This is a genomic window from Streptomyces sp. ST2-7A (genome assembly GCF_021390475.1).
GTDB lineage: Bacteria > Actinomycetota > Actinomycetes > Streptomycetales > Streptomycetaceae > Streptomyces.
The window spans coordinates 115,343-173,013 of sequence record NZ_JAJUWS010000003.1 but is presented as its reverse complement, the minus strand read 5'-3'; the positions used below and the strand labels follow the sequence as shown (position 1 = coordinate 173,013).

General features: G+C 70.1%; 39 protein-coding genes and 2 tRNA genes (2 of these 41 running past the window's edge). 37 read left to right on the top strand and 4 right to left on the bottom strand.

All coding sequences use genetic code 11. The features are described 5' to 3' along the window. The 16 genes from ndk to LZF96_RS03200 all read left to right on the top strand — a co-directional run. Positions 1 to 152, top strand: the 3' portion of a protein-coding gene (ndk, locus tag LZF96_RS03275) for a nucleoside-diphosphate kinase (RefSeq protein ID WP_233865410.1). 262 nt of this gene lie to the left of the window's left edge; only the last 152 of its 414 coding nucleotides appear in the window; its start codon lies off the left edge, out of view; it ends in the stop codon at positions 150 to 152. A 321-nt stretch (positions 153 to 473) separates the two neighbouring features. Continuing rightward, positions 474 to 1,493, top strand: coding sequence for a rod shape-determining protein (locus LZF96_RS03270; protein ID WP_233865497.1), 1,020 nt, complete (start codon positions 474 to 476; stop codon positions 1,491 to 1,493). Between the two features lie 176 nt (positions 1,494 to 1,669). Continuing rightward, positions 1,670 to 2,707, top strand: a complete 1,038-nt coding sequence (mreC, locus tag LZF96_RS03265) for a rod shape-determining protein MreC (protein ID WP_233865408.1) — start codon at positions 1,670 to 1,672, stop codon at positions 2,705 to 2,707. A gap of 1 nt (position 2,708) precedes the next feature. Next, the gene (gene mreD, locus LZF96_RS03260; protein WP_233865406.1) at positions 2,709 to 3,437 is read left to right on the top strand and encodes a rod shape-determining protein MreD; all 729 of its coding nucleotides are present in this window, start codon (positions 2,709 to 2,711) and stop codon (positions 3,435 to 3,437) included. Next, entirely contained in the window at positions 3,434 to 5,536 is a 2,103-nt protein-coding gene (gene mrdA / locus LZF96_RS03255; RefSeq protein WP_233865405.1) for a penicillin-binding protein 2, read from the top strand. The genes mreD and mrdA overlap by 4 nt, the downstream gene beginning before the upstream one ends. A 147-nt stretch (positions 5,537 to 5,683) precedes the next feature. Further along, on the top strand, positions 5,684 to 6,877 hold the full coding sequence (locus LZF96_RS03250; RefSeq protein WP_233865404.1) for an FtsW/RodA/SpoVE family cell cycle protein: 1,194 nt from the start codon (positions 5,684 to 5,686) through the stop codon (positions 6,875 to 6,877). 174 nt (positions 6,878 to 7,051) lie between these two features. Then, positions 7,052 to 8,191: a CHAD domain-containing protein gene (locus LZF96_RS03245; RefSeq protein WP_233865403.1), complete on the top strand. Its 1,140-nt coding sequence runs from the start codon at positions 7,052 to 7,054 to the stop codon at positions 8,189 to 8,191. Between the two features lie 146 nt (positions 8,192 to 8,337). Next, entirely contained in the window at positions 8,338 to 10,263 is a 1,926-nt protein-coding gene (locus LZF96_RS03240) for a TIGR03960 family B12-binding radical SAM protein (RefSeq protein WP_233865402.1), read from the top strand. Positions 10,264 to 10,451: 188 nt separating this feature from the next. Continuing rightward, positions 10,452 to 11,303 carry a TIGR03936 family radical SAM-associated protein gene (locus tag LZF96_RS03235; protein ID WP_233865496.1) on the top strand — a complete coding sequence of 284 codons (852 nt, stop codon included), beginning with the start codon at positions 10,452 to 10,454 and terminating at the stop codon, positions 11,301 to 11,303. A 201-nt stretch (positions 11,304 to 11,504) separates the two neighbouring features. Beyond that, positions 11,505 to 15,563, top strand: a complete 4,059-nt coding sequence (locus LZF96_RS03230; protein ID WP_308294138.1) for an Rne/Rng family ribonuclease — start codon at positions 11,505 to 11,507, stop codon at positions 15,561 to 15,563. A gap of 242 nt (positions 15,564 to 15,805) precedes the next feature. Further along, entirely contained in the window at positions 15,806 to 16,129 is a 324-nt protein-coding gene (gene rplU, locus LZF96_RS03225; RefSeq protein ID WP_233865401.1) for a 50S ribosomal protein L21, read from the top strand. Positions 16,130 to 16,143: 14 nt separating this feature from the next. Then, positions 16,144 to 16,401, top strand: a complete 258-nt coding sequence (rpmA, locus tag LZF96_RS03220; protein ID WP_233865400.1) for a 50S ribosomal protein L27 — start codon at positions 16,144 to 16,146, stop codon at positions 16,399 to 16,401. Between the two features lie 141 nt (positions 16,402 to 16,542). Then, positions 16,543 to 17,985: a GTPase ObgE gene (gene obgE, locus LZF96_RS03215; protein ID WP_233865398.1), complete on the top strand. Its 1,443-nt coding sequence runs from the start codon at positions 16,543 to 16,545 to the stop codon at positions 17,983 to 17,985. 301 nt (positions 17,986 to 18,286) lie between these two features. Next, positions 18,287 to 19,795 (top strand): bifunctional cytidylyltransferase/SDR family oxidoreductase, encoded by a 1,509-nt coding sequence (locus tag LZF96_RS03210; RefSeq protein WP_233865494.1) that lies wholly within the window; start codon positions 18,287 to 18,289, stop codon positions 19,793 to 19,795. Then, a complete protein-coding gene (locus LZF96_RS03205) occupies positions 19,792 to 21,876 on the top strand; it encodes a hypothetical protein (RefSeq protein WP_233865396.1) in 2,085 nt (694 codons plus the stop codon). Before LZF96_RS03210 ends, LZF96_RS03205 begins: the two co-directional genes overlap by 4 nt. Positions 21,877 to 21,950: 74 nt before the next feature. Then, on the top strand, positions 21,951 to 24,710 hold the full coding sequence (locus LZF96_RS03200; protein ID WP_233865394.1) for a CDP-glycerol glycerophosphotransferase family protein: 2,760 nt from the start codon (positions 21,951 to 21,953) through the stop codon (positions 24,708 to 24,710). Positions 24,711 to 24,790: 80 nt separating this feature from the next. On the opposite strand, the gene LZF96_RS03195 is transcribed toward LZF96_RS03200, so the two are convergent. Continuing rightward, positions 24,791 to 25,891 (bottom strand): acyltransferase family protein, encoded by a 1,101-nt coding sequence (locus tag LZF96_RS03195; RefSeq protein WP_267940384.1) that lies wholly within the window; start codon positions 25,889 to 25,891, stop codon positions 24,791 to 24,793. A 126-nt stretch (positions 25,892 to 26,017) separates the two neighbouring features. Further along, a complete protein-coding gene (locus LZF96_RS03190) occupies positions 26,018 to 27,535 on the bottom strand; it encodes a stealth family protein (RefSeq protein WP_233865390.1) in 1,518 nt (505 codons plus the stop codon). A gap of 722 nt (positions 27,536 to 28,257) precedes the next feature. Here LZF96_RS03190 and LZF96_RS03185 point away from each other — a divergent pair. From LZF96_RS03185 to LZF96_RS03160, 6 genes are all read left to right on the top strand, one after another. After that, a complete protein-coding gene (locus LZF96_RS03185) occupies positions 28,258 to 28,638 on the top strand; it encodes a LamG domain-containing protein (RefSeq protein ID WP_233865387.1) in 381 nt (126 codons plus the stop codon). Further along, entirely contained in the window at positions 28,620 to 29,066 is a 447-nt protein-coding gene (locus tag LZF96_RS03180) for a laminin G domain-containing protein (protein ID WP_233865385.1), read from the top strand. The genes LZF96_RS03185 and LZF96_RS03180 overlap by 19 nt, the downstream gene beginning before the upstream one ends. 5 nt (positions 29,067 to 29,071) lie before the next feature. Then, positions 29,072 to 29,767, top strand: a complete 696-nt coding sequence (locus LZF96_RS03175; protein ID WP_233865383.1) for a LamG domain-containing protein — start codon at positions 29,072 to 29,074, stop codon at positions 29,765 to 29,767. A gap of 427 nt (positions 29,768 to 30,194) precedes the next feature. After that, the gene (locus LZF96_RS03170; RefSeq protein ID WP_233865381.1) at positions 30,195 to 34,442 is read left to right on the top strand and encodes a LamG-like jellyroll fold domain-containing protein; all 4,248 of its coding nucleotides are present in this window, start codon (positions 30,195 to 30,197) and stop codon (positions 34,440 to 34,442) included. Between the two features lie 172 nt (positions 34,443 to 34,614). Further along, entirely contained in the window at positions 34,615 to 41,403 is a 6,789-nt protein-coding gene (locus LZF96_RS03165) for a polymorphic toxin-type HINT domain-containing protein (RefSeq protein WP_233865379.1), read from the top strand. Continuing rightward, complete coding sequence (locus LZF96_RS03160; RefSeq protein WP_233865377.1) at positions 41,403 to 41,858, top strand: hypothetical protein; 456 nt, start codon at positions 41,403 to 41,405, stop codon at positions 41,856 to 41,858. Before LZF96_RS03165 ends, LZF96_RS03160 begins: the two co-directional genes overlap by 1 nt. A gap of 82 nt (positions 41,859 to 41,940) precedes the next feature. Here the strand turns inward: LZF96_RS03160 and LZF96_RS27255 are convergent, their stop codons facing one another. Beyond that, positions 41,941 to 42,414, bottom strand: coding sequence for a tyrosine-type recombinase/integrase (locus LZF96_RS27255; protein WP_374203079.1), 474 nt, complete (start codon positions 42,412 to 42,414; stop codon positions 41,941 to 41,943). Positions 42,415 to 42,885: 471 nt separating this feature from the next. Between LZF96_RS27255 and LZF96_RS03150 the strand changes: the two genes are divergently transcribed. The 6 genes from LZF96_RS03150 to LZF96_RS03125 all read left to right on the top strand — a co-directional run bounded on the left by LZF96_RS03150 (position 42,886) and on the right by LZF96_RS03125 (position 49,756). After that, positions 42,886 to 43,206, top strand: coding sequence for a GNAT family N-acetyltransferase (locus tag LZF96_RS03150; RefSeq protein WP_374203074.1), 321 nt, complete (start codon positions 42,886 to 42,888; stop codon positions 43,204 to 43,206). Positions 43,207 to 43,643: 437 nt separating this feature from the next. Then, positions 43,644 to 44,744 (top strand): glutamate 5-kinase, encoded by a 1,101-nt coding sequence (gene proB / locus LZF96_RS03145; RefSeq protein ID WP_233865492.1) that lies wholly within the window; start codon positions 43,644 to 43,646, stop codon positions 44,742 to 44,744. Positions 44,745 to 45,031: 287 nt separating this feature from the next. Then, a complete protein-coding gene (locus tag LZF96_RS03140) occupies positions 45,032 to 45,481 on the top strand; it encodes a hypothetical protein (RefSeq protein WP_233865375.1) in 450 nt (149 codons plus the stop codon). A 573-nt stretch (positions 45,482 to 46,054) separates the two neighbouring features. Then, positions 46,055 to 47,305: a glutamate-5-semialdehyde dehydrogenase gene (locus LZF96_RS03135; RefSeq protein ID WP_374203078.1), complete on the top strand. Its 1,251-nt coding sequence runs from the start codon at positions 46,055 to 46,057 to the stop codon at positions 47,303 to 47,305. A gap of 49 nt (positions 47,306 to 47,354) precedes the next feature. Continuing rightward, complete coding sequence (locus LZF96_RS26390; RefSeq protein WP_267940383.1) at positions 47,355 to 48,107, top strand: hypothetical protein; 753 nt, start codon at positions 47,355 to 47,357, stop codon at positions 48,105 to 48,107. Positions 48,108 to 48,625: 518 nt separating this feature from the next. Beyond that, positions 48,626 to 49,756: a hypothetical protein gene (locus tag LZF96_RS03125; protein WP_233865372.1), complete on the top strand. Its 1,131-nt coding sequence runs from the start codon at positions 48,626 to 48,628 to the stop codon at positions 49,754 to 49,756. Between the two features lie 278 nt (positions 49,757 to 50,034). Here the strand turns inward: LZF96_RS03125 and LZF96_RS03120 are convergent, their stop codons facing one another. Next, on the bottom strand, positions 50,035 to 51,228 hold the full coding sequence (locus tag LZF96_RS03120; RefSeq protein WP_233865371.1) for a M48 family metallopeptidase: 1,194 nt from the start codon (positions 51,226 to 51,228) through the stop codon (positions 50,035 to 50,037). A 150-nt stretch (positions 51,229 to 51,378) separates the two neighbouring features. On the opposite strand from LZF96_RS03120, the gene LZF96_RS03115 reads away from it, so the two are divergent. The 9 genes from LZF96_RS03115 to leuS form a co-directional block, all read left to right on the top strand. Continuing rightward, complete coding sequence (locus tag LZF96_RS03115) at positions 51,379 to 51,543, top strand: hypothetical protein (protein ID WP_233865505.1); 165 nt, start codon at positions 51,379 to 51,381, stop codon at positions 51,541 to 51,543. Between the two features lie 97 nt (positions 51,544 to 51,640). After that, a complete protein-coding gene (gene nadD / locus LZF96_RS03110) occupies positions 51,641 to 52,363 on the top strand; it encodes a nicotinate-nucleotide adenylyltransferase (RefSeq protein WP_374203073.1) in 723 nt (240 codons plus the stop codon). A gap of 42 nt (positions 52,364 to 52,405) precedes the next feature. Then, on the top strand, positions 52,406 to 54,358 hold the full coding sequence (locus tag LZF96_RS26880; RefSeq protein ID WP_233865370.1) for an LCP family protein: 1,953 nt from the start codon (positions 52,406 to 52,408) through the stop codon (positions 54,356 to 54,358). Positions 54,359 to 54,466: 108 nt separating this feature from the next. After that, entirely contained in the window at positions 54,467 to 54,880 is a 414-nt protein-coding gene (gene rsfS, locus LZF96_RS03100; protein ID WP_233865369.1) for a ribosome silencing factor, read from the top strand. Further along, entirely contained in the window at positions 54,877 to 55,524 is a 648-nt protein-coding gene (locus LZF96_RS03095; RefSeq protein WP_233865365.1) for a histidine phosphatase family protein, read from the top strand. Before rsfS ends, LZF96_RS03095 begins: the two co-directional genes overlap by 4 nt. 256 nt (positions 55,525 to 55,780) lie before the next feature. Continuing rightward, the gene (locus LZF96_RS03090; protein ID WP_233865364.1) at positions 55,781 to 56,014 is read left to right on the top strand and encodes a hypothetical protein; all 234 of its coding nucleotides are present in this window, start codon (positions 55,781 to 55,783) and stop codon (positions 56,012 to 56,014) included. Between the two features lie 535 nt (positions 56,015 to 56,549). Further along, positions 56,550 to 56,622 (top strand) — tRNA-Ala (locus tag LZF96_RS03085). A 42-nt stretch (positions 56,623 to 56,664) separates the two neighbouring features. Next, positions 56,665 to 56,737: transfer RNA gene (locus LZF96_RS03080), tRNA-Ala, on the top strand. Positions 56,738 to 56,959: 222 nt separating this feature from the next. Continuing rightward, a protein-coding gene (gene leuS, locus LZF96_RS03075; RefSeq protein WP_233865363.1) for a leucine--tRNA ligase crosses the window boundary here: on the top strand, positions 56,960 to 57,671 show its start. 2,156 nt of this gene lie beyond the right edge of the window; 712 of the gene's 2,868 nt are visible here — the first part of the coding sequence; its start codon is at positions 56,960 to 56,962; the stop codon falls past the right edge of the window.

Sequence of the window (57,671 nt, the reverse complement as noted above, 5' to 3'; positions counted from 1 at the left end):
CGCTGGCCGGCCCCACCGATCCGATTGCCGCCGCCCCCGGATCGATCCGCGGCGACTACGGCACGATCGTGCGCGAGAACCTGATCCACGCGTCCGACTCACCCGACTCCGCCGAGCGCGAGCTGAAGATTTTCTTTCCCGGTCGCGACTGATTCGCCCGCCGTCCGCACCACTGATTCACCATCGGACGAAAACCCGCCCGTTCGGCCCCCGGTGCGTCAATGCGTTGCGCCATCGGAGTCGGTACGCTCGAAAGAGGGGAACCCTTCACCCGAACACGACGTCACCATGACGGTGCCCGGGGCGGGTTCCGCCGACAATGGCGGGGAGGGCGTACCCGCGCCCCGTGTTCGTCCGGCCGTGGATACGATGACGGCACCGCGATCCGCGGGCCGGTGTCACCGCATCCCCGCCGAGCTCCACGCACACATCGCTCCAGCTGGAAGGCCAGACGTATCCCCATGGCGAACAATATGTCGTTCATCGGCCGTGACATGGCAGTCGACCTCGGGACGGCCAATACGCTGGTGTACGTGCGGGGGCGGGGGATCGTGCTCAACGAGCCGTCGGTCGTCGCCATCAACACCAACACCGGCGGGATTCTCGCGGTCGGCGCCGAGGCCAAGAAGATGATCGGCCGGACCCCCGGCAACATCGTGGCCGTCCGTCCGTTGAAGGACGGGGTGATCGCCGATTTCGAGATCACCGAACGGATGCTCCGTTACTTCATCCTGAAAATCCACAAGCGTCGTTATCTGGCCCGACCGCGCGTGGTGGTGTGCGTTCCCTCCGGTATCACCGGAGTGGAGCGCCGCGCCGTCATCGAGGCATCCACCCTGGCCGGGGCCCGCCAGGTGCACATCATCGAGGAGCCGATGGCCGCCGCCATCGGCTCGGGGCTCCCCGTCCACGAGGCCACCGGCAACATGGTCGTGGACATCGGCGGCGGCACCACCGAGGTGGCGGTCATCTCGCTGGGCGGCATCGTCACCGCGCAGTCCATCCGGGTCGCCGGTGACGAGCTGGACAACGCGATCATCCAGCACATCAAGAAGGAGTACAGCCTTCTGCTGGGCGAGCGCAGTGCCGAGAACATCAAGATCACCATCGGTTCCGCCTACGACCTCGGTGAGGACGAGCACACCGAGATCCGCGGCCGGGACCTGGTCAGCGGCCTGCCCAAGACCGTCGTCATCTCCGCCGACGAGGTGCGCAAGGCGATGGAGGAGCCCGTCAACTCCATCGTGGACGCGGTCAAGACCACCCTGGACAAGTGCCCGCCGGAGCTGTCCGGCGACATCATGGACCGGGGGATCGTCCTCACCGGCGGCGGCGCGCTGCTGCGCGGCCTGGACGAGCGGCTGCGGCAGGAGACGGGGATGCCCATCCACATCGCCGAGGACCCCCTGGACTCGGTCGCGCTGGGCTCCGGCAAGTGCGTGGAGGAGTTCGAGGCACTCCAGCAGGTCCTGGACGCCCAGCCGCGCCGCTGAGCCGGGACCGTGGCACCCCGGCACCGTGACGCCCCGCCCACCGGGTCCTCGCGGGAGCCGTCGGCGTCCGCCCGGCCCCACCGCGTGCCCCCGGGGCCCCGGACCCGGGTGGGAGAGCGCCCCCGCCCGACCCGGAGCCCGCTCCGCAACGAACCAGAAAGGCACGGCCGCCCCAGGTGAGGGACACACGAGAGAGCCGGCTACTGCTCGTCCTGCTCGTCTCCATCGCGTTCGCGTTGATCACGATGGATCTCCGCAGTGGTGACGAGTCGCCGCTCGACGGCCCCCGCGAGGTCGCCGCCGGCGTCCTGGGCCCGGTCCAGGCCGGTGTGGCCGGGGCCGTCGACCCGATCGCGAACGCGGTCTCCGCCGTCCGGGACTCCGGGCGTCGGTACGACCGGATCAGCGAGCTCGAACGGGAGAACGCCGAACTGCGCCAGCAGCTCGGCGGATCCGAGCACCGCGACTCCCGCATCCAGCAACTCGACGACCTGCTGCGCACCGCCGGCGCGGGACGGTACGGGGTCGTCGGGGCCCAGGTCATCGCCATAGGGCCCGCCCAGAACTTCTCGCGGACCATCACCATCGACGCCGGGCGGGAGGACGGCCTGACCCGCGACATGACGGTCCTCAACGGCGACGGCCTGGTCGGCCGGGTCACCACCGTCGGGCCGCGCACCGCCACGGTGCTGCTGGCGAGCGACCCCAACTTCACCGTCGGCACGCGGCTGGAGGGCAGCGACGAACTCGGTTTCGCCACCGGCCGCGGTGACAACATCCTGGACGTCCAACTCCTCAACCATCGGGCCTCCGTCCAGGCCGGCGACCGCCTGGTCACCTTCGGCTCCTCCGACAACAAGCCGTTCGTGCCCGGAGTGCCGGTGGGGGAGGTCGTCGAGGTGGAGGCCGCCGCCGGTGACCTGACCCGTACCGTCCGGGTCCGGCCCTACGTCGCCTTCACCCGGCTGGACCTGGTGGGCGTCGTGATCGAACCGCCCCGGGAGAACCCGCGCGACGCCGTGCTGCCGCCCCGTCCCGAGGAGGGCACGGAGACCCGCCGCACCGCCGTCGAGCGGGAGGAGACCGACGACGACGCCGACACCGCCGACGAGGACACCGGCGTCGACGCCGACGCCGCCATCGAGCCGGACGACCCCGGAACCGCCGGGGCCGGAACCGGGGAAACCGCCGACGCGAGCGCAGGAGCTGACTGACATGCGGCTGAACCGCACCCTTCTCGCGATCGTCCTGCTCGTCCCCGCGCTGGTCCTCCAGGTCAGCATCCTCGCCCGACTCCAACTCCCCGGCGCGGTCCCGGACCTGCTGCTGCTCACCGTGCTCGGCCTGGCCCTGGTGTACGGCCACGTCGGCGGCGCGCTGGTCGGGTTCGCCGCCGGTCTGCTGGCAGACCTCTCCCCGCCCGCCGACCACGCCGTGGGCCGGTACGCCCTGGTGCTGTGCCTCATCGGCTACCTGGCCGGACTCACCAGACCCGAGACCGGCCGGCACCGTTCGGCCGCCATCCCGATGGCCGTGGTCGCCGGCGCCGCCGTCGCCTCCACCCTGCTGTACGCGGGCGTCGGCACTCTCGTCGGCGACACCGCCGCCGACACCTCCGGGCTCATCGCGCTGGTCCTCACCGCCACCCTGTACGACCTGCTGCTGGCGCCCTTCGTGGTGCCCGGCGTGATGGCACTGGCCCGCAGATTCGAGAACGACCCGCTCGCGGGCGACCAACAGGCCCCCTCCGCCACGGACTCCGCGGCCTCCTGGGGCGGTGGAGGCCGGCGCGGTCTGCGCGGGGCGCGTGCCGGCCGCGTGCTCGGCAAACCGCTGGGCGGCACCGGACGGGGCCGCTCGCCGCTGGCCGGACTGCGTCCCCGACGCGGCGCCGGCGCGGTCGGCCTCGGCGGGGTGAAGGTGAAGGGGGTCAAGCGCCTGTGACGAACATCCCCGAGACCGGCCGCACCCCCAGGGTCACCATTCGCCTGGTCGTGCTGCAGATACTGGTCTTCTCCCTGCTGCTGACCCTCGGCGGCAGGCTCTGGTACCTCCAGATCCGGCAGGGCGAGGAGTTCTCCGCCGCGGCGGCCGGCAACCACGTCCAGCAGGTCGTCCAGCCCGCCGTGCGCGGCTCCATCGTCGACGCCCGGGGCGTGCCCCTCGCGGACAACGAGACCCGCCTGGTGGTCTCCGCCGACCGCTCCGCCCTGATGCGGATGCGCGACGGCGGCGAGCAGGTCCTCACCGAACTCGCCGAGCTCCTGGAGATGGATCCGGAGGAGGTCACCAACCGGGTTCGGCTGTGCAACGCCGAGACCCCCCAGCCCTGCTGGAACGGTTCCCCCTACCAGCCCATCCCGATCACCGACGAGGCCACCACCCGGCAGGCCCTGCAGATCCGCGAGCGCGCCGAGGAATTCCCCGGCATCAGCGCCGAGCCGACCGCCGTGCGCCGCTACGCCGCGCACTTCGGCGCCCGCACCGCGCAGGTCCTCGGTTACCTCTCCCCGGTCACCGACGAGGAGGTGGCGGAGGCCCGGGACACCGAATCCCCGTTGCTGCGCTCGGACCAGGTCGGTCGCTCCGGCCTGGAGCGCACCTACGACTCCTGGCTGCGCGGCAGCGCCGGCGTGACCCGCTACGAGGTCGACAAGTACGGCCGGGTCATCGGCCAGGCCGAGGGCGACCCGGCCGCGGCCGGGGCCAACCTGGTCACCAGCATCGACGCCCGGGTCCAGGCCGTCGTGGAGAGGGAACTGGCGCAGGCCATGGAGGAGGCCCGCACCCAGCGCGACACCATCAGCGGACGTCCCTACGAAGCGGACTCCGGCGCGGTCGTCGTCATGGAGTCCCGCACCGGCCGGATCGTCGCGATGGCCTCCCAGCCGGACTACGACCCCAACGTGTGGGTCGGCGGCATCTCCGCCGACGAGTACCGGCGGTTGACCGGCGAGGACGCCAACAACCCGCTGCTCAACCGCGCCACCCAGGGACAGTCCCCGCCCGGTTCGACCTTCAAGGTCATCACCTCCACCGGAGCGGTCAACGCCGGCTACCCCTTCGACGGCCGCTACGACTGCTCCTCCTCCTACAGCATCGGCTCCACCACCTTCCGGAACTTCGAGTCCCGCGGGTACGGACCGATCAGCCTGGGCCACGCGCTGGAGGTCTCCTGCAACACCGTCTTCTACCGCATCGCGCACACCGAGTGGCAGAAGGACGGTGGCATCAACCCCGACGGCGACCCGAACGACTGGTTGTTCAAGGCGGCCCGTCAGTACGGCCTCGGCAGCCCCACCGGCATCGACCTGCCCGCCGAGGCGGGCGGTCGGGTACCGGACCGGCAGTGGAAGCGCGAGTACTGGGAGAGCCAGAAGGACACCTGGTGCGAGATGGCCAAGTCCGACGCCAACGACTTCGCCCACCGCCTCGCCCGGGAGAACTGCGAGGACGGCTGGCGAATGCGGGCCGGCGACGCGGTCAACTTCTCCATCGGCCAGGGCGACGTGCTGGTCACCCCGCTCCAGATGGCGGTCGTCTACTCCTCCATCAGCAACGGCGGCACCCTGTGGCGCCCGCAGGTCGGCAAGGCGATCATCGGCGCCGACGGCACGGTCCTCGAGGAGTTCGAACCGGAGGAACTCGGCAAGTCCCCCGCCACCGAGCAGACCATACGGCAGATGAAGGCGGCCACCGAGGACGTCATCACCCGGGGCACCGCCTCCTGGCGGTTCATCGGCTGGCCGCAGGAGCGGATCCCGATACACGCCAAGACCGGTACCGCCACCACCGAGGGCAAGCAGTCCACCTCCTGGCTGGCGACCTTCACCGACGACTACACGATCATCATGACCATCTCGCAGGCGGGTACCGGCTCCGGTGCCTCCGGCCCGGCCGTGCGCCGTATCTTCGAGGCGATGTACGGCGTGGACGAGGAGGGCGGCATCGACCGTTCGGCCGCCCTGCTGCCCGCCCCGATGGAGGAACTGCCGGAGATCGACGAGAACGGCACCATCGTCACCGACCTCTCCGAGCGGTGACCGGCGCCCGATGACCACCCCGATAGCCGCGCCCCGCGCGATCCCCGCGCCGGGGCCCCGCCCCCGGTTCCCCTCCCGCACCCCATCCCGCCCGGTGGGGACCCGCCCCACCGGGCGGGTCCCCACCGGCGGACGAGCGAGTCACCGATGAGCATTCACAGCTACCCGCTGCCCAAGCGCGGCGACAACCGCCCGGTCTGGCGTCGACTCGCGGCCCGCGACTCGATCGTCCGCCGCGTGGACTGGATCCTGCTGCTGGCCGCCGGAGCGCTTTCCCTGCTCGGCTGCCTGCTGGTGTGGTCCGCCACCCGCAACCGCACCGGCATCACCGGCGGCGACCCGCAGTTCTTCCTGATCCGCCAGGGGGCCAACCTCCTGATCGGCATCGCCCTCGCGGTCGGGGTCATGTGGCTGGGGCACCACCGGCTGCGCGGTGCGGCCCCCGTGCTGTACGCCGCCACCGTGGTGCTGTTGCTGCTGGTCTTCACCCCGCTGGGCACCGAGATCAACGGTCAGCGCGCGTGGGTCTCCCTCGGCGACTGGACCCTGCAACCCGGCGAGTTCGCCAAGATCGCCGTCATCCTCTCGATGGCCCTGATCCTGGCCGCCCGGGTGGACACCGCCGACCGCGCCCACCCCGACGGGCGCTCGGTGCTCCAGGCGCTCGGCCTGGCCGCGATACCCCTGGCCATCGTCCTCGTCGACGACATGGGCATGGCCATGGTCATCTCCGTCATCGTGCTCGGGATCCTGCTGGCCTCGGGCGCCTCCCTGCTGTGGACCACCGGCCTGGTCGTGGCGGGCGTCGCGGGCGCGGTCCTGGTGTGGGCCCTCGGCGTCCTGGACGAGTACCAGATCAACCGCTTCGCCGCCTTCGCCAACCCCGGACTCGACCCCACCGGCGTCGGCTACAACACCAACCAGGCCCGCATCGCGATCGGTTCCGGCGGACTGACCGGCTCCGGCCTGTTCCAGGGCACCCAGACCACCGGCCAGTTCGTGCCCGAGCAGCAGACCGACTTCATCTTCACGGTCGCCGGCGAGGAACTGGGCTTCGTCGGCGCCGGCGGCATCATCCTGTTGATCGGCGTGATCCTGTGGCGGGCGCTGCGCATCGCGCGCGGTGCCACCGACCTGTACGGCACGATCATCGCCGGTGGCATCGTCGCCTGGTTCGCCTTCCAGTCCTTCGAGAACATCGGCATGGCGCTGGGCATCATGCCGGTCGCCGGCATCCCGCTGCCCTTCGTCTCCTACGGGGGCACCGCGATGTTCGTCTCCTGGATGGCGATCGGTCTGCTCCAGTCGATCCGCATGAAACGCAGTCTCTCCGCCGCCTGAGGTCCATGGAACGCCCCGTCCCCGCCCCGTGTCCCGGGTCCGGTCGGGGCGCGGGGCACGCCCGACAGGTGGGCGGCCCGTTCGTGGCCCCGGCCGGGACATATCGCCCCCGGCCGGGGGAAGGGGTGCGGCGAATCCCCGGGGCGACGGGGTCGGCGAACGAAGGGCGGCACCATGTCCGGCACCACACAGTCCGAGGGCTCGACACCGCCGACCTCCCGACAGCCGCAGCCGGCTCCGGGTACCGCCGGTCACCTCGTGCTCGTCTACGCCCGCCGCCAGGTGCGGGCTCTGCGGGACCTGAGGGACCCCGCACGGGCGGGCGACCCCGACGCCGTGCACCGGATGCGGGTCGCCTCCCGACGGTTGCGCAGCTGCCTGCGCACCCACCGAACGGTGCTGGACCGGGAATACACCCGTGGGGTCGAGCAGGGCCTGCGGGTCCTCGCCGCCGAGTTGGGCGCCGAACGGGACCGGGAGGTGTTGCGGCGACGCCTGCTCGCCCATCTGGGCGAACTACCGCCCGAGTTGGTGCGCGGGCCGATCGAGCGCCGCATCCGCGAATACACCGGAACCGACACCGGGGCGGACACCGCGATCGACCCGACCGGCCACACCGACACCGACACCGTCGCGGAGCCGGGGCAACCGGGGCAATCGGTCGAGGGCGGCGGACCGGTGTCGTCGGTCGCCGTCGCCGGCTCCTTCGACCTCGTCGCCCGCGTCCCGGCCCCCGCCGACCCGGCGGGGGACCCCGCGGACGACCCCGCGTCGGCTCCCGACCGTCCGAGAGCCGTGCCCGCCCTCGACCCCCACCGCCACGGGGCGCTGCTGGACGACCTCACCGCGCTGCTGGAGAACCCGCCGCTGCTCCCCGACGCCCGGCGGCCCGCCCGTCCCGTCCTAGCCCGGGCGCTGCGCCGCGAACGCGAGCGCTGCGCCGGCCTGCTGGCCACCGCCCGGCGCGTTCCCGACGGCCCGGACCGCGACGCCGCCTGGCACCGCGCCCGCCGCGCCGCCAAACGCGCCCGCTACGCCGCCGAGGCCGCCGAGCCCGCCCTGGGCCCGGTCGCCCGGGCCGAGGCCACCGGATTCCGTCGGCTCCAGGAGCTGCTGGACGACCGCCAAGACGGCGTTCTCGCCCGCGCCGCCCTCCTCGACCTGGCCCGCCGTGCGGAGGAGGCCGGTGAATCCGCGTTCACCCACGGCGTGCTGCACGGCCGGGAGACCGCCCGCGCCCGCGAGGTGGAACGGGCCGTGGGTGTGGTGGAGGGGGCATCCGACCCCCTGCCGGCCCGGGGCCCGGTACGCTGAATGGCCAAGGGCCGTCCGGCACCCGTCGGGCCCCGCCCGTGGCACCGGCCCCGGACGACCCGCCCGGCACCGGCCGCCGGCACCCGCCGGTCGGCCGCGGCCCGCAGCCCGTGCCGCACCCCGATCCCGTCCCGAAAGTGTCCCCCATGCCAGTCGAGTCGGTCTTCCCGCGCCTGGAGGCCCTCCTCCCGCACGTCCAGAAGCCGATCCAGTACGTCGGCGGCGAGCTGAACTCCACGGTCAAGGACTGGGAATCCTGCGACGTCCGCTGGGCCCTCATGTACCCGGACGCCTACGAGGTCGGCCTGCCCAACCAGGGCGTCATGATCCTGTACGAGGTCCTCAACGAACGCGAGGGAGTCCTGGCCGAGCGCACCTACAGCGTCTGGCCGGATCTGGAGAAGCTCATGCGGGAGCACGACCTCCCGCAGTTCACGGTCGACGCGCACCGCCCGGTGGCCGCCTTCGACCTGTTCGGCGTCTCCTTCTCCACCGAGCTGGGCTACACCAACATGCTCACCGCCCTGGACCTGGCCGGCATCCCGCTGGAGGCCGTGAACCGCACGGAGGACCACCCCGTGGTGGTCGCCGGCGGGCACGCCGCGTTCAACCCCGAGCCGATCGCGGAGTTCATCGACTGCGCGGTCCTCGGCGACGGTGAGCAGATCGTGCTGGAGATGACCGACATCGTCCGCTCGTGGAAGGCCGAGGGGCGGCCGGGTGGCCGTGAGGAGCTGCTGTTCCGCCTCGCGCGCACCGGTGGTGTCTACGTGCCGCGCTTCCACGACGTGGAGTACCTCGCCGACGGCCGGATCTCCCGGGTGGTGCCCAACCGGCCGGGCGTGCCCTGGCGGGTGTCCAAGCACACCGTGATGGACCTCGACGAGTGGCCCTACCCCAAGCAGCCGCTGGTGCCGCTCGCAGAGACCGTCCACGAGCGGATGTCGGTGGAGATCTTCCGCGGCTGCACCCGTGGGTGCCGCTTCTGCCAGGCCGGCATGATCACCCGGCCCGTCCGCGAACGTTCCATCACCGGCATCGGCGACATGGTCGACAAGGGCCTGCGCAACACCGGCTTCGAGGAGGTCGGCCTGCTCTCGCTCTCCTCCGCCGACCACAGCGAGATCGCCGACGTGGCCAAGGGCCTGGCCGACCGCTACGAAGAGGACAAGATCGGTCTCTCGCTGCCCTCCACCCGGGTCGACGCCTTCAACATCGATCTGGCCGACGAGCTGACCCGCAACGGGCGCCGCTCCGGTCTGACCTTCGCCCCCGAGGGGGGCTCCGAGCGCATCCGCAAGGTCATCAACAAGATGGTCTCCGAGGAGGACCTGATCCGCACGGTCGCCACCGCCTACGGCAACGGCTGGCGTCAGGTCAAGCTCTACTTCATGTGTGGGCTGCCCACCGAGACCGACGACGACGTGCTGCAGATCGCCGACATGGCGACCCGGGTGATCGCCAAGGGTCGCGAGGTCTCCGGCTCCAACGACATCCGGTGCACCGTCTCCATCGGCGGTTTCGTCCCCAAGCCGCACACCCCCTTCCAGTGGGCGCCGCAGCTCTCCGCGGAGGAGACCGACGCCCGCCTGGAGAAGCTGCGCGAACGCATCCGGGGGGACAAGAAGTACGGTCGCTCCATCGGCTTCCGATACCACGACGGCAAGCCCGGCATCATCGAGGGCCTGCTCTCGCGCGGCGACCGCCGGATCGGCGCCGTCATCCGCGCGGTCTGGGAGGCCGGCGGCCGGTTCGACGGCTGGCGGGAGTACTTCTCCTACGACCTGTGGATGAAGTGCGCCGAGGCGACCCTGCCCCCGCAGGGCGTGGACGTGGACTGGTACACCACCCGCGAGCGCGGTTACGAGGAGGTCCTGCCCTGGGACCACCTCGACTCCGGCCTCGACAAGGACTGGCTGTGGGAGGACTGGCAGGACGCCCTCGACGAGACCGAGGTCGAGGACTGCCGCTGGACCCCCTGCTTCGACTGCGGGGTGTGCCCCCAACTGAGTACCGAGATTCAAATCGGCCCGACCGGGCGCAAACTGCTTCCGCTCACCGTGGTGAAGTAGGCGATCGGGAACCGGGGCACCCGCGCCGATCGTGTGGATCGTGTCGGGTGTCCCGGGCGGCGGCCCACGTCGCCGCCCGGGACACCCGACACGACCCGAGTGGTCCCCGTGATACCGGTGATCACCGTGTACGCCCCGGTCCCCGCCCGCCGCTTCCGCGGTCCCGATCCCCGAAGGACTGAACGACACTGGGCAAGAGACAACCCACAGGTCCCCCGCCCGCGCCCGCGACCCAACGCGTCCGGCTGCGGTACACCAAGCGCGGACGCCTGCGGTTCACCAGCCATCGCGACTTCCAACGTGCCTTCGAGCGCGCCCTGCGCCGCGCCGGGGTCCCCATGGCCTACTCCGCGGGCTTCACCCCGCACCCCAAGGTCAGCTACGCCAACGCCGCCCCCACCGGTACCGCCAGCGAGGCCGAGTACCTGGAGATCGCGCTCACCGAGACCCGCGACCCCGAGCGCCTGCGACTCCTGCTCGACGAGTCGCTGCCCACCGGCCTGGACGTGATCGACGCCGTCGAGGCCCGCACCCCGCACCTCGCCGAGCGCCTGGAGGCGTCCCGCTGGGAACTGCGGCTGGACGGGGTGCCGGTCGAGGAGGCCCGCCGCGCCGTGGAGGCGTTCCTCGCCGCCGACGCCGTCGAGGTGCGCAGACAGACGAAGAAGGGCCTGCGCGCCTTCGACGCCCGGGCCGCAGTGGTCGCCCTGGAGGCGTTCCCCGACGCCGGTACGGGCACCGGACCCGCCGCGGCCGGAGGGTCCGATGAGGGCCCGACCCGACCCTGTGCGATACTTCGCCTGGTGGTACGGCACGACACTCCTGCCGTGCGACCCGACGACGTCCTGTCCGGCCTCCGAGCCGTGGCCGACCTGGCGCCGCCGGTCCCCGCAGCGGTGACCAGGCTGGCGCAGGGGCCTCTCGATGCGGAGACCGGATCGGTGGGTGATCCGCTCGCGCCCGACCGCGACGCCGCCGCGGCCACCCCATCCGGGGCCGCCGGGCAGCAGGCCGCGGTGGTGCCGGAGACCACCGGCTAGGGGCGCTGTCGCGCGCCGCCGAATTGCCCGGGGCCGGGAGCCACTCGGGACCGGCTGTTCCCACCGGCGCACCCGCCCAACAGACTTTCGCCGTAGCCGGGCAAGGATTTCCCGGAACCGGCGAGCTACACACGACAGCTCCCGAGCGGCGCCCGCCCCCGTTGGCGCGGTGCCCGGGAGCGTGACGGGAGAACCGCCCGCATGCACGAGTACAACGAGTCCGCCGAAGCGGACACCCCCACGAGCAGCGAACCGAGGGCGACCGGGACCGGCGACGCCCCGGCGCCCCGCCGCCGGCGGCGGGCCGCCGCCCGGCCCGCCGGACCGCCGGCGGCCGGACCCCCGACCGGCGACGCCGGCGGCACGGGGGCCGTGGCCCCCACCGCCGGGAGCGATCAGGACACCCCCGCGGTGCCCGCGGCCGAGGCACCCGCCGAGCCCTCGGCCCCCTCGGCCCCGCGCCGCCGCAGGCGCGCCACCCGGGCCGCCTCCGCGCCCGTGGCGGACGCGCCCGCCGGCCCGGACCGCACCGACATCCCCGGCGACACGGGCTCCGACGCCGACGGCGAACCGTCGCCGCCGCCCGTCGACGACGTACCGGCCGGTGGGACCGCCACCGCGGCGGGCACCGGGGCCGAGGATGAGGCCGAGGAGACCCCCGCGGAGGACGGCGCGGCACCGATCGTGGTCCCCGCCTTCCAGGCCCCCACCTTCCAGGCGCCCCCCGTCGCCCCGAAGACCGCCTCCTTCCGGGCCCCCGCCTTCCGCGCCGGTGGTTTCCAGGCCCCGATGTTCCAGACCCCCGAGCGGGCCGCCGCCGAGGCCGCCTCCGATCGCGACGACGACCTCTTCGACGAGGGCCCCGGGGACGACGAGGGCTTCGACACCGCCTCCGACACCGGGGCCGCCTCCGACACCGACCGCGCCGACGACCACGGGACCGACGCGGACAACGGCGTCGACCGCCCCGGTCGTCGCCGCCGGCGCGGCGGGCGTCGCCGTCGCCGCAGCGAACTGGCCGAGCGCGCCGCCGAGACCGCCGGCCGCTCCCGGACCCGGACCCGGACCCGGGGGAACGGGGACGCCGGGACGGACGCCGAGGAACCCCCCGGGACCGCCATCGCCGGTGACACCGCGGCCGAGACCGACACCACCGCCGGCAAGACCGACACCGATGCCACAACGGCCGACACCGCCGAGGCCGACACCACCAAGGCCGACACCACCGCCGTCGGCGGGACCGACACCGACACCGCCGGCGACGACGCGGAGAACACCGCCGGTGACGACGCGGGCGAGGAGGCCGGGGACGACACCGACGACGAGGGCGGTCGCGGCGGTTCCCGTCGCCGGCGCCGCCGTCGTCGCCGCGGCGGCGAGAGCGCCGACACCGCCGAGACCCCGCCCGGCGAGGACGACCCCGAGCGCACCGTCGTCAAGGTTCGCGAGCCCCGTCGCGGCAAGCGGGAGCGCGAGGACGCCGACACCGGCTCCGACGGCGTGCAGTCCATCAGGGGATCCACCCGTCTGGAGGCCAAGAAGCAGCGCCGCCGCGAGGGCCGCGAGCAGGGCCGTCGCCGGGTGCCGATCATCACCGAGGCCGAGTTCCTCGCTCGCCGCGAGGCCGTCGAGCGCGTGATGGTGGTCCGCCAGAACGGTGAGCGGACCCAGATCGGCGTGCTGGAGGACGACGTCCTCGTCGAGCACTACGTCAACAAGGAACAGGCCACCAGCTACGTCGGTAACGTCTACCTGGGCAAGGTCCAGAACGTCCTGCCGTCGATGGAGGCCGCCTTCATCGACATCGGCAAGGGACGCAACGCCGTCCTGTACGCCGGTGAGGTCAACTTCGAGGCGCTGGGCATCAGCGGCGGGCCGCGCCGCATCGAGAGCGCGCTGAAGTCCGGCCAGTCGGTCCTGGTCCAGGTCACCAAGGACCCCATCGGCCACAAGGGCGCCCGTCTGACCAGCCAGATCTCGCTGCCCGGACGCTACCTGGTCTACGTGCCGCAGGGCTCGATGACCGGCATCAGCCGCAAACTCCCGGACACCGAGCGCTCCCGCCTCAAGCAGATCCTCAAGAAGATCGTCCCCGACGACGCGGGCGTCATCGTGCGCACCGCCGCCGAGGGCGCCACCGAGGACGAGCTGACCCGCGACGTGCAGCGCCTGCGCGCCCAGTGGGAGGACATCCAGGGCAAGGCCAAGAAGGGCACCAACGCCCCGACCCTCCTGCACGGCGAACCGGACATGACCGTCCGGGTCGTGCGCGACATCTTCAACGAGGACTTCACCAAGGTCATCGTCAGCGGCGACGAGGCGTGGGGCACCATCCAGGAGTACGTCACCGGCGTCGCCCCCGACCTCGCCCCGCGCCTGCAGCGCTGGACCTCCGAGGTGGACGTCTTCGCGAGTCACCGCATCGACGAGCAGCTGATGAAGGCGCTGGACCGCAAGGTGTGGCTGCCCAGCGGCGGCTCCCTGGTCATCGACCGGACCGAGGCCATGATCGTGGTCGACGTCAACACCGGTCGTTTCACCGGCCAGGGCGGCAACCTCGAGGAGACGGTCACCCGCAACAACATCGAGGCGGCCGAGGAGATCGTCCGCCAGCTGCGTCTGCGCGACCTCGGTGGCATCATCGTCATCGACTTCATCGACATGGTGCTGGAGTCCAACCGCGATCTGGTGATGCGCAGGCTCCTGGAGTGCCTGGGCCGTGACCGGACCAAGCACCAGGTCGCCGAGGTGACCTCCCTCGGACTCATCCAGATGACCCGCAAGCGGGTCGGGCAGGGGCTCCTGGAGTCCTTCTCCGAGAGCTGCGCGCACTGCAACGGCCGGGGCGTCATCGTCCACATGGAGCAGCCGACCGCGCAGGGCGGCGGTGGGAAGAAGGGCCGCCGCAAGCAGAAGCAGGCCGAGCGGGCCGCCGAGGCGATGGAGAACGGGGCCGAGACGGTCGACGAGACCGACCTCGACACCGGGACCGACGCCGACAGCGACACCGGGAACGGGGGCGCCACGGCCGTGGAGCCGGTCGTGGAGCCCGCCGCGGAGACGGTGGTCGCCGCCGACGGCCCCCTGGAGCTGCGCGCCGACGAGGAGCTGTACAACAGCATCGCCGAGGCCGAGGACGCGGCGCGTCGCGGTGGACGTCGTCGGCGCGGCGGTCGCCGCGCCTCCGCCCCCGCCACGACGCCCGCCGTCGGGACCGCGCCGGCGGACGCCGAGGAGTCGGCACCGGCCGGGACCGCCGCCGCCGACGAGCGGACCGCCGCCGCCGAGTCGAGCGGATCCGCCGCAGCCGTGGCGGAGCCGGCCCCGGTGGCCGAGGAGGCCGCCCCGGCCGAGGCGCCGCGCCGTCGTCGCCGGGCCTCCCGCCGGGCCAGTGCCCCGGCCGGTTCGCCCACCGGTCCGGACGCGGAGACCGCGGCCGTGGTCGTCACCCCCGAACCGGCAGCCGAGCCCGCAGCCGAACCGGTCGCGGTGGAGGAGCCGGAGCCGGCCCCCGCGGCCCCGCCGCGCCGTCGCCGGGTGGCCCGCCGCGCCGCGGCCCCCGCCGGCTCGCCGACCGGCGAGGCGGAGGCCGCCGTCGTGGTGATCGCCGCCGACGCCGGGACCGACACGGACGCCGGCAGCGGCGTCGAGGAGGTCACCGGCGGGGACACGCCCCCGGCGTCCGCTCCGGACACCGGGACCACCGCCGACGCCGCCCCGGTCGCCCCGGCCGGTCGGTCGCGTCGCCGTGCGGTGCGCCGTGCCTCGGCCCCCACCGGTTCGCCCACCGGTTCCGATGAGAGCGCCGTGGTCGTGGTGGAGGCGACGGAGTCGGTCGAGGAGACCGACACCGACACGTCCGCCGGGGTGCGGCCGGCCGAGGCGACCGAGCCGGCCCCGGTCGACACGACCGGGGCCGACGAGGCGCCGGAGGCCGAAACCGCCGAGGCCGCCGGGGACGACGCGACCGCCGAGGACGCGGAGACCCCGGCGGCGAAGAAGGCGGCCGGCGGGAAGACCGCGAAGGCCACCGGTGCCAAGAAGGCGGCGGCGAAGACCACCGCCAAGAAGGCGACGGCGAAGAAGGCGACGGCCAAGAAGGCGACGGTCAAGAAGACCGCGGTCAAGAAGGCCACCACCACGCGGAAGACCGCGACCAAGAAGGCGGCCGGCAAGAAGACCGCCACGAAGAAGAGTTCCGGCACCGCCGCCGCGGAGCAGTCCTCCACCGGCACGGTGACCGCCTCCACGGAGGAGTGATCGCGGTTCCCGGGCCCGCCACGGCGGCGGGTCCGGGAACCGGGGGCGATTTGACCGCCTCCTCACGACCTCCGTATCCTTGACCGTCGGCGTGTCGACTTCACACGCCGCGCCCCCGAGCGATTTCCTCCCGGCCCCGCCGGGAGAGGGCGGGATCCCCCCGATGGCACCGCGCGCGACGCGCCGGTTCCGCGGGCCCGTCTGGCATCGAGGGCTCCGTATCGAATGAGAGAGAGTTCCGCGTGTACGCGATCGTGCGCACCGGTGGCCGCCAGCAGAAGGTGGCTGTCGACGACATCATCGAGGTTGACCGCATCTCCACCGGCAAGGTCGGCGACACCGTCGAGCTCTCCACGCTGCTCGTGGTGGACGGCGACACCGTCACCAGCGACCCGTGGGTCCTGGCCGGCGTCAAGGTGCAGGCCGAGGTCGTCGAGCACCACAAGGGCGAGAAGATTCGGATCCAGAAGTTCAAGAACAAGACGGGTTACCGTCGGCGGATGGGTCACCGTCAGCTGAACACCCGGCTGAAGGTCACCGAGATCCCCGCCCCGGCCGCGAAGTAAGGGACTGAGCGAAGATGGCACACAAAAAGGGCGCGTCGTCCACCCGGAACGGCCGCGACTCCAACCCGCAGTACCTCGGCGTCAAGCGCTTCGGCGGCCAGGCCGTCAACGCCGGTGAGATCATCGTCCGCCAGCGCGGCACCCACTTCCACCCGGGCACGGGTGTGGGCCGCGGCAACGACGACACCCTGTTCGCCCTGCAGACCGGTGTGGTCGAGTTCGGCCGTCACCGCGACCGCAAGGTCGTCAAGATCGTTCCGGTCGCCGCCTGAGAGCACGCCCCCGCGGCCTGCTCGTCCGGCACCGGACGACCGAACCCCACCGAGGGCGGATGCGCGAGCGCATCCGCCCTCGGCGTGTTACCCGTGTTGTGAGAGAACCGTGAACCACCCCCGCACATCGGAGGCAACCCCATGACCACCTTCGTCGACCGTGTCGAACTGCACGTCGCCGCGGGCAACGGGGGGCACGGCTGCGCCTCCGTGCACCGCGAGAAGTTCAAGCCCCTCGGTGGTCCCGACGGCGGCAACGGCGGGCGGGGCGGGGACATCCTCCTCACGGTCGACCGCGACGTCACCACGCTGCTGGAGTACCACCACCGGCCGCACCGGCAGGCGACCAACGGCAAGCCCGGCGAGGGCGACAACCGCACCGGCAAGGACGGCGTCGACCTCGTGCTCCCCGTCCCCGACGGCACCGTGGTACTGGACAAGAAGGGCAACGTCCTCGCCGACATGGTGGGGGAGGGCACCACCTTCGTGGCCGCGCGCGGCGGTCGCGGTGGGCTGGGCAACGCCGCCCTCGCCTCGCCCCGGCGCAAGGCCCCCGGCTTCGCGCTGCTCGGCGAGCCCGGAGGGGCCGGTGACATCGTCCTGGAACTGAAGACCGTCGCGGACGTGGCGCTGGTCGGTTACCCCAGCGCCGGCAAGTCCTCGCTGATCTCGGTGCTCTCCGCCGCGAAGCCGAAGATCGCCGACTACCCCTTCACCACGCTGGTGCCCAACCTGGGCGTGGTCACGGCGGGGGACACCGTCTACACCGTGGCCGACGTGCCGGGGCTCATCCCCGGCGCCAGCGAGGGACGCGGCCTGGGCCTGGAGTTCCTGCGGCACGTCGAGCGCTGCTCGGTCCTGGTGCACGTGTTGGACTGCGCGACGCTGGAGAGCGACCGCGACCCGCTCAGCGACCTGGATGTCATCGAGGCCGAGCTCGACGCCTACGGCGGCCTGCGGGACCGGCCGCGACTGGTCGCCCTCAACAAGACCGACATCCCCGACGGCCAGGAGCTCGCCGACCTCATCCGTCCCGAACTGGAGGCGCGCGGCCTGAAGGTCCTCGACGTCTCGGCGGTCTCCCGCAAGGGGCTGCGGGAGCTCACCTACGCCCTGGCAGAGCTGGTGTCCACCGCCCGGGCGGCCCGGCCGAAGGAGGAGTCCACCCGCGTGGTCATCCGACCCGGCGCCGTGGACGACAGCGGCTTCACCGTCACCGCCGAGGGCGAGGGGCTGTTCCGGGTGCGGGGCGAGAAGCCCGAGCGCTGGGTGCGGCAGACGGACTTCACCAACGACGAGGCCGTCGGATACCTGGCGGACCGGCTCAACCGGCTCGGGGTGGAGAACGAGTTGGTGCGGCTGGGCGCCCGCGAGGGCGACGGCGTGGCGATCGGCGAGGAGGAGAACGCGGTCGTCTTCGACTGGGAGCCCTCGGTCACCGCCGGCGCCGAGATGCTCGGACGTCGTGGCGAGGATCACCGCCTGGACCCGATCCGGCCCGCGGCCCAGCGCCGGCGCGACCGCGAGGCCGTGCGCGAGGAGTCCATCCGCCGGGAGTACGAGGAGTTCGACCCCTTCTCCTGAGACCGGCGGAGCCGGTATTCCCCGGGACGGGGACATCGACTTCCCGCAACTCATCCCTCTTTCACCGGATTTCGCCCCGTTCGGGGTAATCGAGCCGGTTCGTGCGGCGCGTGTCCATCGGGGAATCAACCCGATGGACACGCGCCGTTCATCTGTGCGCGTCACAACCGCGTAACAGTCCACAACGGTTCATCTCACGTATGAGTCACCTTTCCACGAGGGTTACCCTTCTGTTTGCGTGCACTCCTCTGCGTGCATACGGCGTATCCATAAGTTCGGACCGGCGGGAGCGGTTTTGTCCATCCACAGCACGGGGACGCGCCCTCGGACCACCGCGGTGGTCCTGGCGGGCGGCACGGGTCAGCGCGTTGGCCTGTCCATACCGAAGCAGCTCATCAAGATCGCCGGCCGGGCCGTGATCGAGCACACTCTCGCGGTCTTCGAGGAGGCCGAGGACATCGACGACATCCTCGTCCTCATGGCGCCGGGATACGTCCCCGATGTGGAGAAGATCGTCGCGAAGGCCGGATTCACCAAGGTGACCCGGGTCATCGAGGGCGGCACCACCCGCAACGAGACCACCGAGCGCGCCATCGCCGCCCTCGGCGAGGGCCTGGCCGAGGGGGAGGACCGCAACGTCCTGTTCCACGACGCGGTCCGCCCCCTGCTCTCCCAGCGCGTGATCGCCGACTGCGTCACCGCCCTGGACCGCTACAACGCGGTCGACGTGGCCATCCCCTCCGCCGACACCATCATCGTCACCCGCCGGCACGGTGACGACGGCGAGTTCATCACCGACGTCCCGGACCGCTCCCGGCTGCGCCGCGGCCAGACCCCGCAGGCCTTTAAGCTCTCCACCATCCGCCGCGCCTACGAGCTGGCCGCCGGCGACCCCAACTTCGCCGCCACCGACGACTGTTCCGTGGTTCTGAAGTACCTGCCGGACGTGCCGATCCACGTCGTCATGGGCGACGAGTGGAACATGAAGGTCACCCAGCCCGTCGACGTCTACATCGCCGACAAGCTCTTCCAACTCGCCTCCACCGCCGCCCCCTCGCCGGCCGACGAGAGCGCCTACCGCGAGGCGCTCACCGGCCGCACCGTCGTCGTCTTCGGTGGTTCCTACGGCATCGGCAAGGACATCGCCGAACTCGCCGAGGGGTACGGCGCCACGGTGCACGCGCTGGGGCGCTCCACCACCGGCACCCACGTCGAGAACCCGCAGGACATCGACGACGCCCTCTCCCGCGCCTACGCCGACACCGGCCGTATCGACTACGTGGTCAACACCGCGGGTGTCCTGCGGATCGGGAAGCTCGCCGAGACCGACAACGCCACCATCGAGGAGGCGATGAAGGTCAACTACCTGGCACCGGTGCACATAGCCCGGGCCGCCCACAAGTACCTCGCCGAGACGGGCGGCCAACTCCTGCTCTACACCTCCAGCAGCTACACCCGCGGCCGTGCGGAGTACAGCCTGTACTCCTCCACCAAGGCCGCGATGGTCAACCTCACCCAGGCACTGTCCGATGAATGGGCCTCCGACGGCATCAGGGTCAACTGCGTCAACCCCGAGCGCACCGCCACTCCCATGCGCACCAAGGCATTCGGGCAGGAACCACCGAATACCCTTCTTTCCTCGGAAGCGGTCGCCCACACCTCATTGGACGTCCTGCTCTCCGATCTCACCGGCCACGTGATCGATGTTCGCCGCCAGGACCCCACCGCCGGGGCCGGCGCCGCCGGGACCTTCGAGCACGCCCTCGCCGCCGCCCTCGACGCCGGAGCCGCAGCGGAGGACCTCGCATGACCACCCCCCTCGTTCAGCGCCTCCTCGGCACCACCACCGTCGTGGAGAGCACGACGGCGACGCTGCTCTTCCTGTCCTACCCCGCGATGCTGGTTGCCGCGCTCCTCGGTTCCCTGCCCGCCTTCGCCGTCGCGGCCGGTGTCTCCCTGCTGACCGACCACCTCCTGCACCACCGTCGGGTGCCGCTGGTCGCGCGGCTCGCCCGGGCCCGCGCCGGCCTGACGATCCGCTTCCTCCTCCGCGAACTGCTGCTGATCCTGCTCCTGGTCCGCGCCGACCTCGCCGAGCCCGCCGTTCTCACCGTCGCCGTGGCGGGCTTCGTTCTCTTCCACGCCTTCCAGGCACCCCACACCGGCCTGGTGATGATGCTGCGCCGGCGGCGCCGACTCCCGGTCGCCACCCGCAACATCGATCTCTCCACGCTGCCCGTCCCCGACGGCGCTCCCCGTGCCCTCACCCACCGGGCAACGGAGAAAATGCTCCACCTGGAACTGCCGCTCTTCGCGGGACTGCTGACCGCTGCCGTCACCGGAACGGTCGGGCACGCGCTGATCGGCGCGGCCGTGACGACCACCGCCGCGCTCCTCTACGCGTTGGCGCTCCTGCCGTACCTGCGGGCGGCGAAGCTCCCTCCGTCCCCCGAGTACACCCTCGAGTGGTTCGACGGTTGGCTGCGCACCCACCAGCCGACGGTGGTCCTGTACTTCTCCGGCTCCCAGGACAGCGCCTACCAGGTCAACATGTGGCTCGAGACCGTCGAACGCCTCGACGCGAAGTCCGTCGTCATCCTGCGCGAGCGCAACATCCTGCCCCAGCTGTCCACCACCACCCTGCCGGTGCTGTGCGTGCCGAGCGCGGTGGACCTGATGAACCTGGACCTGTCCATGCTGCGCGTCGGCCTCTACCCGGCCAACGTGGGCAAGAACCTGCACCTGCTGCGGGTGCCGACGATGAAGCACGTCTTCATCGGCCACGGCGACAGCGACAAGATCGCCAGCATCAACCCCTATACCAAGGCCTATGACGAGGTGTGGACCGCCGGTCGGGCCGGGCGCGACCGCTACGCCCTGGCCGATGTCGGGGTTCGGGGCGAGGACATCGTCGAGGTGGGACGGCCCCAACTGGCGCCCATCCGTCCGGCCGGTGAGCCCGTCGAGGGGCGCATTCCCACCATCCTGTACGCCCCCACCTGGGAGGGATGGACGGACGACCCCGGCAACACCTCGTTGATCCTCGCCGGGGAGAACATCGTTCGCCGCCTCGTCGAGGCCCCTGTTCCGGTCCGCGTGCTCTACAAGCCGCACCCCTTCACCGGCATGCGCAGTGCCGTGGCCCGGGCGGCGGACCAGCGGATCCGAGACCTGATCGGGAAGGCCGCCGCCGATCGTGCCGCGGACCCGCGGTGGGCGGCCGAGACCGAGCGCACCGCCGCCGACCGCGCGCGTGCCGCACAGGTGCTGCGGGAGATCGACAAGCGGCGCGCGGCGAAGACCGAGTCCGATGAGCTGGGCACGTGGGACGATGCCTCCGTCTCCCGCGACGCACTCACTCCGTCGAGCCGGGCCGCCGAGGAGGCAGCCGTGAGAGCCGAGTGGAACGAGGCATTCTGGCGCTCCTTCGGCTGGTGGGAGCACCGGGTCATCACGGGCCCCGCCCCGCTGCTGTTCGACTGTTTCAACGAGAGCGCCGCCCTGGTCTCCGATATCTCCAGCGTGGTCTCGGACTTCGTCGCCAGCGGCAAGCCCTACGCGGTCACCGATTCCGCCGGCCTGGGCGCGGAGGAATTCCGCCGGCAGAACACCGCTGTCCGGGCGGCCGTCATCCTCGACAACACCGCCGGGGGCCTCACCGAACTACTGGCCGCCGTTCACGAGCCGTCCGCCGATCCGCTGACGGAGGAGCGGGAAGAACTCAAGGAGTACCTGCTGGGTCCCGATCGTCCCACCTCCCCGGAGCGCTTCCAAGCGGCGATCGACGACCTGACGGCCAGGGCCGATGCCCGGAACAGCGGCGTGATCCGGATTCCCGCCCAGGCCACCCCGCCGACCACCGCTCCGGGTGTGGGTGCCGGCGCCCCGTGACCCAACCCTCCCTCGGGGGCTTCCCCGCGTTTTTCCCCTCCGCTTCATTCGCCAGTCAGGAGCCCTGATCCCCCATGGCCCCCAAATCCGATCCCACCTCCTGCATACCGGAGGACCTGCGCCGTTTGATGCGGTGGCTTCCGGAGGCCTCATCGGAGGAGCGGGAGGAACTCCTCACCGGTACCGACGCGTTCTTCGCGGGTCCCGAGGCGGCGAAGGCCGCCAAGTTTCCCCCGTTGGCCCGTATCAAGTGGTACCTGGCCCGCGAGCACCGGTTGGATGATCTGATCGAGGTCATCCGGTACGAGCGTGAGAACCCGTCGGCCTTCCGCGTGCGCGGGGTACTGCGTCCGTACGCCGAGGTACCGGGTGTGGACACGGGCTCCCTGCCGACCGAGGTCACCAGGCTGCGGATGCGTGAACTCCCGATGCGGTCCAAGGCCACCGAGATCGTGTGGGAGGACGATCGGCTCGTGGTGCGCGGCTATGCCTTCGTCGCCAACGTCCCCGTGGAGGACGGCGGAGGGTTGCCGCGACTGGCCTGGCTCCGCCGCCGTGGCGCCCGCCGCCGGATGCCGGTGAAAGTGCGTCCCCTCGTCATGCCCCGCGCCACTCGGGAGAGCGGTCAGGCGCTGCACCGTTACGACGGATCGGGTTTCGAGATCCGTATCGATCCGGAAAAATTGAAGAGTCGTGGGGAGTGGAAGCCGGGGGAGTGGCAGCTCACCCTCGCACTCCCCTTCCCGGGCGGATGGCGCCCCGGGCCGTTGGGGAAGAACGACATCGGGAGCGCCGGACACTCGGGTGTCCGCGCGCTCGGCGACGGTGCCCGTCTGGTGACCGGCTTCTCCGAGAACGCCCTTCGCCTCACCGTCGATCTGCCGGACATCGAGTTGGTGGCCGGGGAAAAGACGGGAGATTCTCTGCGCCTCGCGCTGCGGGTTCCGGATCGTTCGAAGCGGACCCCTGAACACCTTCGGGTGTCCGCGAAGGCAGGTGGAGAGGCGTGGCGTTACCCCGTGATGGCGCCCTCCGCCGGAGGGGCGAGTACCCACCATGTGGAGATTCCCCTGGTGGACCTCACCCGGGCAACGACGGAGAAGGCTCCCACCGAGGACTTCCACACCCACGTAGAGTTCGCCGATGGCACCGAGCGACGTCTCACGGTGCACGCCGACTTCCGTCCCTCGAACCACGATCTCCCCTTCGGACGCGAGATCGCCGTCACGACGGACGGCCCCGGGCTGGTCAAGCTCCACGACCGCCGACGCCAGCCGGTCGTCGACCGTGCCGAGTGGACCCCGGAGGGTGCTCTCGTCCTGGAGGGCGACTACACCGGGCCCGGCGAGGACGTGCGGGTCATCCTCCGCCATGGTCAGCGCTTCGAGGAGCACGAGGCTTCCTGGAAGTGGGCTGACGGTCGTTTCGTGATCCGGGTGACGCCCGACAGCATGCCCTCCTGGGAATCCCGTCTCCCCCTGCGCCAGGGCCGTTGGTATCTGTCGCTGCGGGACCGGGACGGTTGGGATCACACAGAGGATGTCCCGGTCAAGCTGCGTGCGGATCTGGTGGACACCCTGCCGTTGTCCCATCGGGGCACCGGACGTCGCTACAGCCTGGACCGGCGTTTCTTCGACCGGATCTTCCTGGCCTCCGGTTCCGCGCTGGCCGAGAACGAGCGCGGGGGGTATCACCAGCGACGGTTGAGGGAGGTCGCCACTCCGCTGTTCAAACAGCGCCCCCTGCGGGACGCGATCTTCTACAACAGCTTCGGCGGCAAGCAGTTCTCCGATTCCCCTCGTGCCATCTACGAGGAGATGGTCCGCCGGGGTGTCGACGCGGAACACATCTGGGCCGTCTCGGACGATCAGGTCGCCCTGCCCGACGGGGTGCGGGCCGTCGAGTGGCACAGCGAGGAATGGCACGAGGCGCTGGCCCGCAGTCGGTGGGTGGTGACCAATGTGGGGTTGGGCGACTGGTACGAGAAGCGTCCGGGCCAGTGCGTGGTCCAGACCTGGCACGGCACGCCCCTCAAGCGCATCGGTGCGGACCTCCTGGGGACCCCTCGGGCGAATCGGGCCTACATCGCCAGTCTGCCCCACCGGTTCCGGCAGTTCGACCACATCGTCTCCCCGAACGCCTTCACCACGCCCATCATGCGGGACGCTTTCTGCTGCGAAGGCGATATCCTGGAGTCGGGATACCCCCGCAACGACGTCTTCCACCGGCCCGAGCGCGCGGAGATCATCGAGCGGGTGCGTCGGGTGCTCGGTATCCCGGAGGGCAAGAAGGTGGTGCTCTACGCTCCGACCTGGCGGGACGACCAGCGACACACCGCCACCAAGTTCAAACTGGACCTGCGTGTCGATCTCGCCGCCGCACGGCGGGAGCTGGGGGAGGATCATGTTTTCCTCTTTCGCAAGCACCCCAAGATCCTCGATGCTATTCCCGGTGCCGGGCAGGGTTTTGTTTGGGATGTCTCGGCCTACCCGGACATCGCGGAGCTGTATCTGATAGCGGACATCCTGATCACCGACTACTCGTCGGTGCTCTTCGACTACGCCCATTCCGAGCGTCCGATGCTTTTCTTCACCTACGATCTCGAGCACTACCGCGATACCCTGCGCGGTTTCTACTTCGATTTCACGGAGAAGGCTCCCGGACCCCTCCTGAAGACGTCCGAGGAACTCGTCGCGGCAATTCGTGACATCGAGGCGGTCAAAAAGGAGTACGCGGACCGCTACGACCGCTTTCTCAAGGAATTCTGCGAGCCCCGGGACGGCCTCGCCACGGCTCGGGTGGTGGAGCGCATGCTCTCCCACCCTCGCGACTGAATCCGGCGGCTTCTCCGGCCGGCCAAGCACTGTCGTGGGGCCTGTGCCTCCTCTCTCGGGGGAGGCACAGGCCCCGTTCGTCATTCCCGACGGGGGGCGGTGTCCCGGAACAACGGGTTCAGGCGCGGCTCCATCAGGGGGCGCAGGAATCGCCGGACCGGGGACGAGCACAGAGCGGTCACCAGGACGGCGGCGGTCACGGTCACCAGTACCGGTCCCCAGATGGGATGCTCCACCGGGCCGAGGTCGTACCAGCCCCACTCCCGGGCTCCGCGCACGAAAAAGCCGTGCAGTAGATAGCCGTACAGGGTTCCGGCGCCCAGGGCGGTGAACCAGGTGGCACGGCCGGGCACGAGGGCGAGAAAGGCAGCGGCCAGGATCGCCGAGCAGCCATAGAAAACCAGAGTCATCACCACACCCGTGGCCGTGGACACCCCGAGTTCCTGGGCGCTCTCCCGGTGGTAGAACCAGGCGTACTCCAGGCGGGGAACCGCCCAGTACGCCACCGGGAGGGCGCCGCACAGGATCGGCACGGCCGCGACGCGCACGGCACGCCGGCGCAGCGCGGTGAAGTGTTCCGGTCGCAGCACCAGGCCCAAGACGAAGAAGGGCAGAAACTGCAGGACACGGTGCAGATCCAGAGTACTGCCGATGTAGGGAGACACCGCGGCGAGCGTTCCGATGGCCACCGCGACCGGGAGGGGATACCTGATCGTCTTCCAGATCGGGGTGGTCAGGCGCCATATGAACAGGGCCAGCAGGAACCAGGTGATCCAGAAGGGGGTGAACATCCGCACCGGTACGTCCGGGTCGGAGTACAGCCACCGATTGAACACTGCGTAGAGGACCTGGAAGACCGCGTAGGGCACGAGCACCCCACTGACCAGACGCCGCACCCGGTCGGGGCGCGCGTCGAAGCTCCGCGAGAAGTACCCGGCGATCACTATGAAGGCCGGCATGTGGAAGACGTAGACCGCCATGTAGAGAGCGGTCACCGTCCGGGAGTCGCTCCGCAGCGGTTCCCAGGCGTGACCGATCGCCACCAGGACGATCGCCAGGTACTTCGCGTTGTCGAAGAAGGCGTCCCGCCGGCCATTCACCGCGATGGGACTCGTACTCCGGGCCGGTAGGGGGGCACCGGCCCCCGGGGCTTGCTTCGTGCGCGTGACGGGGTCGGTCATCGGATCACCACCCGCACCGGGTCGGGAGTAGCGGAGGATGGGCGGCCGGAAGCCACCGAGAGCCGGAGAACGAACACTGGGCGATCCTATCCGGTGCTGTATCGCCGACTTTCGATCCCTCCCGGATCAAAACCGTTCAAATGGGCTCGGAATGGGAAAACGCTCTCGGAGGAAACGGGTCACGGTGTCCGTGCGTCGAGCCCGCTCCTCTTCGGTGTCCTCCTCGTTCACGAAGCCGGCCTCGTTGATGCACAGAACGTGATGCTTGCGATCCTCCAGGAAGTGGACCAGTCGTTCCTCCATTTCGGGCGAGGACACCTCGGCGTAACCCAGGCTGAGATTGCCCGGCACCGCTCGGGCGGTCTGATGCGCGTAGTGATGATGCAGTGCCGAGGGAATCGAGATGTCACTGTGTGCCCGGAAACGGTGCCGTCCCGTATTTCGATGCCATTCCGGGAATTCTTTCTCTATTTCTAGGAGGATGTCCCGACGCAGGGCATAGGGGATGTGCTTCATCTTCTGGGTGGGAACCCTGCCGAAATGTTCCCTGATCAATTCCCGGTTGTTCTTCTGCGCGGCGTCCACCGGCCGATCATCGGGCGTCACGGGCCCCGGGGGAATCAGGGATCGGGAGGGGAAGAATCTGGTGATCCCGTTGGAGCAGAAGAAGTGCTCCGGCAGTACGGGACGGGCCAACAGCATGTCGTCGTTGAAATAGAGGAAGTGATCCGCAAGGCCGTCGATGTGGTGCAACCGGCTCTCAATCGCCCGCGAGTTGAAGGTCGGAAGGTACTCCGGGGCGTCGAAGATATCCCGGTGGTCCACCATGCGTATCCGGGGGTGATCGGTGTCCAGCCACTCCGGGGTCTGGCGGTCCGTGACAACGTACACGGCGCGCACCCAGGGGGCGTACTGGTGGAGCGAGCGCAGCGAGAAGCGGAGTTCGTCCCGGTTGTGGAAACGACCGGTGCCGCCGGCCTCGGGGTGATACTCGTCCCCGGAATGAGCGGCCTTGCGGGCGCGCCATTCCGGATCCGCATCGTCCACCCAGGTGTAGACGACATCCACGGGGAATTCGATCTCGTCGGGACGGTGTGTCAGGAAGACATCGAGTGTGGGGTGCGCGCCGTTGACGGCGGGATCCGAGAACGAGGAGAGGAGGGGGGTCATGCGATGCGATGGCGCGGTCGTTTTCTCCTCCCCGCCCCGGATCCACCGCGTGACCCGGTTGGGACGGGGGGCGAGAAGCACCTCCTCCGGCCGACTCCAGAATTCGATGTCGCAACCGTGGTCGGGTCCAAGCGGTTTCCGTTCGGAGCGGGGGGCGACCAGATGCGTAAAGAAGCGCACCACGTCCTCCTCGCGGAGGAGTTCGTTTCCCCGCTCGCCGATCGCGGCGGTGACGTTCACACTCGTGCGACGCGGCTTGTCCGCCGGTACCAGGTATCCCGGAACCTTCTCGCACAGTGAGGTGATGGCCCCGGCGACCCGGTCGCGATCCTCCTCCTCCACGGCCACGACGGAGGCCAGGGGGTCATGTCCCGGGACCACGAAGTGCTCGACGCCCGCGGTGTCCAGGGCGTCGAGAATCAACCGGAGGTGGTGCTCGCGCGCCAGAGCGGGCGAGAGACCATCCAGGAGCATCCCGACCCGACTCTTCCCACCCCTGCCGATGAGTACCCGGTCCTCGCGGTCGAGAGCCTCCGCGTAGGGGAAGCCGTCGGGTGCGGAGGGCCGTCCCGGGTGGTCCCCCGGAGTGGGCGGGATGGGCTCAACAGAAGGGGGAGGGGATGAGGCCTTCGTGCTCGAAGTCCCTTCGGCCACGGTAGGGCGACGGCGTGGAAGCGCGCGCCGGAGGTGTTTCCGAAGACGTGGTCGAAAACCGGTGACGGGCTTTCCCTGTGCGGGTCCCTCGAATGACTCCTCGGGTATGCGGGCTTCCGTGCTCACTCTTCCTCCGTACGCGGCGACGCGTAACAGATCATCATGTTTTGCTCACGTGGAAGCCTCGCACGAGTCACGATATGGGCACGTGGATGAGGGTGGACATTTCAGGTTGCATGCGCTTCACGTGCCCGGGGGAACGCGTGTTGCCGCTTCCGCTCCGGGCGAGGGGAAGGGTGCGATCCCGTTCCGGAGGGTGAACATGCCGTAAAGTGACACGTGTCACCCCTGCCGGATGTTCTGTCGGTGGGGGGTTGCTCCCCCCCTCGGGCGATTCAACCCTCTCGCTGCGCCATCCGCTCTTCACCTGGCCTCATACGTCTACCATATGCGGAAAGTGTGACCGAAGTGTGAGGGGCTGACTTTCGTGACCCCTTCCCGCAGACGCGGCCCTCGGTACGGAGAGGGTGAGCGGGGGTGCGTTGACCCTCGACGGAACCGACTCGTACCTCCGCACGAACACGCGGCTCCCCGACCCGACAGCCGACTTCACCGCCTTGGCGTGGGTACGTCTCGACGAGACCGGTGACGAACCGAGTGTTGTGTGGTCCCTGCCGGGTCGTGAGCACCCGGACGTGGAACTCTTCCACTCGCGGCGGTTGGACCGCTGGGTTCTCGGCCGTAGCGACATCGGGCAGGAGAACAGCCGTCCGACCGGGGCCCGTGCCCGGGCTCCGGTGTCGCGCACCACGAATACGTGGGTTCATCTGGTCGGTACGCACGACGCCGCTCGCGGCGAGCTGAGCCTGTATGTGGACGGTCGTCCCACACCGCCGGGAACTCCATGCCCCGTCCCCTTCTGATCGGGGCCGGCCGGTACGAGGGCGCTCTCGCCGGTTTCCCGAAGGGAGCGGTGGACGAGATCGCGCTTTTCGAGCGGGTGCTCTCCGCCGAGGAGATCTCCCGGCTGCACGCGGCACCGGGTGAGGCGCTCCCCGGCGCGCCCGCCTCCTTCTGTACCCCCGGAGGCGGGGACACGCCTGCCACGATCCCGGCGCCCCCGGCCGAGCGGTGGATGCACCTGTCGGTCGTTCACGACGCTCGTCGGGACGTGGCGGAGCTGTATGTCAACGGTTTCCCCGCCTGCACCGCGGAGACGGAGGGAATCCCCGGTGGCCCGCTTTCCCTCACCCGGGAGCAATTGGTGGGGCGGCCGGGCCGGAAACCTTCCTGCTCGGCAGGATCGACGGTATTCGGCTCCACGACCGACCTCTCCCCGCCTCCGAGGTGAAGGCGATGAGCCCACCGGTGGAGAACAATTCGACGCCCTTCGTGGCCGCTCGGTGGAATTTCGAGGGAGTGCTCGACGGCATCACCCCGGACTCATCGGAGAATGAGAACCACCTCACGGTGGCCGGGGGCGTCAGCCAGGAGTTCGGGTGGGTGGACATGGGAGTCCTCGCCTTCAACGGTGTGGACGGCCACGCCTCCACCGACTCCGTGCCGATCGACACCACGGTGGGGTTCACCCTGGCGGGATGGTTCAGGTCGCACGAGATGCCGGGGGAGTTTGTCACGGCGTTCGGTGTGACGGGTGAGCGGGAATCGGCGGTGACGTTGCGTTTCCTGCCCTGTCCCGGTCAGTACGGCTGGGGTGAGTGGGAGGTCTCCCTCACGGATTCCGACGGCGAAGACGCTGTGGTCACACGCCTCTCCGCATCCGAGTTCCCCTCCGAGGTGGGGTACTGGGTCCATGTGGCGGTCGTATACGACCGATCTGCAAGAGCGCTTCGCCTGTACGTGAACGGCGAGCGCACCGCCGAACTCGACTTCGCCTCGACGCCCTTCCCACCCACTTTCAGGGCGAACGGCTCCTTCCAGGTCGGTCGTTCACTGAACAATGGTGAACGGGGTGAGTGCTGGCCCGGAACACGCTGGGGCAGGCCGAAAATTTTTCGTGATGAAGTTTCTCGCCAGGGTTTGGTGAGGTGAAATCGACACGCCCAAGAATTTCGACTCGGCGGGATATGGATACCTACTCCGTAGGATCCGCAGTGGTCGTCGGGTTTTGGCGCACTCTTTCCATTGGTGAGCGAGAGGAGTGCACGGCAAGCGATTACAGGTGCGCCACCACTCGGAGAAGCCACCTGAATGAAATTTCCGTAAAAAGTTAATATTGGGCGAATTGAGCAAATCATTGTCACCTGTCGCCCGGGGGTGCCCGTGATCTCACGGTCGGCACGTTTCACACCTTGCGGTGATGTGATGGATATCTCTCTTCACTTCGCGATCAACTGATCTCCATGTGTGAAGTGTCCGTTTTCCCCCGATGGACAGTTAGCTGTAGCTGGTCATATGTTCATGCGGTTCATGTGAGGGTGTGTGTTCGGTCACCTGTGGTGATGGGGTAGGGGGAATGGTGAGCGGGAAGCTCCGCGAAGTTCGGGGGTGCCGAGGGCTGATCGTTCTCCTGGCCATGGCGATGGGCTTGGCCGTGGGCGCCCCCGCCCGAGCCGTGGATGAGCCGGGCGATGTGGTGACGACTCCTTCCGAGGGAACCTCGGAGCCAGAGGAGGAGCACCATGAGGAGAGCGAACTGGCTGCCCGCTCCGGCGAACCGGTCGAGGTGCTCTCCCAGCGCGGGGAAACCCGAGAGGTCTTCGCTCTTCCCGACGGCACCTTTCAGGCCCGTGAGTACGTGACACCCATATGGACCCGCCGTGGTGGGGAGTGGGTCGGGGTTGATCTGACGCTGGTGGCTGGTGAGGGGGAAATAACTCCCCTGGCCTCAACTGTCGATTTGGTCTTCTCCCCCGGAGGGGGGCACGACCTGGTCTCCCTGGTGAGGGACAGCAGAGAGCTGACGTTCACTTGGCCGGAACTTCTTCCCGCTCCCGTGCTGGAGGGTCCCCGGGCCACCTATCCGGACGTGCTGCCCGACGTCGACCTCCGACTGGAGGCGCTGGATGACGGCTTCCTCTCCCTCTTCATCGTGCACACCCCCGAAGCGGCGGCCGATCCCGCCCTGGAGGAATTGCGCTTCGGCCTGGCCGGTCAGGGCCTCGAGGTGCAGGTCACCGAAGACGGTGGGCTGGAGGCCGTGGACACCGGTACGGGAGGAACGGTTTTCCGGGCTCCCACCCCTGTGATGTGGGACTCCACTCTCCACGGGGAAACCACCGAGGTCCGGGCTGAAACCCTCTCCCGCTCCGTGGACTCATCATCGACTCGGACCGATGAGCTGTCGAGCTCCGAGGAACCCGCCCCCGGTGATTCCGTCAACCTGGCGACCATCGGGGTACAGGTGGACTCGAAGAGCGAAGAACTCGTTCTTCTTCCCGATCTCGAGGTGTTGCGGGGGGAGGAGACGACGTATCCGGTGTTCATCGATCCGCAGTGGCATTCGCCGCGGGCGTCGGCGTGGACGATGGTGTCGCGGTATTGGGCGGGGACGCCGCAGTGGATGTTCAACGGTCGTACCGATGAGGGTGTGGGGTACTGCGTGGGGTGGGCGGGGTGCAATCCCAACGAGGTGAAGCGGCTCTTCTACCGGATCGACACCTCGCGGTTCGCGGGTACGCGGGTGATGAGTGCGGAGTTCGTGGTGCGCAACACCCACTCGGCGCAGTGCACGGATCATCCGGTGGAGTTGTGGCGCACGAAGGCGATCGGTGCGTCGACGACGTGGAACACGCAGACCGCGTCGGGGTTTTGGGTGGAGCGGTTGCGGACGGAGTCCTTCCACTACGGTGGTGGTCAGTCGGGGTGCCGGCCGGCCGGTGACGCTGAGTTCGATGTGCGGGCGGCGATCCAGCGGGCGGCGGACGCGAAGACCTCGACGTTGACGTTCGGGTTGCGGGCCTCGAACGAGACGAGCAATCTGCACTGGAAGCGGTTTTCCAAGGACGCTCATCTGCGGGTGCGGTACAACCGGCCGCCGCGGCAGATCGCGATGTCGCAGTTGACGATGGAGTACGGGGGCACATGCAAGTCCTCCGGTTCGGCGCCGCACGTGCGCACGATGGGGAAGGTCCACGCCAACAACGTGTCCGATCCGGACGGGGATACGGTGCGGGTGCAGTTCCAGGTCCGCAACGGTTCCACGGTGGTGTGGGACTCGGGGCTGAGCACGGCCAAGAAGTCGGGTTCGGCGTTCAATGTGACGCTGCCGACGGGTCTGCCGAAGAACACGGTGTTGAACTGGCAGGTGCGGGCCCATGACGGGGCGCACTATGGTCCGTGGTCGACGGCGGGGGCGGCCACGGCGTGTTACTTCGTGTACAACACCACCATTCCCGCGGCGCCGGGCATCGACTCGGGTCATTATCCGGAGTCCGATCCCTCCGATCCGGAGGATCCGTGGTGGGACGGGGTGGGGCAGTACGGGGACTTCACCCTGGCCTCCTCGGACGGGGATGTGAACCGTTTCCGGTACGGCATCAACACCGACCCCCTGCCGGGTAACCAGATCACCACCACCAACGGAGCCGCCCGACTGGTGAAGGTGCTCCCCGAGAAGCCGGGCCTGCACTTCATCACCGCCCAGGCCATCGACCGGGCCGGCAACGCCTCGGAGGTCCGCACCTACCAGTACCGCGTCGCCCCCGGACAGGACGCTCGCATCACCTGGCAGTTGAACGAGGAGGAGGGAGCCGGTGAGTTCGGGGCCACGGCCTCCTCGCGGGATGCCCGACTGTTCGGGGGGACCCAACTCGGGGTACCGGGTGTGGTGGGGACCGCCCTGCACCTGGACGGCTCAACCGGTCATGCGGTGACCGATGGGCCGGTCCTGGACACCGGTAAAACCTTCACGGTTTCCGCATGGGCGAAGTTGGATCGCAAACCCAACAGCGCGGCCATTGTTGTCACGCAGACAGGGAAGCACCGCCCCGGGTTCGAGCTGTACTATTCCGCCGCGAGGGATTCCTGGGCCTTCAACCAGTACTGGGCCGACGAACCCGAAAATAATTCCATGGCCCGCGTTCTCGCGGATGCCCCCGTGGTCTCGGGGCAATGGACCCACTTGCTGGGATCCTGGAACGGCAACACGATGCGGCTTTTCGTCAACGGACAGTTGGCGGGATCGCTCGAATATGCCGGGGCCTGGAACGCCCGGGGCCCGGTGCAGATCGGAGTCGGCCAGTACAGTGGGGAAAAGAAGAGCTACTTCCCCGGATCGATCGACGAGGTGCAGATCTTCAATCATCAGATGAGTGATCCCACCACCCAGATCGCACAGCTCTACCGCAAGGAGCGTATTCATCAGGAGCCCGGTCGTCCGGCGGTTTCCCTCTTCGAACTCGATGAACCGGAGTATTCCACTACGGTCTCCGGTGCGGCCGACGTCCTGCCCGCCACCATTGTCGACGGTGTTCGGACCGGTATGGAGGGTGAGAAGGGGAGAGTGGCACGGTTTGACGGCGCGACCGGATATGCCCACACCACGGCCGGCATGGTGAACACCGGACGCAGCTTCGCGGTCTCCGCATGGGCCAAACTCGACAAATCCCGCGTGGGTTCTGCCGGGGTGATTGCGACCCAGGTGGCGACTCAGCGTCCCGGGTTCGAGTTGTACTACTCCACGCCTTATGATCGTTGGGTTTTTAATCAGTATGAAAGCAACTCCTCGGATTCCCGCATCATACGGGCAATGCAGCCGGTAGGAACTACGGCACATGACGGGGAGTGGGCCCATCTGGTGGGTGTTCATGACGCCGAGAAAAAAACGCTGACGCTTTATGTGGACGGAGTCAAGGCGGGCACTGCTCCTCTGTCGATATCGCGCTATGCCAATGGGGGTGTTCAAATCGGAGCGGGGCAGGCCGGCGGAGACCTCAGATCCTTCTTCCCCGGAGAGATTTCTGATGTGCGGATATACGACCGGGTGGTGACCGGCTACGAGGTCGGCCAGCTCTTCCACCACTCACCGCTGGTGAAGGGCCGCTGGAACTTCGAGGAGGCAGGCGCGACGACTCCCGACGATTCGCCCCACGACAACGACCTCACCGTGCACGGTGACACCTCCATCGACTGGGGTCGGGTCGACGAGGGCGCCCTGATCCTCGACGGCGTCGGTGCCCACGCCCGCACCGAGACGATGCCGATCGACACCTCGGCCGGGTTCTCCGTCACGGCCTGGGCCCGCGCCACCACCGCACCGGAGGAGCCCGTGACGGTGGTCAGCGCGACCGGTGACCACCACAGCGCGTTCGCCGTTCGCTTCGTCCCCCACGACGAGGAAGAGGGATGGGGGAACTGGCAGGTCGCGCTTCCCGACGGGGACGCCAGCGGAGCCAGGGTGATCCGGGTCAACAACCAGCTCTTCTACGACGTGCGCTACTGGAACCACCTGACGCTCGTGCACGACGGCTTCACCAAGCAGACCCGTCTCTACGTGGATGGGGAGTTGGAGGAGATCGTCTGCACGGAGGACTCGGATCCCCTCTGCGAGCCGGGTGAGTCCTGGAGCGACAACACCATCCCCTTCCGGGCGACGCACTCCCTGGAGGTCGGACGCAACCGTGTCGATGGCGGTTGGGGTGAGTACTGGCCGGGGGCCATCGACGACCTCTGGGTGATCCAGGGCGTCCTCTCAGACAACCAGGTGCGTCACATGGCGGCCGGCGCCTCCGGCAGACCGCCGGTCCTCCCCGTCGACGCCCGCTGATCCATCGGGTGCGGCTCCGCACGGAGCCGCACCCGATCCCGAGACCACTCCATCCATCTTCCGGGGCACCCCTGTGCCCCGGTGCCGAAAGGCGAAGGTCGTGAAGACAAGCGGTAACCGTCCGGGGCGGCGGGACAGGCCGGCAAGGGAATGGCGCCGACACCTGGCACTGATGGTGGTACCGGTGGTGACCGCGGTGACCCTGCTCCAGGGAGCCCCCACCCGGGTCGCGACGGCCGACGACGGGGCGCCGGAGGCCCCGGAGGTCGGTCTCCCGGTCGAGGGCCGGGACGGCCTTCCGGTGAAATCCCGTGGCACGGAGATACCCGAGCCCGTGGTGGTGCCCGAACCCGAGTCGTTCCCGGCCGGGGAGGCGCGGGTCATCGCCCGTCCCGAAGGTCTCCTGGAGGCGGCGCCGACGGTCGAAAACCTGCCGGTCTCGGTGACCACCCCGGGGCAGGTGCCCGTTCCGCTGGACATCGAGGTGGTGGAGCCCGAACGCGCCGAAGCGTTGGGCGCGAACGGCCCGGTGGTCGTGCTGCGCCCCGTCGATGAGCAGAACAACAAGGGCGCAACCGCCCCTCTGCGCGTCACCGAGGACCCCGCCGTCGATGTGACCATCGACTACTCGGACATCGCACACGCCTTCGGCGGCGGCTTCGGCTCCCGCCTCTCCCTCATCGGTCTGCCGGAATGCTCGCTGATCACCCCGGAGAAGGAGGGTTGCGAGGAGGCCCTCGACATCGAGTGGGAGAACGACACCGAGCGCGAGACCCTGATCGCCTCCAACATTTCCCCGGCCGGTTCCGGCGGCATCGTTCTCGCCGCGGTGTCATCGGCGGACGGTGAGAAGGGAAGCTACGGGGCCACCGATCTCTCCCCCTCGGCCACCTGGGAGACCAACCTCAACACCGGTGACTTCACCTGGTCCCACGACATGCCGGTCCCGGACGTTCCCGGTGGTCTCAAGCCCCGGGTGGGTCTGACCTACTCCTCCGGCAGCATCGACGGACGCACCGGAGGGACGAACAACCAGGGCTCCTGGGTCGGTGACGGCTTCGACCTCTGGCCCGGATACATCGAGCGCCGGTACAAGCCCTGCGGCTACGACGAGATCGAGAACACCGACGGCAACAAGATCGGTGACCTCTGCTGGGACCACGACAACGCCTTCGTCTCCTTCAACGGAGCCGCGGGAGAACTGGTGCCGGCGGGCTCCAACACCTGGAAGCTGCCCACCGACGACGGCACCAGGATCGAGCGATTGACCGACAGCGCCCGCGCCAACGGTGACAACGACAACGAGTACTGGCGCCTCACCGACCCCGACGGCACGCAGTACTACTTCGGGTACCACCGGCTCCCCGGATGGTCCTCGGGCCGTGAGGTGACCGACTCCACCTGGACCGTTCCCGTCTTCGGGAACGACCCGGGCGACCCGTGCCACACCTCGGCGATCAAGGACGCCTGGTGTCAGCAGGCCTGGCGCTGGAACCTCGACTACGTCGTGGACGTTCGGGGCAACGCCGTCGCATACCACTACAACCGGGAACAGAACTCCTACGGGCGCTTCCTGGACGAGAAGAACAACACCCGTTACACCAGGGGCGGGACCCTCAAGCGGATCGACTACGGCCTGAACCACGGCACCGTCTACACGGTCGAGCCCCGGGCCCGGGTGGTCTTCACCAACGAGGAGCGCTGCATACCGGGGCCCGGTGTCGACTGCTCGGACATCACGAAGAACGCCTTCCACTGGTACGACACCCCGTGGGACCTGAACTGCGACGCGGGCAAGAACTGCGATGCCGGTCGCTTCGCCCCGTCCTTCTGGACGACCAAACGGCTGACGGCCGTCACGACCCGCTTCCGTACGGGGACGAGCACGTGGAACACCGTCGATTCCTGGAAGCTCGCACAGCACTGGGGTACCGCGGACGTCGACTACCAGCTCCTGCTGAGCAGCGTGCAGCGCACAGGACACAGCGCTTCGGCTCCCATCACCCTTCCGAAGACGACCTTCGGCTACACCCAGTTGGCCAACCGACGGGATGTCATCGGTGACGGATGGGCTCCCTTCATCAAGGCACGTCTGTCGACCGTGGCCGACGAGGTCGGCGGGCAGATCGACGTCAACTATTCGGCCCCCGGCTGCTCGTCCGGCTCCCTCCCCACGCCGCACACCAACACCACCCGCTGTTTCCCCCAGTTCCTCGCCGGCGGGCCGGATCACGACCCCGACCTGCAGTGGTTCAACAAGTACGTCGTGACCGCCGTGACGGCCACGGACCGCACGGGAGGCTCCCCGGACCAGGTCACCCGCTACGACTACCGGGGTGGCGCCGCCTGGCACTATGACGAGTCGGGGCTTCTTCCGGAGGAGGAGAAGACCTGGTCGCAGTGGCGCGGTTACGGTGAGGTTCGTCAGCTGACCGGCGCTCAGGGGACCGGTGGCATGGTCTCCCGCACCGACAGCTACTTCCTGCGGGGTATGCACGGCGACCGGGCGGGTCCGTCGGGAGGCACCAAGTCGGTCAGTGTCACCCTCGGGTCCGGTGAGGGCGACCCGATCGTCGACCACTCCTCCCTCGCCGGATTCCCCTACAAGACCGTCGTGCACAAGGACGCGAGTGGTGGGGCGCTGGAGAAGACCATCTCCCGCCCCTGGTACCACCGGACCGCCCGCTCGGTGCGGGACTGGGGCACCATCGCCGCCCACTTCATCGGTGCGGAACACACCCGCACCTTCACCTCGCTGGACGACGGCGCGGGCGGGAAGTGGCGGATCACCGAGCAGCACGTCACCCACGACACCGTCGCGGGACGGGTCACACAGGTCGACGACCGTGGGGACACCTCCACCTCCGACGACGACCGCTGCGTCCGTACCACCTGGGCCACCAACACGGCCAAGAACCTGCTCGGTCTCCAGGAGAGGGAGGAAGTCGTCGCGGCACGGTGCGCGGCGACCCCCGACCGATCGGAGGGGGTCCTGTCGGACGTGCGCTACGCCTACGACGGCGGGGCGTACGGAGCTACACCGACCCTCGGTGAGGTCACCGGCACCGCGACCCTGAAGGAACACGACGGCACCAAGGCCACCTACCTCGAGGCGGGCGCGGAGTACGACACCCACGGTCGGATCGTCGCGACGACTGACATCAGCGCGACCGTCACCGTGACCGGCGGCGGAACCCCCCAACGCACCCCGCGCACCGACGGACGGACCACCCGGACCGTCTACACGCCGGCAACCGGCCCCGCCACCAGGGCGACCGAGACCGGCCCTCCCGCCCGTTCGGGCGTGGCCTCCTCCGCCCTGACCACGGTCACGGAGCTGGATCCCGTGAGAGGTCTGCCCACCCGGCTCACCGACCCGAACAGCCGGGTCACCGTTCTGGAGTACGACGCATTGGGCCGCACCACCAAGGTGTGGCTGCCGAACCGGCGTACCACCCAGTTGCCCAGCCACGAGTTCGCCTACCGCATCCTCGATGGTCAGGCGGTGGCGGTGAGCAGCAAGTCCCTCAACAACGCCGGTTCCGGACAGGACACCGCCTACACCCTCTACGACGGGTTCCTGCGCGAACGTCAGACCCAGGTTCCCGGCCCGGACGGCGGCCGGTTGCTCACCGACACCTTCCACGACGAGCGTGGGCTGGTCACCAAGACGTTCGCCCCCTACTTCGCGGACGGCAAACCGGCTGCCTCGCTCTTCCTGCCCACCGACGCCTCGACCGTCGAGAGCCAGACCAGGCACGTGTACGACGGTGCGGGGCGCGAGATCGAATCCCGCCTCATGGCCGGTGACGGCGACGGTGGGAAGACGCTGGCCGTCACCACCACCATCCACCGCGGGGACCGCACCACCGTCATCCCGCCGGAGGGTGGGACCACCACCACGACCCTCCTGGACGCCCGTGAGCGACTGATCGAACTGCGGCGTCATCACGGGGCCGGAGCGGGCAGCGCGTACGACGCGCTCTCCTACTCCTGGACCCCCCGGGGGCAGCTGGCGTCGGTCACCGATCCGGCGGACAACACCTGGTCCTACACCTGGGACCAGCGGGGCAACAACCTGACCACCACCGATCCCGACACCGGCACCACCACCCAAACCTGGGACGACCGGGGCAACCTCACCTCCACCACCAACTCCCTCGGCGAAACACTCTCCTACGTCCACGACAACCTCAACCGACGCACCGAGTTGAGGGAGGACGGCCCGACGGGAACGCTGCGGGCCGAGTGGGAGTACGACTCCCTCTTCGGAGGAAAGGGACAGCTGCGGAAGTCCACTCGCTGGGAGGACGGCCACCCGTACGTCCAGGAGGTGCTGGAGCACGACCCGCTCTACCGGCCGGTGAGGGCCCGGACGCTGATTCCCTCGGCAGAGGGGCCGTTGGCGGGCAACTACGCCACCACGACGGCGTACAACGCCTCCGGGACGGTGCGGAGCACGACCCTTCCGGCGGCGGGCTCGCTTGCCGGGGAAGCGGTCACCTACACCTACGAGGACGCGACCCTGCGCCCGGTGGGGCTCGCCACCAACACAGGGCTGGCCACCACCACCGTCTACAACCGGCTGGGCAGGCCGCTGCAACACGAGATACGGGGCAGCGGCCGTCCCACCTGGCTCACCAACACCTACGAACACGGAACCCAGAGGTTGGCCACCACACGGGTGGACCGTGAGGGACGGCCCGGCGTCGATCGGCACGAGACCTATGCCTACGACCCGATCGGCAACGTCCTTTCCATCGAGGACGTCTCCCGTTCCGGCACCGACCTGCAGTGCTTCGACTACGACCACCTGCGCCGACTGACGGACGCCTGGACACAGAACCAGGGGAAGTGCGCGGGGAGCGGAGCGGAGGCGACCATCGCCGGCCCCGCCCCCTACCACCACTCCTACGCCTACGACACGGTCGGCAACCGGGTCACCGAGACCCTGCACGAGCGGAACATCACCCGCACGCACGAGTACGGCGCCGAGCAGCCCCACACCCTGACCTCCGTTGTCCAGGAGGCGCCGGGTGTCACCTCGCTCGAGGAGTACGGGTACGACGCGGCCGGTCAGACCGTCTCGCGGCAGATCGGCGGGGACACCCAAACGCTCACCTGGACCCCCGAGGGCCGGGTGGACACGGTGGAGAACCACGACGAGACCGGGGCCTCGTACCTCTACAGCGCGGACGGCGGTCGCCTTATCGCGCGGACCGACACCGGGACCACGCTCCACCTCGGGCACACCGACATCACCCTGCCCACCGGAGCGACGAAGCCGGAGGCCACCCGGTACATCGATCTGGGTAGCGGTCACATGGCGGTGACCACGGACGACGGCGCGACCTCGGTGATCGTCGCCGATCACCACGGCACCGGCCACCTGGCGATCAACACGGCAACCGGGGAACTCACCCAGCGCCGCACCCTGCCCTTCGGTGGCTTGCGCGGCACGGACCCCGGCCTCGACTGGCCCGGTACCCGCAGCTTCGTCGGCGGTATCGACGACACCGAATCGACCGGTCTGATCAACCTCGGGGCCCGGGAATACGACCCCGCGATCGGTCGATTCATTTCTCCCGACCCGATCATGGACCTCACCGACTCCCAACAGATCCACGGCTACACCTACGCCAACAACAACCCCCTCGCCTTCTCGGACCCCTCGGGTCTTTTCCTTAACAAGATTACGGCGCTTGCTTCTCTCAACAAGGTGGCTGCGGCGGCTATCGGGGTAGCCAAAGTGATGCTCAATGCTGCCCGTTGGATTCTTTTCCCCACCACTCGTGTCGCCAATAATCGGCCGATTATTCGGATGACTGGGCAGGGTGGTCAGGTGCGGCGTGGGGTAGGTGCCTTCTTCGGTAAAGCCGAAGGTGCGATTTCTTCGGTCACCGGCACCTATGGAAAAATTTATGGCGATGCTCTGGGTTGTGTGACCGGGAATGGTGGCTGCAAAGAATCCATCAAGACTCAATGGTCATTTCATCCCGTTAATCCAGAGTTTTGGAAAGGGGTGGTCGGTGGGGCAAAAGAGTCCATCGATCAGGGAGTCGACGACTTCCGGGAGGGCCGCTATGCGGAGATGTCGGGAGAAGCTGCCTTCGACATTTTCGCGGCTCTGGCTTTCCGCCGAACGGGCCCGAGCAAACCTCGCGAAAAAGCTTCCTGTAGCAACAGCTTTGTTCCTGGAACGCACGTTCTCATGGCGGACGGCACCACGAAAGCCATCGAGGATGTAGCCATCGGTGACCCCGTCCTGGCATCGGATCCGGAAACGGGAGAAGTTTCCGCCAGGACGGTGACCGCTGAGATCCAAGGTGAGGGCGAAAAAGAGTTGGTGGCCGTCGGTGTTTCCTCAACCACCCATGCGGCCACCCCCGAGGCTCTGAGCGGCGAGCCTCTCGTGGCGACTGCCAACCATCCCTTCTGGGTGGACAACACTCTTGCCTGGACCGAGGCCGGGGAGTTGGCTCCGGGTGACCTGTTGGTTTCCCAATCCGGTGCCTTGGTGCCGGTCACTTCGCTCTCGCAGACCGCTGAGTACGCACGGGTGCACAACCTGACAGTGGAAGGTCCCCATACGTACTATGTGCTGGCGGGCGAGACGCCGGTCCTCGTGCATAATGTCGGAGGGGCACGCGGGCCGAAAGATCCTCTAAATTTCGGGAGTAACTACACCGGGCGCGTCGACAGATTCGACATCGGTGGTACGACTGACTTCGAGATTCACGTCTACCACAAGGGTAAGGAAGTCGGGATCTTCGGCAGTGATGGATGGTTCTCGAAGCACGGAAAGAGTGCTGACGTCGATGTTCCGCGGGATGTCTACAACAACCTGAAGGGGCTAGCCGTGGGCGAATTGAGGCGAGATGGCCGTATCGGCGATAAGGGAACCGAGAACGTGAAGGGCGACAACTGGAAGCGTCCGCGCATCACTGGCGGTGGATGCTAATGAAGTACGTGCGTGTGGAACCATTGCAGGACCGGTACGGGTACCACCTGGATCCGCAGAATTACTTGCAGGTCCTCCCGCAGCTCTCCGGCGTCCTTCCCCCGGGCGCGGCGGCGTTTGCCACTCACCCGGATCACTACGACTTCCGAGGTGTTCGGTGCGTTAAGGATCTGGAGCTGAGCAAGGCAACTCTCGTTGATGACCAGGGGCAGGTTTCTCTTGAATTTGTCCTGATGCCGAACGAGTGGAAACATGAGAGCGGTTTGTGTATTCGCTACTCGGGCGTCCAGTCTTTCCGTGTAGACGCCGAGGAGCCTGACGGTATGTTTCCCCGCCTGGGTGCCCTGCAGTTGGATGAAGTACTTCCGCATTCGTCGGGCATGACGCACGAAATTTCTTTCACGTGCGGTTCGATTCTCGTTGTCGCTGTCGATCTCGTGGCCACGTGGGAGTAGAGATTAATCCGTAACGGAATAATGAATTTCCGAAAGGGCTGCAACCCTTCGGGGATTCGCTATTTCCGATGCTCGGATCCATTCAGGTGGGTTCCCGATTTGACGTTTCCCCGGGCTGGTTGATTATTCGGGGATTATCCCCGGGGGGCCTTCGCCATCGGGGAACGGGCTGGAATTGATACCCCGCTGGAGTCTCCGGGTGCCTTGACGGTGACGGCAACGTCAGCGGACGGCTGCCATGGCGGGTGGGTCTTCGGGGTCTTCCTCGGTCGGGCCCAGGGCGTTGCCGAGGGCGTCGATGGCTTGGCGCTGGAGGCGGGGGGCAAACGTAGACGCCGACGGTGACGCCGATGTGGGTGTGGCCGAGGAGTTCCTTGATCACGACGAGGTCGACGCCCTGTTCCAGGAGCAGGATCGCAGTCGAATGCCGGAGATCGTGAAAGCGGATGCGGCGGAGCCCTGCCCGGCTGAGGAGTCGGCCGAAGCGGCGGGGAGATTGGTGGGGTCGAGGGCGGTGCCCGTTGAAGCGGGGAAGATCAGCCCGCTGTCCGTCCAGTTGGCTCCGGCGTCCTGGTGTTCTTCCTGCTGGCGTTCCCGGTGGCTCTCGAGGGAATGGACATCCCCGGCGGGGAGGGCGATGCGGCGGATTGCGGCGGTGCCGGGACTGAGGTCGAAATATTTCCAGCGCAGACGAAGAAAGTCGACTTTGTGAAATTCCCGATGAAGAACGATTTCAAACAGGGCATGCGATCGGCAGGATTCGTGAGTGGCGAAATTTTCGAAGCGGTCGGGATATGGGGTGTCGGTGCCGCGTTGCAGGAGTAAAGGTGAATGGATTTTCCTCCTTGTGGAGGACATGCTCCAGAGCGGGCTCGGGGCCATGTGAATGTAGGTCACGTTCGGTGGTGAGGACCACTTTCCGCGGTATCCGCTGACGGGGCGGTCTCACCGCTTCACCCCCGTTCCTTGGGTGCGGGTGTGAAGGGCGGGGCATACGGTGGGGAAGAGCGGAGAGTGTCGGGAAGGGGTGAGCACTGTGGGGCAGGGGTCGCCGGTGGTGGTGGACCGGCCGGACGCGAAGCGATACGAGGCGACGCTGGACGGTGAGCGGGCCGGGATCGCCGACTACATCCGCACGCACGAGTTGATCGTCTTCACCCACACCGAGGTGGAACCGGCCCTGGAGGGGCGGGGGATCGGCGGCGCCCTGGTGCGGGCCGCCCTGGACGACGCGCGCCTGGCGCAGTTGAAGGTGCTGCCTGTGTGCCCGTTCTTCAAGACCTGGATCGAGCGCCACCCCGACTACGCGGATCTGGTGCACGACAGGCCCAGCCGGGTCACCGACTGACATCGGGCACGACCTCGGCGGCGTGCTGAGAGGAGCCGGCCCGTTGGAAGGGTCCGGCCCCGGGGCGTGGAGTGAACCCGGGGCGGTTCGGTGCGTCCCCCGTGGGTGAGGGGGCACCGGAAGGACCACGAGACCGCCGGCTGTTCGAGGTGGCGTTCGGGGATTGATGCGAAAGATGTTCGAGCCGGGGCCGGGGCCGGGGCCGGGGCCGGGGCCGGCCCGCCCGAATCCCGTTGCCACTGCCGGTGGCCCACTGTCGCCGGCAGGCGGAATGGCCGGGCGCCGGCACCGGGTGCCGGCGTAGATTGGCCGCGCGTCGGTGCCGGTCGGAGGCACCGGGCCGCGGAGGTGGCCCGGTCCGACGCGACCGGTGGGACGAACGCGAACGGAGCGGCACGGTGGCAGCGGCACAGCGGGGCGGGGAGGCGCGGCGCGCGATGGTGGCGGGGGTCCGCCGGGTCGTGGTGAAGATCGGGTCCTCCTCGTTGACCACCGCCTCCGGCGGGTTGGACGCGGACCGGGTGGACGCCCTGGTGGACGTGTTGGCCAAGTACGACGACCGGGAGATCGTGCTGGTCTCCTCCGGCGCCATCGCCGCCGGTCTGGCCCCCCTCGGCCTGACCCGTCGCCCCGGCGACCTGGCCCGCCAGCAGGCGGCGGCCAGCGTCGGACAGGGGCTGCTGCTGGCCCGTTACACCGCCTCCTTCGCGCGCTACGGCCGCCGCGTGGGCCAGGTGCTGTTGACCACGCACGACACCAGCCGACGCGCGCACTACCGCAACGCCTTCCGCACCCTGGAGCAGTTGCTGGCGATGGGCGCGGTGCCGGTGGTCAACGAGAACGACACGGTCGCCACGGACGAGATCCGGTTCGGTGACAACGACCGGCTCGCGGCCCTGGTGGCCCATCTGGTCCGTGCCGACCTGCTGGTGCTGCTCTCGGACGTGGCGGGTCTGTACGACGGGGAGCCCCGCCGCCCGGGGACCCGGTTGATCCCCGAGGTGACCGGCCCCGCCGAGTTGGAGGGCGTGGAACTGGGCAGCGCGGGTCGTGCCGGGGTGGGGACCGGAGGCATGGTGACCAAGGTGGAGGCGGCCCGGATCGCCACCGGCGGCGGCATCCCGGTGGTGCTGACCTCGGCCGTGCACGCGGCGGACGCGCTGGCGGGGGCGGAGACCGGAACCTGGTTCCACGCCACCGGTCGGCGCAGCGCCGGCCGGCTGCTGTGGTTGGAGTACGCCTCCTCGCCGCGCGGCGCGGTGGTGTTGGACGCGGGCGCGGTGCGGGCGATCGCCGAGCGGGGCGGGTCGCTGCTGCCGGCGGGCATCACGGCGGTGGACGGGGAGTTCTCGGCCGGTGACCCGATCGAGTTGCGGGACGAGTCCGGCCGCGCGTTCGCCAGGGGGCTCGTCAACTTCGACGCGCGGGAGATTCCCCTGTTGATCGGTCGTTCGACCCGTGAACTCGCCCGGGAGCTCGGCCCGGACTACGAGCGCGAGGTGGTCCACCGCGATGACCTCGTGCTCACCGGCCTCTGAGGGGTGTCGGACAGGTGCCGTTCCGGGGTGTCTCGCGGGAGCCCGCGAGGTCCCCGGATGGGAACGGAAGGGGGCCGTCCGGTGGAGCTTCGCCGATTCGCCCCCGGGTTTCCGGATGAGCCGGCACTTTTGAGGCGGGTTCGTGTGGCAGGTCGGGAGCAGCGCCGCGCCCGTCGCGCACGAACCGGCGCGCGAGCGGTTTTCCGCGCCCCGGCGGTCGTGGGACACGCGGGTGCCGGCGGGGAGGAGCGGGTGGGGCGCGTGAAAGAGACGAAGGCAGCACACCAGTGCACCAGCACCATGTCAGGAGGCCGCCGGTGAGACGACTGGCCAGCGTCGAGGAGGGGCGGACGGACCGTCCCGAGGAGGAGCGGGCCGACCCGGGGGACGCCGAGGAGGGCCGGCTGTGGCACGTGACGCTCAGCGTCTCCGGCACACCCGCCCCGGTGGGGGAGGTGCGGCGCGCCCTGGAACAGTTGGCGCACGACCACCCGTTCCTGCTGACCAGCCGGTACGCGGAGGACCACGCCGAGATCCGCTACTGGGAACAGGCGCGTGATCTGCGGGACGCCGCCGCCGTGGCGCTGCGCCTGTGGGGCGAGCACCGCCGCACGGCGGGGCTGCCACCCTGGGAGATCGTCGGCCTGGAGGTGATCGGTCGGGACGTCTACCACCAGCGGATCGCCGAGGGGTACGGCCCGCCGCCGGCGGTGCCGGTGGGCGTGCACCCCTTCTGAGGCGACCCGCCGCCGGTCGGTGTGGTTGGCGGCGGGGTGTGGCGCCGGCCCGGGACGCGGGTCGGCGGTGACCCGGTCACCGGTCGGGCGCGCGGTGCCGGTGAGTCCTTCCCGCCGTCCGCCGTCGGGCCGTCCCGACGGCGGGGACGTGGTGGCGCGGTCGGACCGTTGGTCCCGGAGCCCGCGCGGTCCCGGTTCGGCACCGTGGCGCGCCCTGCCGGCCGCCCCCTGCGCCGGTCGTGGGAACGCCCGGGGCGGGACCCGGCGGCCGGTCCAAAGGCCCCGCCCGTCGGACCGCGCGGCGTTCCCCGGCGTTCCCCCGCGTTCCGCCGAAAGGGTGAATCGGACGGGGAACTGTTCGCCGAAACCCCCGGCCCGCCTTCGGGAAGCGAAGGCGGGGCCGCCCGGGGCGGCCCCGCGAACCGCTCGGGACCCCTGCCCGGGATGCGGACGAACCACCGTTCACCGGGGCCGCTCCCGGTACCCTTGGCGGCCATGAGCCGTACCGCCCCCGAGGCCGCAGCGTCCACCGAAAACCCCACCCCGGCCGCCGGAACCCCGGAGGATTCCCCGGTGCTCGCGGTCGCCCGCCGGGCCCGCGAGGCCGCCGCCGAGCTGGCCCCGCTGCCCCGCACCGCGCGGGACGGCGCGCTGCTGGCCGTGGCGGACGCCCTGGAGGCCCGGACGGCGGAGATCACCGAGGCCAACGCCCGGGACATCGCCCGCGCCCGGGAGGCCGGCACCCCCGAGGGCATCATCGACCGGCTGACCCTCACCCCCGAGCGGGTCGCGGCGATCGCCGCCGACGTGCGGGACGTCGTCGCGCTGCCCGACCCGGTGGGCGAGGTGGTGCGCGGCTCCACACTGCCCAACGGGCTGGAGCTGCGGCAGGTGCGGGTGCCGCTGGGCGTGGTCGGCATCATCTACGAGGCCCGTCCGAACGTCACCGTGGACGCCGCCGCGCTCTGCCTGAAGTCCGGCAACGCCGTGCTGTTGCGCGGCTCCTCCTCCGCCTACGCCTCCAACACCGCGCTGGTGGAGGTCCTGCGGGACGCGGTGGCCGGCGCCGGTCTGCCGGCCGACGCGGTGCAGCTGGTGCCCGGTGAGGGCCGGGAGTCGGCCCGGGAACTGATGCGGGCCCGCGGTCTGGTGGACGTCCTCATCCCGCGCGGCGGCGCCTCCCTGATCAACACGGTGGTCCGCGAGTCGGTCGTCCCGGTGATCGAGACCGGCGTCGGCAACTGCCACGTGTACGTGGACGAGGGCGCGGACCTCGCCATGGCGGTCGAGTTGCTGGTGAACTCCAAGGCCCAGCGCCCGAGCGTGTGCAACGCGGCGGAGACGGTGCTGGTGCACGCCGGCATCGCCGACCGCTTCCTGCCGCTCGCCCTCGCCGCGCTCCGGGACGCGGGGGTGACCGTGCACGGCGACGAGACCTGGGCCAAGGCCGGGGCCTCCACCGGGGTCGAGGTGGTGCCGGTCACCGAGGAGGACTGGGGCACCGAGTACCTCTCCCTGGACATCGCCGCCGGTGTGGTGTCCGACCTGGACGCCGCCGTGGCGCACATCCGGCGTTGGTCCTCCGGGCACACCGAGTCGATCATCTCGCGCGACACCGCGGCGGTGCGGCGGTTCGTCTCCCGGGTGGACTCCACGGCGGTGATCGTCAACGCCTCGACGCGATTCACCGATGGGGGTCAATTCGGTTTCGGCGCCGAGATCGGCATCTCCACCCAGAAGCTCCACGCGCGCGGCCCCATGGGCCTGCCGGAGCTGACCTCGACCAAGTACGTGGTCACCGGAGAGGGGCACATCCGGGGGTGAATTCGGGCGGGACTTCCCGTTCGGTCCCCGATCGTCCTAGGCTGGGGGCGTGCCGGAGGACCCGACGGGCCCACCGTTCCCGGACGGTGAGGGGCCCGACAGCGGAGACCACGGGGCGGCCGACGAGGCGTTCGACGCCCTGGTGCTCGACGAGGCGTTCGTCGCGGCGGCGCGGGTGCACGAGCCCAGCGCCGCCGAGCGATCGCTGGAAGCCGCCCTGGAGCGCGCGGAGCGCGAGGCGGCCCGTGAGCGTGCGGAGCCCTTCCCCGACGGCGACCCGCTCGTCTACGACCACCCCTTCGTCGACCCGGCGGACCCCGGCCCGGCCTTTCCCGACCCCGGTTTCGGCCACACCTACGGCTACGGGTACGGCCTGGGACACGGCTTCTTCCCGGACGCCGGCGCCGGGCTTCGAGGGGTTCCGGGAATCTCCGGGGGGCCCGGCCCCGACGGCGTCGGCCGCCCGCCCGGACACCGGGTGGCCGGAGCCGGTGGCCGGAGGGCGTCCGCCGGCTCCGGCGCCGCCGCCGGTGCGGGGTCGGTGCGTCCGCCGGCGATCCCGATGCGGTGGCCGGGGCGCTGGCAGCGGCCGGTGGCCTGTGTGCTGGCGGTGGTGATGGGCCTCAGCGTGATCGCCTTCGCCCTGGTCTCGATCGACCGGGACGCCGGAACGGGGGAGCCCGCCGGTGAGCCGGCGCCCCCGGCCGAGTTGCCGGACGGGGCGATCTCCGGGACGGGCGCGCCCGCCGGGGCGGCGGGGCCGGGGTACGACCGGGGCGGTTTCGGGGGGCGCGGGGGCTGAACCGCCCGGTTCGGCCGAATCCCGCGCGGCACGTCCCCGGGAACCCGGCCGGGACACGGGGGTGGACACGGGCATGGGCACGGGTCCGGGGGCGGTGGTGACGCGTCGGTGGCGGGCGTCCCCTTCCCGTCCACCGCCGAGCGTTCACCGCTGTCGGTCCACTCCCGCCGCCGCGCCCACACCGGTCCACTCCCGCCGCCGCGCTCCTCGCGGGCCGCCGCGCCGTGGCGGGCGCCGGGGCGACCCGCGAGGGGCGGGAGGGGACCGGGCCATGTGTTCGGGGCGTCCACCGGCGGGGTGAAGCGTCACCGTGAACGGATCGGGCCGTTCCTCCGGGGGAGAGCCCCGGAACCCCCGCCGTCGGCGCCCGGAGCCCGTGCCGGCCCCGGGGACGCCGCCGCCGGGACCGGGGAACACCCGATGTCCGGCCGTCGCGGTCGGCGGGAGTCGGTCGGCCGACGCGGAAATCGTTCCCGGGCGGACTGTCTCCTCGCCCCTCACCGTCCTACGCTGGAGGAGTGGCCGGGCGTTCAGAACCTCCGGAGGGAACCCCCACAGGATTCTCCGGGGAGGACGAGGAGTGGCGATCGACCGTCTTCGACGAGTCGTTCGTCCGGGCTGCCCGCATCGAGGAATTCTCCGCCCAACACCGGTTGGAGGAGGAGACCTCCCCGGTCCGCAACCGCTTCGCCCCCGTCCCCGAGTCCCGCTGGGGCTCCGGACTGCCCGCGCAGGGCATCGTGCTGGGCCTGATCGTCCTGACCGCCCTCGCCGTCGCGGTGCTGCTGGGCACCCACTCGCCCTACACGGGAACCGTCGAGTACACCACCCCGCCCTGGACCGTGGTGGTGCCCCTGGTCCCCGGCTCGGAGGTTCCCGGCGGCACGGTCGAGGAGGTGACCGGGGAGGGGCCGGTGGCCGACCTGGGCGTCGGAGCCGCCGGCCTCGAGGTGCCCGAGGCGCGCCGCACCGAGGAGTTCGGTCGGGAGCAGGTCGCGCAGGCACTCGCCCTGGCCAAGGAGTACGTGGTGGCGGCCACGCTCACGCCCGAGGTGCTGACCGGCGCCACCGTGCTGCCCGTCCGGGGTCTGCTGCGGCCCGAACAGCAGCGCCAACTCGATCGCAGTCTGGCCGGCGGCGACGAGGGGTCGGTCGCCACCGGGTGGCTGATCCGGTTCGACCCCTCGGTGGTCGCGCTCGCCGATCCCCGGGTGCGCACCGGGGGGAATTTCACCGTGCGGGAGGTCGGCGCCGGACGCGCGCTGGAGGTCTCCGTGGCGCTCGTCGCCGCCTACGCGGTGCGGCCGGCGGACGCCGACACCGATGAGCCGGCCTCGCTGTTCCTGGTGCAGCGCCGGTTGCGACTGGAGTTCACCGAGCAGGACCTGCGCGATCGCCGGGTCGTCCTGGTGGGCTCACAGGTCGCCGCCGGGCCGGCCGACTGCGCCGTGGACCCCTCCCGGGAGCTGCGCCCGCTCTTCGCCGGGGAGCGGCCCACGGGGGACGGCGGCGCCGGGGACAGGGCCGGGGAGGACCCGGACGATCCATCGGGGTTCGGCGGCACGGACCCGTTCTCCGTCCTGGACCGGTCGGCCGGCGAGGGTGTGGTGTGCGGCACCCTGCGGGGGACGCCCACCGCCGGGGAGTGACCCCGGACGGTCGCGGACGTCGCCGGCGCGGAGCCGGACGAGTCGCACGGGCCCGGTCGGGGCCGCCCGGGAGGCGTTGCTCCACAGGGGATCAGGGAGGCATCGACAGGGAACCGCGGGGGCCCGTGCCGGGGGTGCGGGCCCGGCCGACCGATCACCGATCCGTCACCGGACGCTCCCGGGCGCGCGACGCGCCTCGGGCCCGCGCCGGGCGGGACGGTCGTCGCGGAGCCGGAGCCGGAGCCGGAGCCGGAGCCGGAACCGGAACCGGGCCGGACTCAGCGGTGGTCGCCGGAACCGTTCGGTTCGCCCGAACCGTTGGGACCGTCGGCGTTCCCGGATCCGGCGGAACCGTTCGGGTCGGGGCGGCGGGGCCGTCCGGACCCGGTGGCGAAGTCCCGCAGCTTGCCGCCGAGATCGCCCGCGCCCGTCGCCACGTCGTTGACCAGCTTCATCAGCGGGTCGCGGCCGTTGCGCACGGTCTGGGCGTAGTGACCGGCCGACTCCCGGAAGGAGTCGGAGATCCGGGTCCCGCCGTCCTCGTCCCGACGCGGGTAGTGGCCGTCGCACAGCCGCTGGTAGTCCCGGGTCAGCGACCACTTCTTCAGCTCGGCCGCGCGGACGGCCGCGAAGGGGTGCGTGCGGGGCAGGACGTTGAGGATCTTCAGCACGGAGTCGCGCAGGTCGCCGCCCGCCTCGTACTCCTCGGCCTGCTCCAGGAACGCGTCGATGTTCATCCGGTGCAGGTTGTGCCCGCCGGCGAGCTTCATCAGCCCGCGCAGCGAGGCGTCCAGGTCCTGGCCCACCAGCAGGCCCGCGCGGTCCGCGGACAGCTCCGACTTGCGGAACCACTCGCGCAGCGCGGTGACGATCGCCATGATCGCGACATTGCCCAGCGGGATCCACGCCACCCGCACCGCGATGCTGGTCAGGAAGAGCAGGATCGTCCGGTAGACGGCGTGGCCGGAGAGCGCGTGACCGACCTCGTGGCCGACGACGGCGCGCATCTCCTCCTCGTCCAGCAGGTCCACCAGCCCGGTGGTGACCACGATGATCGGCTGGTCCAGGCCGATGCACATGGCGTTGGGCTGCGGGTCCTGCGAGACGTACATCGGGGGGACCCGTTCCAGGTCCAGGATCGCGCAGGCGTCCAGCAGCATGTGGTGCAGTTCGGCGAACTGCCGCTCGCTCACCCGCACCGAGTCCGACAGGAACAACAGGCGCAGGCTCCGCTCGGGCAACATGCCGCTGAGGGTCTTGAAGACCGTGTCGAAGCCGGTCAGCTTCCGCAGCGCGACCAACGCGGAGCGGTCCGCGGGGTGTTCGTAGGCCCGGGAGGAGATGCCGGGGTAGTGGCGCCGCCGACGGCCCGGCACCCCCGTGCCCGACCCGTCACCGCCCGACCCGCCACCGGGACCGGCCCCCCTGCGGCCGTCCTCGTTGTCCTTGCCAAAGTTCGTGCTCTCGGTCATTCGGCCCCCTCCGAGCCCCGTTCGACGGGCGCCGGCGATCCGGCGTCCGGTCTCCCCTCCAACTGCACCCCGGGCTCGGCGGTGGGGGCAAGAGGGAACGGACATCGGGTCCGCTTAACATGAGCCTACGTTTCCGACGCCTCTTTCCGGATGGGTCATCGCATGTACTTCTCCAGTGCCACCGCCGCCCTGACCGCCCTCGCCGAGGAGGGCGCCGAGCACGGGGCGACGAACCCCTGGCTGGTCGGGGGGCTCGTCCTCGCCGGTCTACTGGCGATGCTGTGGGTCACCACCCTCCTGAACCGGGACCGCTGAGCCCCTCCGGGGGCCGGTCCACCGCGCACCATCTCCCCGGGACCTTCCCGGGCTTCCTCCGGGACGGGTTCCCGTGACGAGCGGTTAGGGTCGCCACATGGCAGACGACACTCCCCGCGCCGGGGACGCGCCCCGGCGCGGGGACGACCCCGGCGTGCCCGTCACCGCCCCCGTTCCGGGGGCGGCGGGCGGCCCCCCGGAGGACGCCGGGGTGCCGGGTAAACGGCGGCTCGGGGTGATGGGCGGTACCTTCGACCCCGTCCACCACGGCCACCTGGTGGCCGCCAGCGAGGTCGCCGCCCGCTTCCACCTCGACGAGGTGGTCTTCGTGCCGACCGGCAAGCCGTGGCAGAAGTCCCACCAGCGGGTCTCGCCCGCCGAGGACCGCTACCTGATGACGGTCATCGCGACCGCGTCCAACCCGCAGTTCTCGGTGAGCCGGATCGACATCGACCGGCCGGGCACCACCTACACCATCGACACCCTGCGAGATCTGCGCCGGGAGAACCCGGACGCCGATCTCTTCTTCATAACCGGCGCCGACGCCCTCGCCCAGATCCTGGGTTGGCGCGACGCCGCGGAACTGTTCTCACTGGCACACTTCATCGGAGTCACCCGCCCCGGCCACCCATTGACCGACCCGGGTCTGCCCGACGGCGGGGTGTCGCTGATCGAGGTTCCGGCGCTCGCCATCTCCTCCACGGACTGCCGGGCCCGGGTGGCCGCGGGGGAGCCCGTCTGGTATCTGGTGCCGGACGGTGTGGTGCGCTACATCAACAAGCGCAGGCTCTACCGTGACCGACCGGCATCGAAGCACTGAGCAGGGCTCGAGGACCGACCGCGGCCCGAAGGGGGCGGACTCGTGAACGACCGACACGATCCCTACCGGGAGTTCCGGGGGTACGACGAATACGGTCGCCCCGTCTGGGACATCCCGCCCGACCAGGGGGCGTGGACCGGTCACGGCACGGGCGAACCGGCGACCGGCGGTCCCGGGGGGTGGGACGGGTACGGGGGTGACCCCGCGTCGGCCGGGAACGCCGCCCGGGGCTACGACCAGGGCCATGGCGGGGGGCAGGGCGAGGGTTACGACGCGGACCACGGTCGGACGGACGACCCCGGGACCGTCCACGGGTACGGCACCGCCGAATGGTCCGGGAACACCGGGGCCGACGGCTGGTCCGCGGGTTCCGACGGCGGGTGGAACTCCGGCGGGTCCGGCGGCTGGGACGGGTACGGTCACGACGCCGGCGGGTGGGACGCGGCGGGCACGGCCGGGGATCCCGGTGTCTCCTCGCGCACCGCCGTGCATCCCGAGGGGCCCACCGTCCCCGGGCCGCGCCGGCCGGAGGACGGCGGCGGTTACGACGCCGGGGGTTACGGGAGCGGGTACGCCGACGGCGCCGGCGGATACGACGACCGGGAGACGGACCGGGGATACGGCGCCACCACCGCCGGCGACGGCCCCGACGACCTCCGGGACCCCGCCGGGACCGGCGCCGGAACGTCCGACGGGAACGGCGACCGGTCCGGGACGGACGACGCCTCCGGCGAGCCCCGCGAGTACCACACCGAGCAGTTCGCCTTCGTCGAGGAGAAGGAGGAGAGCAGCGAGGACGTCATCGACTGGCTCGAGTTCAGCGAGAGCCGGACCGAACGGCGGGAAGAGGCCAAGCGGCGGGCCGTCGGACGGATACGACTGCTGGCGATCGCCGTGGCCCTGGTCCTGCTGGGCGGTATCGGCTGGCTGTGGGTCGGCGACCGGCTGCCCTTCATGGGAGAGGGGGAGACCGAGGAGGAGGCCGCGCCGGGCGTGGAGAACCGTGACGTGATCATCGTGCACCTGCGCGAGACCAACGGGGACACCACCTCCACGGCCCTGCTGGTGGCCAACCGCACCACGCGGCAGGGGACCACCCTCCTGCTGCCCAACGAACTCGTGGTCACCCCCGACGGCGGCACCACCACCCTGGGGCAGGCCGTCACGGAGGAGGGCGCGGCGTCGGTCCGCGAAGCCGTGGGCACCCTGCTGGGTGCCGACATCAGGGGGACCTGGCGGCTGGACACCCCTTACCTGGAGAACCTCGTGGACCTCGTCGGCGGCATCGCGGTGGACACCGACACCGCCGTCACCGACGAGGACGGCGAGGAGGTCGTCGCCGAGGGGGAGGGCACCTCGCTCACCGGTGGTCAGGCCGTCGCCTACGCGGTCCACCGCGCCGACGACGAACCCCAGAGCGCCCAGTTGGAACGCTTCGGGCAGGTGATGTCGGCGGTCTGGAGCAAGATGCCCGACACCGAGGACGCCGCCACCCGGGTGGTGGAGAACCTGGCCCAGGTCCCCGACCCCTCACTGTCGGAGAACGAGCTGGGAGCACACCTCGCCCGGTTGGCCGGGACGGCCTCCTCGAACGCGCACGCCATGGTGCCGCTCAGGGTCCGGGAGGACGGGACGATCGACGACGAGACGGCGGAGAACGTCGTGGCGGCGGTCCTCGGCGGCACCGTGAACGAGGCCGAGGGCGTCCAACTGCCGCGTGTCGCCGTCCGGGACGGTAGCGAGGGCGGCGCGGCCGGTGAATCGGCTCGGGTGCTGCTGGTCAACGGCGGATTCACCGTGGTGGAGACCAGGGCGGCCGAGGAGGAGCTCCCGGAGAGCGAGGTCCGCTACCGGTCCGAGTCCTTCCGGCAGACCGCCATCGAGGTGGCCCGCACCCTGGGGCTCCCCGACGAGGCCGCCGTGGAGGGGGACGTCCCCGGCAACGCGGACATCGTGGCCCTGGTCGGCGCGGATCTCGACCCCGCCGCGGAGTAGGAACGGGCACGCGGCTCCGTTCCGGGGCGACCCGGCCCGGCGGCCGGGGCGCCCCGGGACGTGAGACCCTGGGACGGATATCCGCCGATCGAGGGAGAACCCCCTGTCGTGACCGCCACCGACCGCGCCACGGAGCTGATCACGGTCGCCGCCCAGGCCGCGGCCGACAAGCTCGCGCACGACATCATCGCGTACGACGTGAGTGACGTCCTGGCCATCACCGACGCGTTCCTGCTGGCCTCCGCCCCCAACGACCGTCAGGTCCGGGCGATCGTGGACGCCGTGGAGGAGGAACTGCACGAGAAGCTGGACATCAAGCCCGTGCGCCGCGAGGGGGAGCGCGAGGGACGCTGGGTGCTGCTGGACTACGTGGACATCGTCGTGCACGTCCAGCACTCCGAGGAGCGCGTCTTCTACGCCCTCGAGCGACTGTGGAAGGACTGCCCGCAGCTGGAGCTGCCGCCGGACGCGGTGGCCACCCGCGGACGCGGCGCCGAGGACGGCGGGGAGGGTTCGGCGTGAGCACCCCGCCGCCGCGCCGCCGGATCGTCCTGTGGCGCCACGGACAGACCTCCTGGAACCTCGAGCACCGTTTCCAGGGCACCACCGACATCCCGCTCACCGACGAGGGCCTGGCCCAGGCCCGGCGCGCCGCCGAGATGCTCGCCCGGCTGCGTCCGGACGCCATCGTCTCCTCGGACCTGAGCCGGGCCGCCGCCACCGCCGCCGAACTGGCCGCCCTCACCGGCCTGGAGGTCCGGCGGGACGAGGCGCTGCGGGAGACCTACGCCGGGACGTGGCAGGGGCTGACCCACGAGGACATCCAGGCCCGTCACGGTGACGAGTACGCGGCGTGGAAGCGCGGGGAGCCGGTGCGCCGGGGCGGGGGCAAACTGGAGTCCGAGGTCGCCGACCGCGCGGCGCCCTGCGTGGAGCGCAACGCGGAGAAGTTGCCGGAGAACGGGACCCTGATCGTGGTCAGCCACGGCGGGACCATCCGCACCACCATCGGCCGCCTCATCGGGCTGGAGCCCTCCAGTTGGGAGGCGCTGGGCGGGCTGTCCAACTGCTGCTGGTCGGTACTCGGGCCCGGGGCCCGGGGCTGGCGCCTCTTGGAGCACAATGCCGGCAGCCTGCCGCTGCCGGTGATCGGCGACGACACCTGAGCCGGAGCCCGGACCGCCGGGGGCACGTCGTCCGACGCCCCGGCGCACCGGGCGTGCGCCGCGGGTGTGCGATCGTGCACACGAGGTATCGATCCCGTCTCCCTTCGGGGGAGACGGGATCGTTCGCTTATCGCGAACCGTTCCCCGTGGCAGAATCGTGCCCGCCGGGGCGGGCGACCCGGTGCGGAACTCCCGGCGACCACGGAGGATTTCCACGTGCGCATGGCCTGCGGCCGAGGCTGGAGTTGATCGCGTCATGGGAGCACACAGCAGGAAGTGCGACTGGTGCGGCGGGGCCACCCCCATCGTGCGCGACCTCGAGCCTGTCAACCCCTCCTACCAGTACTGGTGCGTGGAATGCGCCCGGGCGCTGGTCATAAAGGGCGACCCGATCGAGGTGTATCGGGAACTGGAGGGTGAGCCGATCTACGGCCGGCTCCTCGACGAGCACTGCACCCTGAAGCGCTTCTACACCTTCGCCGGAGCCTGAGCCGCTGCCCGGAACCGCTGCCCGGAATAGCCGTCCGGAACCGGGCCCGGGTCGCCGTGGAGCGCTGGACGCCCGATGGGTCGTCCCGGGTCGTCCCGCCCGGTCGTTCCCCGTGAGGCCGTCGGACCGGTGACCGTGCCGGCAGGGCTTCCGGAACTCCGTGTGCCGACCGGCCGGCTGTCGCCCGTTCCCCCGGTGCCCGTTCCCCCGGTGCCGCGCCGTCGGTCGGGGCGCGGGGCCGGCGCGCGGCGGTGTCGAGCGGGCTTTCCTCTCCGGTGTCACCGCACTCCCGTCCCCCTTCGCGTCCCTCGCGCCCTTCGCCTTCGGGGAGGCCTTTCGACCCGCGTTCGGGAGCGCCGTCCCCGGCCCGATGGCCGTCCGACCCACCGGGACGCGGGTTCCGGGCTCGCTCCGGGACCCCGGTCCGGACGGGTTCCCGGCCGGGCCGGGGCGGGGTCTCGGTGATTTGGCATCACACCCCGGGGGCCGTGTACAGTGGGCGTCGCCGCCGCGGGAAACCGCAGGAAACACATCCGGGGCTATAGCTCAGTTGGTAGAGCGCTTGCATGGCATGCAAGAGGTCAGGAGTTCAATTCTCCTTAGCTCCACGGGTTTCGCGCGGTGGCTCCCGGACGCGAGTCGTCCATCACGGGGCTATAGCTCAGTTGGTAGAGCGCTTGCATGGCATGCAAGAGGTCAGGAGTTCAATTCTCCTTAGCTCCACAGCCCACAGCGGGCCGTCCGGATGTCGGGCGGCCCGTTCTGCGTTGTACCCGGTGCGGTACGCTGTGCTCATGCGTGCCGTACGCCTGCTGCTTATCGGGCCGCGCTGAAGGAAAGCCGCCCTCCGCCGGGGCGGGATCAGCGCGGCCGCCCCTCCTGTGCGAGGGGCTTTTTCGCGTTCGGGGCAGCGGCAGAAACGATTTCGACGGAGCTCGAGGGACCATGACCGAGACGTTCAAGTACGGAGCCGCGCTGGCGGCCGACATCGAGGCACGCTGGCAGGAAAACTGGGAGCGGGAGGGCACCTACGAGGCCCCCAACCCCTCGGGCGCGCTGGCGGACGGCTCGGGGCGCGCGGAACTGCCCAAGAAGTTCATCATGGACATGTTCCCCTATCCCTCGGGAGCGGGGCTGCACGTCGGCCACCCGCTGGGGTACATCGCCACCGATGTCTACGCCCGTCGGCTGCGGATGACCGGCCACAACGTCCTGCACACCCTGGGATTCGACGCCTTCGGCCTGCCCGCCGAGCAGTACGCCGTCCAGACCGGCACCCATCCGAGGGTCTCCACCGAGGAGAACATCGGCAACATGCGGATCCAGCTGCGCCGGCTGGGACTGGGGCACGACACCCGGCGCTCGGTGTCGACCATCGAACCGGACTACTACCGCTGGACCCAGTGGATCTTCCTGCAGATCTTCAACTCCTGGTACGACGAGCGGGTCGGCCGGGCACGCCCGATCGCCGAACTGGTCGCCGAGTTCGAGTCCGGAGCGCGTGCCCGGCCCGACGGTCGCGCCTGGTCCGATCTGACGACCGCCGAACGCGCGGACGTCCTGAGTGGTTACCGGCTGGCCTACGCCTCCGAGGCCCCGGTCAACTGGTGCCCCGGACTGGGCACCGTGCTGGCCAACGAGGAGGTCACCGCCGACG

Bases quoted from the DNA above. Each gene is read 5' to 3' on its own strand.
- LZF96_RS03120 (WP_233865371.1), bottom strand. From the start codon at position 51,228: ATGACCGAGAGCACGAACTTTGGCAAGGACAACGAGGACGGCCGCAGG.
- LZF96_RS03165 (WP_233865379.1), top strand. From the start codon at position 34,615: ATGGTGGTACCGGTGGTGACCGCGGTGACCCTGCTCCAGGGAGCCCCC.
- LZF96_RS03205 (WP_233865396.1), top strand. From the start codon at position 19,792: ATGACCACCCCCCTCGTTCAGCGCCTCCTCGGCACCACCACCGTCGTG.
- LZF96_RS03250 (WP_233865404.1), top strand. From the start codon at position 5,684: ATGAGCATTCACAGCTACCCGCTGCCCAAGCGCGGCGACAACCGCCCG.
- mreD (WP_233865406.1), top strand. From the start codon at position 2,709: ATGCGGCTGAACCGCACCCTTCTCGCGATCGTCCTGCTCGTCCCCGCG.
- LZF96_RS03240 (WP_233865402.1), top strand. From the start codon at position 8,338: ATGCCAGTCGAGTCGGTCTTCCCGCGCCTGGAGGCCCTCCTCCCGCAC.
- LZF96_RS03115 (WP_233865505.1), top strand. From the start codon at position 51,379: ATGGGTCATCGCATGTACTTCTCCAGTGCCACCGCCGCCCTGACCGCC.
- LZF96_RS03090 (WP_233865364.1), top strand. From the start codon at position 55,781: ATGGGAGCACACAGCAGGAAGTGCGACTGGTGCGGCGGGGCCACCCCC.
- LZF96_RS03180 (WP_233865385.1), top strand. From the start codon at position 28,620: ATGCCCCGTCCCCTTCTGATCGGGGCCGGCCGGTACGAGGGCGCTCTC.
- obgE (WP_233865398.1), top strand. From the start codon at position 16,543: ATGACCACCTTCGTCGACCGTGTCGAACTGCACGTCGCCGCGGGCAAC.
- LZF96_RS03195 (WP_267940384.1), bottom strand. From the start codon at position 25,891: ATGACCGACCCCGTCACGCGCACGAAGCAAGCCCCGGGGGCCGGTGCC.
- rpmA (WP_233865400.1), top strand. From the start codon at position 16,144: ATGGCACACAAAAAGGGCGCGTCGTCCACCCGGAACGGCCGCGACTCC.
- LZF96_RS03230 (WP_308294138.1), top strand. From the start codon at position 11,505: ATGCACGAGTACAACGAGTCCGCCGAAGCGGACACCCCCACGAGCAGC.
- LZF96_RS03200 (WP_233865394.1), top strand. From the start codon at position 21,951: ATGGCCCCCAAATCCGATCCCACCTCCTGCATACCGGAGGACCTGCGC.
- LZF96_RS03175 (WP_233865383.1), top strand. From the start codon at position 29,072: ATGAGCCCACCGGTGGAGAACAATTCGACGCCCTTCGTGGCCGCTCGG.
- proB (WP_233865492.1), top strand. From the start codon at position 43,644: ATGGTGGCGGGGGTCCGCCGGGTCGTGGTGAAGATCGGGTCCTCCTCG.
- LZF96_RS03245 (WP_233865403.1), top strand. From the start codon at position 7,052: ATGTCCGGCACCACACAGTCCGAGGGCTCGACACCGCCGACCTCCCGA.
- LZF96_RS03270 (WP_233865497.1), top strand. From the start codon at position 474: ATGTCGTTCATCGGCCGTGACATGGCAGTCGACCTCGGGACGGCCAAT.
- nadD (WP_374203073.1), top strand. From the start codon at position 51,641: ATGGCAGACGACACTCCCCGCGCCGGGGACGCGCCCCGGCGCGGGGAC.
- LZF96_RS03190 (WP_233865390.1), bottom strand. From the start codon at position 27,535: ATGCTCCTGGATGGTCTCTCGCCCGCTCTGGCGCGCGAGCACCACCTC.
- LZF96_RS03160 (WP_233865377.1), top strand. From the start codon at position 41,403: ATGAAGTACGTGCGTGTGGAACCATTGCAGGACCGGTACGGGTACCAC.